44 protein-coding genes (2 of these 44 cut by a window edge) are annotated in these 57,671 nt (G+C 69.5%); 14 read left to right on the top strand and 30 right to left on the bottom strand.

The window, feature by feature from the left end; translation table 11 throughout:
* Nucleotides 1-1,116 carry the 5' portion of a tetratricopeptide repeat protein gene (locus tag ACFQVD_RS10990; protein ID WP_343965951.1) on the bottom strand. Its footprint begins 189 nt before the window's first position, so only the first 1,116 of its 1,305 coding nucleotides appear in the window; its start codon is at nucleotides 1,114-1,116; its stop codon lies off the left edge, out of view.
* A 975-nt stretch (nucleotides 1,117-2,091) separates the two neighbouring features.
* Here ACFQVD_RS10990 and ACFQVD_RS10985 point away from each other — a divergent pair.
* From ACFQVD_RS10985 to ACFQVD_RS10975, 3 genes are all read left to right on the top strand, one after another.
* Nucleotides 2,092-3,621: a carboxylesterase/lipase family protein gene (locus tag ACFQVD_RS10985; protein ID WP_343965949.1), complete on the top strand. Its 1,530-nt coding sequence runs from the start codon at nucleotides 2,092-2,094 to the stop codon at nucleotides 3,619-3,621.
* A gap of 130 nt (nucleotides 3,622-3,751) precedes the next feature.
* Nucleotides 3,752-4,714 (top strand): LysR family transcriptional regulator, encoded by a 963-nt coding sequence (locus ACFQVD_RS10980; protein WP_343965947.1) that lies wholly within the window; start codon nucleotides 3,752-3,754, stop codon nucleotides 4,712-4,714.
* A gap of 138 nt (nucleotides 4,715-4,852) precedes the next feature.
* On the top strand, nucleotides 4,853-8,092 hold the full coding sequence (locus tag ACFQVD_RS10975; protein ID WP_343965944.1) for a M28 family peptidase: 3,240 nt from the start codon (nucleotides 4,853-4,855) through the stop codon (nucleotides 8,090-8,092).
* 114 nt (nucleotides 8,093-8,206) lie between these two features.
* Here ACFQVD_RS10975 and ACFQVD_RS10970 read toward each other — a convergent pair whose 3' ends face one another.
* The 16 genes from ACFQVD_RS10970 to ACFQVD_RS10895 form a co-directional block, all read right to left on the bottom strand.
* The gene (locus ACFQVD_RS10970) at nucleotides 8,207-8,527 is read right to left on the bottom strand and encodes an ArsR/SmtB family transcription factor (RefSeq protein WP_343965942.1); all 321 of its coding nucleotides are present in this window, start codon (nucleotides 8,525-8,527) and stop codon (nucleotides 8,207-8,209) included.
* 187 nt (nucleotides 8,528-8,714) lie between these two features.
* Complete coding sequence (locus tag ACFQVD_RS10965; RefSeq protein WP_343965940.1) at nucleotides 8,715-9,662, bottom strand: serine hydrolase; 948 nt, start codon at nucleotides 9,660-9,662, stop codon at nucleotides 8,715-8,717.
* Between the two features lie 232 nt (nucleotides 9,663-9,894).
* Entirely contained in the window at nucleotides 9,895-10,650 is a 756-nt protein-coding gene (locus ACFQVD_RS10960) for a VOC family protein (protein WP_343965938.1), read from the bottom strand.
* 204 nt (nucleotides 10,651-10,854) lie between these two features.
* Nucleotides 10,855-11,421, bottom strand: coding sequence for a PadR family transcriptional regulator (locus tag ACFQVD_RS10955; protein WP_386270999.1), 567 nt, complete (start codon nucleotides 11,419-11,421; stop codon nucleotides 10,855-10,857).
* A gap of 294 nt (nucleotides 11,422-11,715) precedes the next feature.
* On the bottom strand, nucleotides 11,716-13,902 hold the full coding sequence (locus tag ACFQVD_RS10950) for an aldo/keto reductase (protein WP_386368474.1): 2,187 nt from the start codon (nucleotides 13,900-13,902) through the stop codon (nucleotides 11,716-11,718).
* Nucleotides 13,899-16,655 carry an ABC transporter permease subunit gene (locus ACFQVD_RS10945; RefSeq protein WP_343965930.1) on the bottom strand — a complete coding sequence of 919 codons (2,757 nt, stop codon included), beginning with the start codon at nucleotides 16,653-16,655 and terminating at the stop codon, nucleotides 13,899-13,901. The genes ACFQVD_RS10950 and ACFQVD_RS10945 overlap by 4 nt, the downstream gene beginning before the upstream one ends.
* Complete coding sequence (locus ACFQVD_RS10940) at nucleotides 16,652-17,422, bottom strand: ABC transporter ATP-binding protein (RefSeq protein ID WP_343965928.1); 771 nt, start codon at nucleotides 17,420-17,422, stop codon at nucleotides 16,652-16,654. Before ACFQVD_RS10940 ends, ACFQVD_RS10945 begins: the two co-directional genes overlap by 4 nt.
* Nucleotides 17,419-18,660, bottom strand: a complete 1,242-nt coding sequence (locus ACFQVD_RS10935; protein WP_343965926.1) for an ABC transporter substrate-binding protein — start codon at nucleotides 18,658-18,660, stop codon at nucleotides 17,419-17,421. Before ACFQVD_RS10935 ends, ACFQVD_RS10940 begins: the two co-directional genes overlap by 4 nt.
* A gap of 372 nt (nucleotides 18,661-19,032) precedes the next feature.
* Nucleotides 19,033-19,923 carry a sulfurtransferase gene (locus ACFQVD_RS10930; RefSeq protein WP_364153572.1) on the bottom strand — a complete coding sequence of 297 codons (891 nt, stop codon included), beginning with the start codon at nucleotides 19,921-19,923 and terminating at the stop codon, nucleotides 19,033-19,035.
* 58 nt (nucleotides 19,924-19,981) lie between these two features.
* Entirely contained in the window at nucleotides 19,982-21,355 is a 1,374-nt protein-coding gene (locus tag ACFQVD_RS10925) for an NtaA/DmoA family FMN-dependent monooxygenase (protein WP_343969222.1), read from the bottom strand.
* Nucleotides 21,356-21,399: 44 nt separating this feature from the next.
* A complete protein-coding gene (locus ACFQVD_RS10920) occupies nucleotides 21,400-22,125 on the bottom strand; it encodes an ABC transporter ATP-binding protein (RefSeq protein ID WP_343969219.1) in 726 nt (241 codons plus the stop codon).
* A gap of 3 nt (nucleotides 22,126-22,128) precedes the next feature.
* Nucleotides 22,129-22,914: an ABC transporter permease gene (locus tag ACFQVD_RS10915; protein WP_386270993.1), complete on the bottom strand. Its 786-nt coding sequence runs from the start codon at nucleotides 22,912-22,914 to the stop codon at nucleotides 22,129-22,131.
* Between the two features lie 84 nt (nucleotides 22,915-22,998).
* Complete coding sequence (locus ACFQVD_RS10910) at nucleotides 22,999-24,015, bottom strand: PhnD/SsuA/transferrin family substrate-binding protein (protein ID WP_343969213.1); 1,017 nt, start codon at nucleotides 24,013-24,015, stop codon at nucleotides 22,999-23,001.
* Between the two features lie 313 nt (nucleotides 24,016-24,328).
* Nucleotides 24,329-25,312 carry a class I SAM-dependent methyltransferase gene (locus ACFQVD_RS10905; protein ID WP_343969210.1) on the bottom strand — a complete coding sequence of 328 codons (984 nt, stop codon included), beginning with the start codon at nucleotides 25,310-25,312 and terminating at the stop codon, nucleotides 24,329-24,331.
* A complete protein-coding gene (locus tag ACFQVD_RS10900) occupies nucleotides 25,309-25,740 on the bottom strand; it encodes a VOC family protein (protein ID WP_343969207.1) in 432 nt (143 codons plus the stop codon). The genes ACFQVD_RS10905 and ACFQVD_RS10900 overlap by 4 nt, the downstream gene beginning before the upstream one ends.
* Before the next feature lie 127 nt (nucleotides 25,741-25,867).
* Entirely contained in the window at nucleotides 25,868-26,632 is a 765-nt protein-coding gene (locus tag ACFQVD_RS10895) for an SDR family NAD(P)-dependent oxidoreductase (RefSeq protein ID WP_364153587.1), read from the bottom strand.
* Between the two features lie 110 nt (nucleotides 26,633-26,742).
* On the opposite strand from ACFQVD_RS10895, the gene ACFQVD_RS10890 reads away from it, so the two are divergent.
* A complete protein-coding gene (locus ACFQVD_RS10890; protein ID WP_386270991.1) occupies nucleotides 26,743-29,529 on the top strand; it encodes a condensation domain-containing protein in 2,787 nt (928 codons plus the stop codon).
* Nucleotides 29,526-30,737 (top strand): acyltransferase family protein, encoded by a 1,212-nt coding sequence (locus ACFQVD_RS10885; protein ID WP_343969196.1) that lies wholly within the window; start codon nucleotides 29,526-29,528, stop codon nucleotides 30,735-30,737. Before ACFQVD_RS10890 ends, ACFQVD_RS10885 begins: the two co-directional genes overlap by 4 nt.
* A 53-nt stretch (nucleotides 30,738-30,790) precedes the next feature.
* Here ACFQVD_RS10885 and ACFQVD_RS10880 read toward each other — a convergent pair whose 3' ends face one another.
* Nucleotides 30,791-31,894, bottom strand: a complete 1,104-nt coding sequence (locus ACFQVD_RS10880) for a hypothetical protein (protein WP_386270989.1) — start codon at nucleotides 31,892-31,894, stop codon at nucleotides 30,791-30,793.
* A gap of 379 nt (nucleotides 31,895-32,273) precedes the next feature.
* On the opposite strand from ACFQVD_RS10880, the gene ACFQVD_RS10875 reads away from it, so the two are divergent.
* Nucleotides 32,274-34,979: a beta-L-arabinofuranosidase domain-containing protein gene (locus tag ACFQVD_RS10875; RefSeq protein ID WP_386270987.1), complete on the top strand. Its 2,706-nt coding sequence runs from the start codon at nucleotides 32,274-32,276 to the stop codon at nucleotides 34,977-34,979.
* A 363-nt stretch (nucleotides 34,980-35,342) separates the two neighbouring features.
* On the top strand, nucleotides 35,343-36,431 hold the full coding sequence (locus ACFQVD_RS10870; protein WP_343969190.1) for a lytic polysaccharide monooxygenase auxiliary activity family 9 protein: 1,089 nt from the start codon (nucleotides 35,343-35,345) through the stop codon (nucleotides 36,429-36,431).
* 66 nt (nucleotides 36,432-36,497) lie between these two features.
* On the opposite strand, the gene ACFQVD_RS10865 is transcribed toward ACFQVD_RS10870, so the two are convergent.
* Nucleotides 36,498-37,511 (bottom strand): hemolysin family protein, encoded by a 1,014-nt coding sequence (locus ACFQVD_RS10865; protein ID WP_343969188.1) that lies wholly within the window; start codon nucleotides 37,509-37,511, stop codon nucleotides 36,498-36,500.
* Nucleotides 37,508-38,869, bottom strand: coding sequence for a hemolysin family protein (locus tag ACFQVD_RS10860; protein WP_343969186.1), 1,362 nt, complete (start codon nucleotides 38,867-38,869; stop codon nucleotides 37,508-37,510). Before ACFQVD_RS10860 ends, ACFQVD_RS10865 begins: the two co-directional genes overlap by 4 nt.
* 293 nt (nucleotides 38,870-39,162) lie before the next feature.
* On the opposite strand from ACFQVD_RS10860, the gene ACFQVD_RS10855 reads away from it, so the two are divergent.
* Entirely contained in the window at nucleotides 39,163-40,038 is an 876-nt protein-coding gene (locus tag ACFQVD_RS10855) for an ion transporter (protein ID WP_343969184.1), read from the top strand.
* Here ACFQVD_RS10855 and ACFQVD_RS10850 read toward each other — a convergent pair.
* The 9 genes from ACFQVD_RS10850 to ACFQVD_RS10810 form a co-directional block, all read right to left on the bottom strand.
* On the bottom strand, nucleotides 39,998-41,605 hold the full coding sequence (locus tag ACFQVD_RS10850) for a carboxyl transferase domain-containing protein (protein WP_343969182.1): 1,608 nt from the start codon (nucleotides 41,603-41,605) through the stop codon (nucleotides 39,998-40,000). The genes ACFQVD_RS10855 and ACFQVD_RS10850 overlap by 41 nt on opposite strands.
* Nucleotides 41,602-42,801, bottom strand: a complete 1,200-nt coding sequence (locus ACFQVD_RS10845; RefSeq protein WP_343969180.1) for a CaiB/BaiF CoA transferase family protein — start codon at nucleotides 42,799-42,801, stop codon at nucleotides 41,602-41,604. Before ACFQVD_RS10845 ends, ACFQVD_RS10850 begins: the two co-directional genes overlap by 4 nt.
* Entirely contained in the window at nucleotides 42,798-43,688 is an 891-nt protein-coding gene (locus ACFQVD_RS10840; RefSeq protein ID WP_343969178.1) for a fumarylacetoacetate hydrolase family protein, read from the bottom strand. Before ACFQVD_RS10840 ends, ACFQVD_RS10845 begins: the two co-directional genes overlap by 4 nt.
* Nucleotides 43,689-43,773: 85 nt before the next feature.
* Complete coding sequence (locus tag ACFQVD_RS10835) at nucleotides 43,774-45,240, bottom strand: NAD-dependent succinate-semialdehyde dehydrogenase (RefSeq protein WP_343969176.1); 1,467 nt, start codon at nucleotides 45,238-45,240, stop codon at nucleotides 43,774-43,776.
* A 42-nt stretch (nucleotides 45,241-45,282) separates the two neighbouring features.
* Nucleotides 45,283-46,245, bottom strand: a complete 963-nt coding sequence (locus tag ACFQVD_RS10830; RefSeq protein ID WP_343969174.1) for a cyclase family protein — start codon at nucleotides 46,243-46,245, stop codon at nucleotides 45,283-45,285.
* A gap of 43 nt (nucleotides 46,246-46,288) precedes the next feature.
* Nucleotides 46,289-47,113 carry a prephenate dehydratase domain-containing protein gene (locus ACFQVD_RS10825; RefSeq protein ID WP_343969172.1) on the bottom strand — a complete coding sequence of 275 codons (825 nt, stop codon included), beginning with the start codon at nucleotides 47,111-47,113 and terminating at the stop codon, nucleotides 46,289-46,291.
* Between the two features lie 252 nt (nucleotides 47,114-47,365).
* Complete coding sequence (locus tag ACFQVD_RS10820; RefSeq protein WP_343969170.1) at nucleotides 47,366-48,073, bottom strand: GntR family transcriptional regulator; 708 nt, start codon at nucleotides 48,071-48,073, stop codon at nucleotides 47,366-47,368.
* A gap of 219 nt (nucleotides 48,074-48,292) precedes the next feature.
* The gene (locus ACFQVD_RS10815; protein ID WP_343969168.1) at nucleotides 48,293-49,309 is read right to left on the bottom strand and encodes a dihydrodipicolinate synthase family protein; all 1,017 of its coding nucleotides are present in this window, start codon (nucleotides 49,307-49,309) and stop codon (nucleotides 48,293-48,295) included.
* A 59-nt stretch (nucleotides 49,310-49,368) separates the two neighbouring features.
* Nucleotides 49,369-50,358, bottom strand: a complete 990-nt coding sequence (locus ACFQVD_RS10810) for an ornithine cyclodeaminase family protein (protein WP_343969166.1) — start codon at nucleotides 50,356-50,358, stop codon at nucleotides 49,369-49,371.
* Between the two features lie 262 nt (nucleotides 50,359-50,620).
* Here ACFQVD_RS10810 and ACFQVD_RS10805 point away from each other — a divergent pair, with 262 nt between their 5' ends.
* A complete protein-coding gene (locus ACFQVD_RS10805; RefSeq protein ID WP_343969164.1) occupies nucleotides 50,621-51,571 on the top strand; it encodes a VOC family protein in 951 nt (316 codons plus the stop codon).
* Nucleotides 51,572-51,654: 83 nt separating this feature from the next.
* On the opposite strand, the gene ACFQVD_RS10800 is transcribed toward ACFQVD_RS10805, so the two are convergent.
* Nucleotides 51,655-52,635 carry a hypothetical protein gene (locus ACFQVD_RS10800; RefSeq protein WP_343969162.1) on the bottom strand — a complete coding sequence of 327 codons (981 nt, stop codon included), beginning with the start codon at nucleotides 52,633-52,635 and terminating at the stop codon, nucleotides 51,655-51,657.
* 472 nt (nucleotides 52,636-53,107) lie between these two features.
* Here ACFQVD_RS10800 and ACFQVD_RS10795 point away from each other — a divergent pair, with 472 nt between their 5' ends.
* The 5 genes from ACFQVD_RS10795 to ACFQVD_RS10775 form a co-directional block, all read left to right on the top strand.
* Nucleotides 53,108-54,010 carry an ABC transporter ATP-binding protein gene (locus tag ACFQVD_RS10795; protein WP_343969160.1) on the top strand — a complete coding sequence of 301 codons (903 nt, stop codon included), beginning with the start codon at nucleotides 53,108-53,110 and terminating at the stop codon, nucleotides 54,008-54,010.
* A complete protein-coding gene (locus ACFQVD_RS10790) occupies nucleotides 54,007-54,867 on the top strand; it encodes an ABC transporter permease (RefSeq protein ID WP_343969158.1) in 861 nt (286 codons plus the stop codon). Before ACFQVD_RS10795 ends, ACFQVD_RS10790 begins: the two co-directional genes overlap by 4 nt.
* Nucleotides 54,864-55,934: an ABC transporter substrate-binding protein gene (locus tag ACFQVD_RS10785; RefSeq protein ID WP_343969156.1), complete on the top strand. Its 1,071-nt coding sequence runs from the start codon at nucleotides 54,864-54,866 to the stop codon at nucleotides 55,932-55,934. Before ACFQVD_RS10790 ends, ACFQVD_RS10785 begins: the two co-directional genes overlap by 4 nt.
* A gap of 181 nt (nucleotides 55,935-56,115) precedes the next feature.
* Nucleotides 56,116-57,561 (top strand): aldehyde dehydrogenase family protein, encoded by a 1,446-nt coding sequence (locus ACFQVD_RS10780; protein WP_343969154.1) that lies wholly within the window; start codon nucleotides 56,116-56,118, stop codon nucleotides 57,559-57,561.
* 39 nt (nucleotides 57,562-57,600) lie between these two features.
* Nucleotides 57,601-57,671, top strand: partial view of a thiamine pyrophosphate-binding protein gene (locus ACFQVD_RS10775; RefSeq protein WP_343969152.1) — the 5' portion only. The gene runs 1,690 nt beyond the window's last position; only the first 71 of its 1,761 coding nucleotides appear in the window; it begins with the start codon at nucleotides 57,601-57,603; the stop codon falls past the right edge of the window.

Genomic DNA, 57,671 nt, shown 5'->3' with positions numbered 1-57,671 from the left:
GAGGTGCCCCAACCCGACGCCGAGGTTGTAGAGGCTGCGTGCGTGTCCGTCGGGCGATTCGACGTGCCGGCGGTAGAGAGCGACGGCCTCGTTCAGGGGGACCAGGGCATCCTCGAACCGGCTGAGCGCCAGGAGGAGCCAGCCGAGGTTGTTCAGGGACGAGGCGAGCTGCGGCAGGCGCCTGGCATCGGATGTCGCCAGGGCGCGGTGGATGTGCACGGCACGGTCGAGAGGGCCGAGGGCTTCGCCGTATCGGCCGAGCTTCGTCAGCACGAGAGCGAGGTTGTGCAGCGGAGATGCCGTCGCGGCGGCGGCCGATTCTCCGTTCAGGACGTCGATCGCTTGCTGGAAGAGAACGAGGGCGTCGTCGAGGCGTCCCGCCCTCATCAGCCGCATGCCCTCCTCGTTCTGCTCGTGCAGGCGGACGAGCAAGTCCCGGCTCGGCGTGCTCGCCGCTCTGTGACCGGGGTTGCGGCGGAAGCCGGTCGCGGTCACGGAGTAGCCGTGCTCGTTCAGCAGCTCGTCGAGGAATGCGATGAAGTCCGGCTGCGTCGCCGCTATGCGGCGGTGGTAGCGGGCGGCCATCTGCTGGTACGGCTGCGCCTCGCCGTCGCGGCCCATTTCGTGCAACTGGTGGATGAGGGCGACCAGCCCGGTCCAGTGGTCGATGGCGTGCTCCGTCCTCCCCGTTTCGATGAGCGGCCGACGCAAGTCCATTGCCTCGTTGAGGGCGTCGAGCGCCTCGTCATGGCGACCCATCTCGCCCAGCTTGATGCCGATGAATTCCAGTGACGAGACCAGTTCCGGGCCGGCCGAGGTGAGATGGCGACACAACTCGACGGCTTCTCGCATGGGAACGAGAGCGCGGTGGTGATGGCCGAGCTCGGCCAACTGGTTGCCGAGGTTGATCAGCGACGAGGCGAAGGCCGAGGCGTATTCGCCGGGCTTCCTTCTGGTCAGGTCACGGTAGAGGTCGACGGCCTCCTGGGCGACCGGCACCGCGTCCTCCCGACGAGCCGACAGGCCGAGGAGAAGGGCATGGGCGTCCAACGCGCTTGCCAGGCCGGGAGAGTGGCGGTCGTGATCGGCCTCGACGAGCCGCCGGTAGAGGCGCACCTGCTGCTCCGCCTCGGCTAGCGCTCGCGCTAACCCCTCGTGCGGGTGTGACACTCGCTGACACCACCTCTCCGAACCAGCCGACCACCAGAGCAACACCCGGCCGTCGCGGAGGAAGCCGCCGCTTGCTGCCCGAACATCTTCACCACCGTGATGCCTTCGACAAGGACCTCCGCTCCCGAAGCTGTCCCAGCCCCAAAGCAGCTGGGTGAGTGATCACGATTACGGTTCGTGATCGTTACGGGTGGGTGAATGGGGCTGGTTGGTCGGGGCTTCTGCTTGATCGTGTTCGTGTTGGAGACGGTCGTCAATTCAGCCTCCAAATCAGCCGTCCGGAGCGTCGCTTGTCCGCCGGTGTCCGGTTTCCCAGGCCGCCGAGGGGTCCCTTGGCGGGGATGTCGGGAAATCTTCTAACCCCGACACCCTCAGGCACCCAGGCTGAAGCCGACGGATCGGCTACCTGGCGGCTGGAGTCACGTTCGGAAGCGGAGAGGGCCGAGTCGGATCGCTCATCTTGCTGTTGTAAAGGCTGGGAGCGAGCGCGGTCAGCATGGCTGCGGCCCAGAGCATCCATGATCGTCGGAACACGAGAAGGAAGACTAAAGGAACGGCCGAAAGCGAGAAAGGCCCTTGTCCACCGGCCGGGAAACGGCCGACGTCGGCCGCGAGCACGGAGAAGGGAAGCCGCATGCCTGACCTGCGACGCCCTGTCGTTCGAGCCGTTCACCCCGATCTCCTATCTCGACCGGGCGGCCACTCGCCTTCACCTTCGCAAGACGAACGACCAGGACGATAGACCTTCAGAATCCTCGAAGTCTCATCAACGTTCGCAGAAGCCGGAGCGCCGGCCGATAGACCCAGGTCCTGGGGTCGGAGAGGTCATAGAAGCCCAGCGCTAAGAGGCCTAAATGGTTTGCCCGCGGACGGCGCGCATTGGGATGCTCGGCCTAGCCAGACCGGAGAGGAAACCGCAGAATGGCCGTCACCGCATCCAGCAGGCCCTCTGAGTCCGAGCCGGAAGTCCGTACGGCGGCCGGTGTCCTCCGCGGCGGCCGGGAGGCGGGCCTGGCGGTCTTCCGCGGCATCCCGTTCGCCGAGCCGCCGGTCGGCGCCCTCCGGTTCGCCGCGCCTCAGCCGGTGCGCAGCTGGGACGGCGCGCGCCCGGCGGTCGCGTACGGCCCGTCGCCCCCGCAGTCCGGCGTGCTCGGGGTGTCTCAGGACACCGCCGGCGACGACTGGTTGACGGTCAACGTCTGGACGCCGGAACCGGATCCGGCGGCGGGGCTCCCGGTGATGGTGTGGATCCCCGGCGGCGGTTACGCCTTGGGCGACTCCAGCCTCCCGGAATACGACGCCGGGCACCTGGCCGGGAGCGGAACCGTGGTCGTGACCCTCAACTACCGTCTCGGTATTGAGGGTTTCGCGCAGATCGGTGGAGCCCCGGCCAACCGGGGACTGCTCGACCAGGTCGCGGCCTTGCAGTGGGTGCGGGACAACATCCGGATGTTCGGCGGCGACCCGGGCCGGGTCACGGTCTTCGGCCAGTCGGCGGGCGGCGGATCGGTCGCCGCGTTGCTGGCCATGCCGCGCGCCGCCGGGCTCTTTCGCCGGGCGGTCGCGCAGAGCGTGCCAGGGACGTTCTTCTCCCCCGAGCTGGCCGCCGACATCGCCGCCGCCTGCGCCGCCGAGTTGGGGGTACGGCCCACGGTGTCCGGCCTGTCGGCGGTGGCCCCGGCCCGGCTGCCCGCCGCGGGCGACGCGGTCTTCGCCAAGATGGTCCAGTGGCGAGAGCGCTGGGGGCAGATCACACACCGGCCGATCCCGTTCGCACCGGTTGTCGACGGTGACGTCCTGCTGGCGCCCCCTTGGCAGGCGCTGGCTGCCGGCGCCGCCCGGGACGTCGGACTTCTCGTCGGGCACACTCGTGACGAGCACCGGTTGTTCAGCCTGATCGACGGCGTGCTCGGCCAGGTCACGCACGAGCAGACCGAGACCGCTCTGCACATGCTCGCCCCCGGCCCGGACGGCGCACGCCGGTACCGGGAGGCATTCCCGGCCGCGGCCGATGAGGAGCTGTACGAGCTGGTCAACGCGGACTGGTTGTTCCGCATGCCGAGTCTCCACCTTGCCGACGCGCAGATCGCCGGCGGCGGCCAGGCCCACCTCTACGAACTGACCTGGTCCGCCCCGGGATTGGGTGGTGCCCTCGGCGCCTGCCACGGCCTGGACGTACCGCTCGTCTTCGGCAACCTGAGCAGCGGACAGCCCGCCATGTTGATCGGTGACCCGCCCTTCCCGGTGGCGGAGGGGCTGTCCGCGCAGATCCGCGGGGCGTGGACGGCGTTCGCCGCTCACGGCGATCCGGGCTGGCCCGCGTACGACGCCGGCCACCGCCTCGCACAGCTCTTCGACACGCCGTCGATGGTCACCGCCTACCCGGAAGAGACCTCGCGGCTGCTGTGGCAGGACCACACCTTCCCGGCGCTCCCGCTGCTCGCGCGGTAAAGAGGCGGCCGCTGCGCGAGGGTCTGCTCACCGGCGCCGTGGCCGGCGATCTCGGCGGCCAGGAACGCATGCGTGCCGCATCTGAAACTTGGGTCTTACCGGAAAGATTCTTTACTATTAAGCTCCCGGCGTGGACCTAGAGGTGCGTCACCTACGAGCAATCTGTGCGATCGCCGATTCGGGCAGCATTTCCAAGGCGGCCGTCGCACTCAAGATGTCGCAGCCCGCGCTCGCCACGCAGTTGCGGCGCATCGAGCGGATGTTCGGCGGGCCGTTGTTCGAGCGAGGCCGGGAGGGGGCGCGGCCCACCGATCTCGGCGCATGGGTGCTGATCAGGGCACGGTCGCTGCTGCCGGCGTTCGACGAGTTACGGCGGGACGGCATGCGCTATGCCGAGCAGCCCCCGGAGAAGATCAGGATTCGCCTGGGCTGCATGTCCAGCCATCTAGCGATAAACGTCATCGGGTGCCTTGGTGAACTGCTGGACGGTGCCGACATCATCGTCCGTACCGAGGAGGCGATGGACCTGCTGCCCGGACTCCTGGAGTCCGGGCGCCTGGAGCTCGCCACCCTCGGCGACTATCCGGGACACGAGCTCCTCCCGCCTCCGGGAGTGGTCTACGCGGGCGTGGCCGTCGAGCCGATCTTCGTCGGGGTGGCCGCCTCCCACCTGCTCGCCCGGCAGGAGGAGATCGAGCTGCGTGATCTCGCCGGTGAGGACTGGGTCATGCACGCACTGGTCGAGGCCGGGCACCGCGAACACTTCTGGTCCGCCTGCGCCCGGCAGGGCTTCACCCCGAAGGTCGCCTACTCCGCCGACCTCAGCCTTGCCGTCGACCTCATTTCCTCGGCCCGGTGTGTCGGCATGTTCCAGGCGACCAGCAAGGGCCACCCGGGAATCGCCATCCGGCCACTCGCCGGGACCCCGCTGCGCTTCCGGCACATGATCGGGTGGACCGAGCAAGGACCGGTCGCCCGGTACGGGCACGAACTGGTCCAGGCCGTCACCAGAACCTACTGGGCCGAGGTGCGGCGCGCCCCCGTCTACACGTCATGGCTGAGGCGCCACGTGCCGCTTTCTACACCTGTTTAGCCGTCTATATCGCGAAGTTATGCAATTTCGTAGGGTACTCGTCCCGCACTCACGGTGTCAGCTTTGGTCCAGCCCAAAACGCCAGGGCTCCTTGCATCCCTCCACCCCCCCAAGGGACACCGAGAGGAGTCACCCCGAGTGAATCCCAAGGTCAAACTGGGCGCGGTCGCCGTACTGGCCGCCGTCGCCATGACCACGACCTCGGTGGTGAGCGCCGCCGGCGCCGCCACAGCCCCCGCGGGCATCGCCGCCCGCACCATGTCCGCAGATCCGCCGGCGTTCGCGCCGCCGGATCCAGAATCCCGCAGGCGCGCGGTCTCCAGCGCCGGCGGCGCCCTCGCCGCCAGGTCCGAGGCCCTGTTCAAGACGGCGCAGGACGAGTTCACGCTCACGAACACCATCGTGGGAACCCGCGGCCTGCAGTACCTGACCTACTCCCGTACCCACCGCGGGCTGCCCGTCTACGGCGGTGACGTGATCGTCACCACCGACAGGACGGGCCAGGAGGTCGGGTCCGTGGCCTCGGGCCAGCGAGCCGAGATCAAGGTGGAGGTCAGGAGCAGGGTCGACGCCGCCACCGCGGCCGTCACCGCCCGCGGCGAGCTGCCCACCGTGGAGAGTGTGAGCACCCCCCGGCTGGTCGTGCACGCGGCCGGCAGGCAGCCCAGGCTGGCGTGGGAGGTGGTCGTCACCGGCGCCACCAAGGAGGCCCCGAGCGTCCTGCACGTCTTCGTGGACGCCCTCGACGGGTCGATCGTGGACTCCTACGACGACGTCCGCGCCGGCAGCGGAAACGGTTTCTACAACGGCAGCCCGCTGGCCATCCAGACCTCGGGCTCCGGCAGCTCGTACTCGATGACCGACGCCACCCGTCCTGGCCTGCGCTGCGGCGGCCAGAACGGGTCGGCCTACACCGGGACCGACGACGCCTGGGGCAACGGCCAGGGCACCAGCCTGGAGACCGCCTGCGTCGACGCCATGTACGCGGCGCAGAAGGAATGGGACATGCTGCGCGACTGGCTGGGCCGCAACGGGTTCAACGGCTCCGGCGGCGCCTTCCCCTCCCGCGTCGGCCTGAACGAGGTCAACGCCTACTGGAACGGGTCCTACACCAACTTCGGCCACAACCAGGCCAACAACCAGCAGGCCACCCCGATGGACGTGGTCGGCCACGAGTACGGCCACGCGATCTTCCAGTTCTCCGGCTCCGGCGGGGCGGGCAGCGGCAACGAGGCCGGCGGCCTGAACGAGTCGACCGGCGACATCTTCGGCGCGCTGACCGAGCACTTCGCCGCCAACGCCGCCGACCCGCCGGACTACCTGGTCGGCGAAGAGGTCAACCTGGTCGGCCAGGGGCCGATTCGCAACATGTACAACCCCGGTGCGCTCGGCGACCCCAACTGCTACAGCTCCTCGATCCCCAACACCGAGGTGCACGCGGCGGCCGGACCGCAGAACCACTGGTTCTACCTGCTCGCCGAGGGCACCAACCCGCCCGGCAAGCCCGCCAGCACCGTCTGCTCCGGACCGGCCGGCCTGACCGGCATCGGCATCCAGAAGGCCGGTCAGATCTTCATGGGCGGCCTGAACAGCAAGACCGTTCCGTGGACGCACGCCAAGGCGCGCCTGACCACCGTGGCCGCGGCCAAGCAGCTCTTCCCGAACAGCTGCGTCGAGGTCAACGCGACCAAGGCCGCGTGGGCCGCCGTCAACGTCCCGGCGCAGAGCGGCGAGGCGACCTGCACGGTGAACCCGCCCGGCAACGACTTCTCGGTCTCCCTCAGCCCGACCTCGGGCAGTGTGCAGGCCGGCCGGTCCACCACCGCCACCGTGGGGACCACGGTGACCGGCGGCAGCGCCCAGTCCATCACGCTGCGGGCCTCCGGCCTGCCCTCCGGCGCGACCGCGTCTTTCAGCCCTGCCACCATCACGGCGGGCCAGACCTCGACGCTGACGCTGGCCACCTCGGGGAGCACGCCCAGCGGCACCTCCTCGGTGACGGTCACCGCCGACGGCGCCGACGTGGACCGGACGGCGGGTTACTCCCTGACCGTCACCGCCGGCAACCCGCCCGACCCGACCGGCCCGGACATCCCGGTGGCCAACGTGACGGCGCACCTGAACCAGTTGCAGTCCATCGCCTCCGGCAACGGCGGCAACCGGGCCTCGGCCACCTCCGGCTACACCGCCTCGCTGAACTACATCAAGGGCAGACTCGACGCGGCCGGCTACAGCACGACGGTGCAGAACTTCACCTACAACGGCCAGACCCATGCCAACCTGATCGCCAACTGGCCCGCCGGTCCCACCGGCCCGACGGTCATGCTGGGCAGCCACCTGGACAGCGTCACGGCCGGTCCCGGTATCAACGACAACGGTTCGGGCTCGGCGACCCTGCTGGAGGTCGCGCTGACGCTGGCCGACCGCAACCCCACGCTGACCAAGCACGTCCGCTTCGCCTGGTGGGGCGCCGAGGAGCTCGGTCTGCGCGGCTCGACCCACTACGTTCAGAACGGCGGCGCGAGCGGGGTCGACACCTACCTCAACTTCGACATGACCGCCTCACCGAACCCGGGCTACTTCGTCTACGACGACGACCCGGCCATCGAGAAGATCTTCAAGGACTACTACGCCACGCTCAACGTCCCGACCGAGATCGAGACCGAGGGTGACGGCCGCAGCGACCACGCCCCGTTCAAGAACGCGGGCGTCAGGGTGGGCGGCGTCTTCACCGGCGCTTCCAGCGTGAAGAGCTCGGCTCAGGCCGCCAAGTGGGGCGGCACCGCGGGCCAGGCCTTCGACCGCTGTTACCACTCCGCCTGCGACACCACCTCCAACATCAACGCCACCGCGCTGGACCGCAACGCGGACGGCGCCGCCAACGCCCTGTGGAAGCTCGCCGTGGGGGACACCCCTCCTCCGGCCAACGACTACTCGGTCTCGGTGAGCCCGTCCTCGGCCTCGGTCCAGCCCGGCCAGTCGGCAAGCGCGACGCTCAGCACCCAGGTGACCTCCGGTAACGCGCAGGCGGTCGCGCTGAGCGCCTCCGGCCTGCCCTCCGGCGCGACCGCGTCCTTCAGCCCGGCGAACATCAACTCCGGCCAGTCCTCCGCGGTCACGATCGCCACCTCGGCGAGCACCCCCGCGGGGACCTACACGATCAACCTCAACGCCGACGGCACGAGCGCCGACCGCTCGGCCACCTTCAGTCTCACCGTCGGCGGTGGACAGGGCGGTGGCACCTGGCAGACCTGGACCTCGTACGCGGTGGGGGACACCGTGACCTACGACGGCGTCGGCTACCGGTGCCTGCAGGGTCACATCTCACTGCCCGGCTGGGAACCGCCGAACGTTCCCGCCCTGTGGCAGCGGCTCTGATCTGACCGAGTACGGCGGGCGGTCGACGACCGCCCGCCGCACTCGGCTTCCGGCATTCGGCAGGACCAGGGGAGCGGGGTGCCGGCGTGGCAGGTCTCGGGTGCCCACCGAACCTCAGCCGGGAAGATCGTGAGGTTTCGCCGGGGCGCCGGGGCGCTCGGCCACGTCGATCGCGGCGGCTGCCAGGGCCAGCACGGGGAAGATCGCGTGTGGCGGCACCCGGTAGACCCCTCGCTCGGGCTGTTCGACCAGTCCGGCCGAGGTCAGCGTCTTGAGGTGGTGGTACAGCTGGCCGGGGGAGGAGAGAGCCAGTTCGGCCTGCAGGTCGGCGACCGGCTTGGGGCCGACGACCAGCGACTGCAGGATCTCGAAGCGCGCCGGGTGTCCGGCGGCGGCCAGTATGGCGGCCAGCGGCCCGGTCGGTTGCTGAAGCAACCAGCCGGGGCTGCGGGCTATCTCCCATAGCCACCGGTAGCCGCCGAGCCTGGCCTGGCCGCCGTAGGTGAACAGGCCGGTGTCGTCGTCGGCCGCCGGTGGCTCAGCAGCTGTGAGGGCGGCCTCAAGGGCGGCGACCCGCGCCTCGAGATCCTGAATCCGGTCGTTGTCGCTGGTCAGGGCTTCCTCACTTCAATGCTGTGCGAACTTTCGCGAAGAAGACGGAATCGGTCGCCATCCGCACGATGAACTGCTGGTGAGCATAGCTCTGCATTCCGGAGAGCCAGGTCGCCTCGGGCAGCCGCCGCAGTGCGAAGACGGTCTCGCGCGGCTTCTCACCTGGCCGGACGGTGTACATGGCCTCGCTGATCACGCCGGGCAGCGCGCCGCCCTTGGTGCCGATGAGGAGCGTGCGGGGGTCGGCGCCGGGCTGGCGCATCGGCCACTCCAGGTGCTTGCTCGCCGTCCTGTCCTTCCTGAGTCCGGCGAGCACTCCGCGCAGCACGCCAGGCTCGACGCGGGTCACGGTCTCGGCCCAGGTGGCCTGCTGGGCGAAGCCGGGGAGCGTGGGCCGAACCTGCTTGCCGGCCTTGACGTAGTTCTTCAGGCAGACGTCGGCGGGCAGCGTGCAGCCGCCGAAGGCGCGCAGTATCTCGCCGTTGACGGTCCCGACGCGAGTTTTCGCGATCTTGCGTAGCGCGCCGGGGCCGAGGCGGTCGCGCAGCAGGTCGGCGGCGGCGTTGTCGCTCTCCTCGATCATGGCGGAGACGAGCTGGTCGAGTGTGACGCTCGCACCGGGCCTGAGTCGTTCGAGCGCCGCTTCGTGGGCGCCGCCATCGGTGCCGGGCAGGTGGTAGGCGTTCCACAGGGCCACGGGGACGTGTTCGCCCGGCTTCACCTTCCCCTCGCGGACGGCGTCGGCGTAGGCGGCGAGATGGATGATCTTGATGCTCGACGCCACGGGGGCGAGGCGATCGGCGTTGTGGCTGATGCCCTGGGTCACCAGCGCGACGTCGTCGGGGTGGGCCTGGATGTAGGCGAGTACGGCCTCGGTGTCCTTGAGGTCGGCGGGGGCGGCGACGGTCATCGGGGCCGTCAGCACTGTGGTCAGGAGCATGCTGAGGATGGATGGCATGCCTCAAGTTAACCATAAATTCGAAATTTCGGAATATCGGAATTGACGGACGGTGTCCTTTGGCTCACGTCCGGTTTCCACCGGAACCATCCTGTGGTCCGCTGCCTCGGTACAGCGGGAAGAGCGTCGCTCGGGTTGATTTCGTCCAGCATGCGGCAGTCGACGGCGAAGTCCTCTTCGTTCGGCGCCGACAGGTCGATGACGACACGGTCGAACGACCGAGGCGCCTCGATTACCGCTCTGAACCGCATCCCGCCTGAGGCTCGGCTCGGTCGGCCGCCAGGATCGCTTCGAGGTCGTCCGCGCCGGCCAGCGACTCGGACAGCCGTTCCCTTGCCGAGGCGTCCAGGGGCATCTCGCGGACGCGCGCCAACAGCTCGCCCGCTCGCTCCCGATCGGAGAGGGCCACGGCTATCTCGGCACGGTAGAGGAGTGCTTCGACGAGGTCCATGCTAGGCGGGTCCTGCGCTCGGGCCAGGGCGCCGTCGAGGATCTTGGCGGCCTGCCGGTGATCGCCGTGGGAGTCGCCCATGACGACGGCGTTCCGCAGTGCCGTGGCGAGTCTGCCGGTCGGGGGTTCCTGCTGGATCGCGTCCTTGGACGAGGGGAAGATCCGGATCCAGTTCCCTCCCGGATCGACGATCGTGAACCCGGCGAGGTTGTCGGCGTTCTTCCGTTTCCTGGGCCTGGTCATCCGGGGGATCCCGGAGATCAGGAGCTTGCCGTACGCGGATCGCATGCCCTCGGCGAAGGCGCGGAAGAGGACTCCGGTGTCGGGGACGGTGATGATGCAGGTGCCGTAGGAGTCCTCCGGGTTGAAGCCCGGCATGGCGAAGAAGTGCAGGTGGATGTCCTCCCGCCGTAGGGCGAGGTACGGGTTCGGGCGAACCTGGTGGTAGGTCCTGGTGAACCCCAACGCGGTGTAGAACTCTTCGATCTCGTCGATCGATCGGCAGGGCAGTGCGGGCACGGTCGTCTCGTTGGCCATGTCGCTCCTCTGGGGGATCAGTAGTCAAATTTTACTACTGCAAGATCCGAGCGTACCGGCGAATGGACGGCGACGCTTTCCGAATTGCCGGGTACCCGCGCGGGGACACCTCCGGCGAACGCGGGTCCGTGACCGGAGGCGTCGCTCACCCGAGCCAGGGGCGGGCCGGTCCGCGCGAGACCCAACGGCACCGAAAACGGCCGCTCAGGAGGCGTGCGCGCCTTTTTCCAGGCGTTCGATCAGGTCGCGGGTCCACTCGGCGCCGCTACCGGAGAAGTGCGTCCAGAGTCGCATGATCTCGGTGATCGGCTCCCCGTCCTGGGAGCCGGCGCTGTCGGGTGTCCAGTGGCGAGCGACCTCCGCCCGCCAGCCCTCAAGGGCCGCCATCCGCTCCTTCAGCAGCGCGATCACCTCTTGGCGGGGCAGGCAGGTGAGGAAACCCACCCCGGCCGTCAGCTCATCGATTCTCTGGTCATGTCTGGCCAGGGCCGTGCGCAGCAGGCTCAGGAACTCCGCGTCACCTTCGCCGGTGAGTTCGTACTCCGTTCGCGGCGGTCCGCCCGCGGTGCTCGGCGCGATCTCGTGGGCGCGCAGCAGTCCCTGCTTGGCTAGCTGCCTGAGCGCGTGGTAGATCGAGCCGGGTTTGGCCGTGGACCACTCGTGCGCCCCCCAGCTCTCCAGATCGCTGCGCACCTGGTAACCGTGCGCCCTGCCGCGTTCACGGATGGCCCCGAGTACCAGCAGCCGGATGGCCGACACCTCTGCTCCCACCTCCGAACGATCGGCAACCAGACCTTACCGGCCTCCTGCGGCCGTAAGGACGGCGTCCGCCTCGTACATGGAGGGTGTCGAGGATACTGAGGCGTACCGCGAGCACGTCCCCCGTCATGTTCAGCGTTTCCCGGCCGAAGGATCGCCCCGCCGCCATCGCAGGAGAGAGGACTCTCTCGCCCTTGGCGGCGGCTCGGATGCGATCAGGGTGAGTTCCAGAAGGTGACGAACCGGCGGTGACGCGAGCGGCCGGGGCGAATCCCGGCCGCTCGCGTCGGTATGACCGGGTACCGGTCAGACCCTGCCCGGATGCGGCCGGAACCGCGGGCCGCCGATCGGTTCGTACCAGCCGGCGATCTTGTCGCCCGGCGGGGCCACCGCGTCGATCGCGTCCAGATCCTCGGCGGTCCAATCGATCGCCGCGGACTCCGCGCACGAGTCTAGGTCGGCCAGCCGCTCCGGCCCGCACAGCACACTCGTCACGCCGGGCCGCCGTAAGACCCAGGAGAAGGCCAGCTGGGCCATGGTCACGTCATGACGGGCCGCGATCACCCGCAGCACGTCGAGCACGTCGAACACGGCCTCGCTGAACCGGTCACCGGCGAAGCCGGCGAGCACGCCGCCCGCGCCGTACCGGCTGCCCGCGGGCGGCGGCTCGCCGCGCCGGTACTGGCCGGTGAGCACCCCTCCGCCCAGCGGCGCCCACGGGTTCACCGCGAGCCCGAACGTCGCGGCCATCGGGAGCAGCTCACGCTCGACCCGCCGGTCGAGGATGTTGTACGGCGGGGTCTCGGCCACGATCCGGTTGAGGCCGAACTCCTTGGCCACCCACAGTGACTCGACGACCTCCCACGCGGCGGAGGTGCTCACCCCCAGGTAGCGGACCTTGCCCGCGCGCACCAGGTCGTCCAGGGCGCGCAACGGCTCGTCGACCGGTACGTCGGGGTCGAACCGGTGCAGGGTGAACACGTCGACATGGTCGGTCCGCAGCCGCCGCAGGCTCGCCTCGCACTGGCGGATCAGGTGCCTGCGGCTCACCCCCCGCCCGTTGGGATCCTCGGTGTCGACCGGCATGTACGCCTTGGTGTTGATCACTACTCGATCGCGCTTGGACGGCTTCGCCAGGGCGGCCCCGACGACGGACTCGCTGCGCCCGGGGGCCCCGCCGTAGTTGTTCGCCGTGTCGAAGAAGTTGACGCCGAGGTCGAGCGCCCTGTCGATGATCCGGACCGACTCGGCCTCGTCGGCCCGGTCACCGAACATCCAGCACCCCAGGCCCAGGGCGCTCACCCGCACGCCGGTCCGCCCGAACGGCCGGTACTCCATCGTGGTCACTCCTTCAGTCCAGTCCCGCGACCGCGCGCACGGCGTCGGCCAGCGGGACGAACGGTTCGGCGCCCGGCGGGGCGCCGAGGAACATCCGGTTGTGGGTGATGACGACGGCCAGCCCGGTCGCGAGGTCGGCCCATCCCATCGATCCGCCCACCCCGGCGTGGGCGAGCACCTGGGTCGAACGGCCGAGCAGCGGGTCGGCCGGGGAGACTCCCCGCCCAGCCAGTAGCCGCCGGTGCCGATCCAGGTGGTTCCCTGGTAGACCTCGTCGAACTCGTCGGCGTTCGGCCGCGGCGACGTCAGGGCGAGCAGGCGGTCGGCCGCGATGTACCGGCGACCGGCGATCTCGCCGCGGTTCGCCAGCATGCTGAAGAACCGCGCGCCGGCGCGGGCCGACATCACCGCGCCGGCCGCCGGGATCGACGACGACCGGAACCGGGGATCGTTCCAGCGGTCGGCGTCGGGGCGGATCTCCGGCGGCATCGACAGCAGCGGCACCCCGGTCATCGGCGCGCGCTTCGGCGGGTTGGGCCCCCAGGTCAGCCGCGCGACCCGGTGCTCGTGCTCCGCCGGGAGCACGTCCCAGACGTCGTCGGCGCCGATCGGCAGGCACAGCTCCTCGCGGAGGAACCGGTCGTAGGGACGGTGGCTCGGGTCGGTGCGGCGGATGACCTCACCGAGGATGTACCCGAAGCTGATCGAGTGGTACATGGAGCGTTCACCCGGCGGGTGCAGCGGTTCGACGTCCGCGAGCCAGGTGGTGATCGCGTCATGGTCCGCGAGTCCGCCGGCGTCCAGGCCGGGCGGCATGTGCGGAACGCCGGCGCAGTGCGTGAGCACGTGGCCGACGGTGATGCCCTGCTTGCCGCGCCTGCCGTACTCCGGCCAGTACGTCGCGATCGGCTGCTCCATGTCCACGAGCCCTCGTTCGCACTGCAGCTGGATCGCCGTGGCGACGAGCGCCTTGCTCACCGAGAACACGGGGAACAAGGTGTCACCGTCGACCGCCCGGCCGTCCCGCGGGTCGGCGACGCCGGTCCACGCGTCGACGATGAGCTCGTCACCGAGGTAGGCGGCGACCTGCACACCGACCTCGCCCAGCTCGACGGCGCGGGCGAGCGCGGCCTCGATCCGATCGTCGGACCTCATTGCTCGACTTCCTCTCTCTCGCGCGTGGGTTCGGTCTCCTGCGACTCGGTCTCGTCGCCGAGGTAGGCCGCGATGACCCGCGGGTCACGGCGTACCTCGGCAGGCGTCCCGTCGGCGATGACCCGCCCGCGCTCCATCACGATCAGCCGGTCGCACACCCGCATCACCAGCTCCATGTCGTGCTCGACCACCAGCACACCCATGCCGCGCTCGTCGGCGAGCCGCCGGAGCAGGGTGCCGAGTTCGGCCGACTCGGTCGAGCTCAACCCGGCCGCCGGCTCGTCGAGACAGAGGACGGACGGTTCGGCGGCCACCGCACGGGCGATGCCGACCAGCCGGCGCCGGCCGTACGGCAGCTCGGTCGGCAGCCGGTCGAGGTCGGGGCCGAGTTCGAACAGCTCGACGGCGGCGAGTGCTCCGGCGGTGAAGGCCGTTGGGCGCGGCCAGACCAGGTCGGTCAGGTACACGCTGCTCGACCGCGCGTCGGCCGACGCCTTGAGGTTGTCGGCCACCGTCATGTCGTCGAACAGCTCAAGGCTCTGGAACGACCGCCCGATGCCCTCGTGCACCCGGCGGTACATGCGCATCGACCCGATCGGCCTGCCGTCGAGCGTGACCGTGCCCGACTTCGGGTTGGTCGCACCGGTGATCGCGTCGATCAACGTCGTCTTGCCCGCGCCGTTCGGCCCGATGAGCCCGACGACCTCACCGGGGCCGACGCGCAGCGAGACGTCGTCGACCGCGACCACGCCGCCGAAGGCCACCGTCAGTCCTTCGCCCTCAAGCACCCGCTCGGGAACGCGACCGGCCGGGCCGGTGCCCATGGCGGTGCTTATGACGGTGCCCGTGGAGGTGCCCGTGGAGGTGCCCGTGGTGGTGCCCGCCCGAGCCTGGCGGCGCCGAGGCCGCGGCAGGTGGATGTGCCGCCCGAGGCCCTCAGCGGCTCCGTCCGGACGTACCTGCAGATACCAGATGGACAGCACGCCTCCGACGAGGGCGATCCACAGCGGCATCGTCGCGCTGTCCGAATCGAGCAGCGTGGAGATGAAACCGCCGGGGTGCCCGAGCCCACCGAGCAACGGGCCGGCGATGTACCCGATACCGCCCAGCACGACGTAGGACAGCCCCAGGATCGAGTCGAAGGCCAGGAATCCCCGCTCGAACACCATGGTCGGCTGCCGGAACACCACCAGGATCCCGCCGAGCGCGGCGATCGCCGCGGACAGGGCGAACGCGTAGAGCCGGACCCGCCACGGGTTCAGCCCGACGGACTCGGCCGCCCGCTCGTTGGTGCGGACCGCGATCATGCGGCGCCCGACCCGGCCGCGCCGGACGTTCGCGACCACGAGGCCGGCGAGCACGAATGCGACCAGGCACACGACCGCCCATCGCTCGGGGTGGGCGAGTGAGTCGATGCGCCAGCCGAACAGCTCCAGCGGGTTCGGCAGGGGCGTGTAGGCGCCGGAGTACGCGGGGTTCTGCAGCAGCACCCCTTGGATCGCCACGGCGCAACCGAGCGTGGCCACCGCGAAGTTCACGCCGCGGGTGCGCAGCAGCGGCACACCGAGCACCGCGCCTACGACGAACGTCCCGACCAGGCTCAGCGGGATCGCCAGGAGGAACGGCATCCCGGTGCCGGTCAGCAGCAGGCCGGTGAGCACCGCGCCGATGCCGGCGAAACTGAACTGGCTGAGCGAGAGCTGCCCGGTGTACCCGGTGATGACGACGCTGGACAGCAGGATGATCCCGTACGTGCAGGTGATCGTCATGGCCGTGACGTACGGCAGCCCGAACACCGTCGTGAGCAGCACGATCGCGCCGCCGACGAGCGCGAGGAGGATGAGGGGACGGACCTGTCCGGCGCCGACCTTGGGCCGGCGTTCGACGATGGCCGAACGGATCCGGTCGCCCGCGCCGCGCCACACCATCACCAGCACGATCAGCAGGAACGGCACGGCGTCCGCCCAGCCGGGCGTGGCCACGTACCGGGTCACCTCGGCCTGGGTCACCCCGATCAGCAGGGCGCCGAGATACGTCAGCGGGAACGAGCGCAGGCCGCCGATCAACGCGGCGGCGAGTGCCGGCACGATCAGGTGGGTCAGGGTGACGATCTGCACGCCGACGATCGGAGCGAGCAGGACTCCGGCGATGCCGGCGAACACCGAGCCGATCACCCAGTTGGTGGTCGCGATCCTGACCGGGGAGATGCCCAGGGCCGCCGACGCGATCGGGTTCTCCGCCTGCGCCGAAGTGGCCAGCCCGAACCGGGTCCGGCCGTAGCAGACGGTGAGCAGGACGACGAGCGCGGTGGCGATGAGGAAGGTGATGATCCGGTTCTGGCCCAGGTGGATCCCGAACAACGACACCGGATCGGTGGGGAACATCGACTGGACGATGCGCTCGTCCGCGCCGTAGCGCAACGTCAGCCCCGACTGCACGACGACGAGCACGATCAGGGAGACGATGGTGCGGCTCAGCGCCGACGTGCGCGCCATGCGCTGGATCGCCAGCCGGTAGGTCAGGTATCCGCACAGCGCGGCGGCGAGCAGGGCGCCGGGCACCGCCAGCACGGGGGAGAGGCCCAGACCCGCGTTGAGTTCCCAGTAGGCGAACGCCGCCACGGTCCCTACGATGCCGTGGGAGAAGTTGATGATGCCGGAGCCGCGGTACGCGATCACGATGCCGAGGGCGGTCAGCGCCAGCAACGACCCCGAGGTCATTCCGACCAGCGCGAGCTGGATGGCGCCGTTCATGTGTCGCGGCCTCCGCTCGCGGCTGTCGGGTCGTCGGCCGCCGCGGAAAGGTAGCTGGCCTCGATCTCGGCCAGCCGCGAGCCCATCTCGGCCGCCGTACCCTCGATCACGATCTCTCCTCGTCGCAGTACACAGACGCGGTCGGCGACCTGAAGGGCGCGCTTGACCCGCTCCTCCACGATGAGCACGCCGACGCCTCGGTCGGCGGCGGCGCGCAGCCGGGTGAGCAGCCGCGCCACGATCAGCGGGGCGAGGCCGAGCGTCAGCTCGTCGGCGAGCAGCACCTTCGGTGAACCGGCCAGCGCCCGTGCCAGGGTGAGCATCTGCTGCTCGCCACCGGACATCAGCCCGACCTTGCGGTCCAGCAGCGGTTCCAGCTCGGGCATCAACGCCAGGCTCTCCTCGACGCTCCCTCTGCCGAGGCGGAGGTTCTCGCGGCAGGTGAGGCCCATGAACACCGAGCGGTCCTCGCAGATCAACGCCATGCCGGCGTCGGACCTGCGATGCGCCCCTTCCGGCGCGGGCCGGCCGTCGAGCAGGACCGAGCCGGAGATCGGGGGCAGGACTCCGGCCAGGGCCATCAGGGTCGTGGTCTTGCCTGCGCCGTTCGCACCCAGCAGTGCGACGATCTCGCCCGGACGCACCGCCAGCGACAGACCGTGCAGCACCGGGAGGTGACCGTAGCCGACCTCGAGGCGGACCGCCTCGAGGATCGGCTCGGCTTTCGGCCGGGGGTCGGACGTCACCCGGTCTTCGGCCTGGATCACCCGTTTTCCTTGAGGGCGTCCAGCACGCTGAACGGCTCGGCCGCGGCGCTGTAGGTGCCGTTCTTGACCGTGTACGTGACGACGTTGGTGTTGAGGATGCGCTCGAAGTCCTTGATGCCCAGCGGTGAGGTGAGATTGAGGGCCGGTCCGACTCCCGTCTCCACGGAGTCGAGCTTGCCCAGCGCCTCCTGCACCGACGCGGCGTCGATCGTTCCCTGGACGGATTCGGCCGCCGCCTTCACCGCCGCCACCGCCGACCACACGACCACACCGGCCGACGTCGGCTTCGCGTCCGGTTTGTACTTCGTCATCGCGTCACGGAAGGCGACCATGCCGGCTTCGTCGCTGTTCACCGGCAGGAACGAGTCGGACAGCAGCACGTCCTCGGCGGCCTTGCCCACCTGGTCGATCAACGCCTGAGTGAGCGAGGCGGCGGCGAGCCCGACCTTCACGCCCGGCGCACCGGAGCCCAGGGCGGCGATCGCCTTGCCGGCCTCGCCCGGCGGGAGCGCGAGCACCACGCAGTCGGCGCCGTTCGACACGACCTGGGCGACCGGGGGCCCGTAGTCGGCGTTCGTGGTCGGCACCGCGATCTTCGCGTTCAGGTTCATGCCCAGCGACTTCAACCCGGCGTCGGCGAAGTCGGCCGAGGCGATCGAGGACGGCAGCGACTGCGTGATCGCGTCGACCTTCTTGCAGCCGTAGGTCTTGACCAGCCCGATCGCGGCCCCGCTGAACGAGACCGGTGTGCCGCCGGGGATCGGCCAGGAGATCTCACTGGCGAACTCAAGCGGGTTGATCGGGTGGCTGAGCAGCGGGATGCCGGCCTGTTCGAGCACCGGGACCATGCCGCTGCCACCGACCGACAGGCCGCCGATCACGGCGATCGCGCCCTGGCCGACCGCGTCCTGGGCGCACTTCGCGCTCACGTTCGGGTCTGCCTGGTCGTTGCAGACCGTCAACTCGACCTTGCGGCCGGCTATGCCGCCGGCGTCGTTCACCGCCGACACGGCGGCCTCGATCGCCGCCGCCTGGTCCGGGAACCCGACCGACGGCGCGGACACCGTCAGGATGCCGACGAGCTTGAGCGAGGCCGCCTCCGACGCGGTGGCGGAGGCGGCGGGCGCCCCGTCGTCCGGGGTGGCCGAGCACGCTGCGGTCAGTGCCAGTGTCGACGCCACTGCGGCGACGGTGGTGAGCCGTCGGGTCCGGTCGGCACGGTATGTTCTGTTCGTCATGGCAATGCCCCATTGGCTCGTTACGGTGTTGGTTCCCCGACGCGGTAGGGGGAGCGTCGTCGGACTCAGTTACCTGCGGCATTACCGGCGGCACCTCAGGGCCTCGATAACAGATCCCGCGTCCGGAGCCCGGATACGCGATGGCCGGGTAATGCCGCCCGGCACGCCGTGCGCACCCGGCTGACACCGCGTCCGTACGGTCGGCGGCATGGCCGGGGCATTCCTCGCGACCATGGCGCTCACGCCGGCACCGTGCGCGGTCAACGCGCCCGCGGCCCGGCCGATCCGCTCTTCGCGTCCGAGGAGATCTCGAGCCGGTGCCGCTCCGGTTCGGCCAATGTCGGAGGTCTCCACCGGGGCGGTTCGATCAGGTCAGCGGCCCGGATCGTCCCCCACCGTCACCTCGCGCCGTGGGTCGGCCTCCCACGCCGAGAAGGAGCCCACGAACAACCCGGCCGGGATGCCGAGGCCGGCCAGCACCGCCACCTCGTGCGCGGCCCAGACCCCGCCGCCGCAGTAGACCCCGACCGGCGCGGTCCCGTCGGCGCCCAGGCCGGCGAACCGCCGGCGCAGGGTGTCCTCGCCGGCGAGCAGTCCCGTGGCGGTCAGGTTGCCGTGCGTCGGCGCGGAGATCGCCCCGGGGATGTGCCCGGTGCGCGGCCGCCTCGGCTCGGCCGGCTCGCCCCGGTAGACCTCGGGGGCCCGCGCGTCGAGCAGTCTGCCCGCCGCCGCGTACTCGGCCGCTCCGTCCGCGTCGAGTACCGGCAGGTGGCCGGCGCTGAGGGTGACGGTCCCGGGGGGCGGCGCCGGCTCGACCGTGCTCACCTCGTGTCCGCGCCCGGCCCAGGCGCTGAGACCGCCGTCGAGCAGGCGGACGTCGGCCACCCCCGCCCACCGCAGCACCCACCACGCACGGCCGGCCTTCGTGCCGAAGGCGCTGTCGTACACCACGACGGCATCGCCGTCGTTGACGCCCCACTCCCGCGCCCGGGACTGCAACCGTGCGATGTCCGGCAGGGGGCGTCTGCCGGCGAGGCCGCCCGGCTCGCTCTGCAGATCCGCCGCCACGTCGACGAAGACCGCGCCGGGAATGTGTCCCGCCGCGTACTCGGGCCGCCCGTCCGGCCCGTCGTTCGCCAACCGGATGTCAAGGACGATCGGCGGCCGGTCGCCGGTGAGCAGCCTCGCCAGCTCGTCGGCCGACACGAACACCTCGCCGCGCGGCGACCGGCTCGGGGTCGGGGGGTGCCGTTCGGTTGTCATGACGGTGCGATCCCTTACTTCGATACTGTCCATGCGCCGCGGCGAGCACACCCGCCGATCACAACGGCGCGGTGAAGGCTCCGCGGTACGCGTACCCGGGGTGCCTGCGGTTCAGGTGCGGGCCTTCGACGAACAGCTTCTCCCGGAGGGTGCCGGGGCTGTACTCGGTCTGCGCGAGGCCACGCGACCGCAGTTCCGGAATGACGTGGTCGACGAAGTCGTGGTACGTCCCGGGAATCAGGTAGTTCATGACGTTGACGCCGTCGATGCCGGCATCCTGCCACTGCTCCAGCCGGTCGGCCACCTGTTCGGGCGTGCCGACGATCGTGGTCTCCCGGGCGACACCTTGCAGGTACTGGCGCTTGGTGATGACACCGTTCCGGTACTTCTTCGCCTCGGCGATGATCTTGCCGATGCCGCCCTGCGCGTTCGAGTAGTCGATCGGATCGTCCATGTCCAGCTTGGAGAGGTCGATGCCGATGTTTCCGCCGACCTCGGCGGCCAGGGCCTCATGGTTCATGAGGTCCTCGTACTGCTCCCACTTCTCCTTGGCCTCGCGCTCGGTGCTTCCCACCACGAAGGTGAGCGCCGCCAGGATCTTGATGTCCTCGGGCCGCCGGCCGTGCCTCGCGGCGCCCTGTCGCAGGCCGGAGATGACGTTTCCGGCTCCCTCCAGGCTGTTGAGCAGGAGGGCGCCCTCGGCGAACCTCGTGGCGAAGTCGATCCCCCGGGGCGAGGAGCCCGCCTGGAACAGGGTCGGCACGCGCTGAGGTGACGGGTGCACGATGAGCGGGCCCTCGACCCTGTAGTGCCGTCCCTCGTGGTTGATCCGGTGCACCTTGCCGGGGTCGGCGTAGATCCTCCGCGCCGAGTCCCGGACGACGGCCCCCTCCTCCCAGCTGCCTTCCAGGAGCTTCAGCACCGCGTCGACGTGCTCTTCGGCCCATTCGTACCGTTCATCGTGGTTGACGATGGTGTCGGCGCCGTAGTTCCTGTGGGCGTTCTCGGTCGAGCTGGTGACGATGTTCCAGCCCACCCGGCCCTCCGAGAAGTGGTCGAGCGTCGCGATGCGCCGGGCCAGCGAGTAGGGGTGGTCCTGGATGACCGAGGCGGTGAGGATCAGTCCCAGGTTCTGCGTCTCGGGCACCAACGTCGAGGCGAGGATGAGCGAGTCCAGCATCGGGAAGCGGTTGCCGTCCCGCACGAACACGTCCCAGTTGCCCCCGTACGGAGCGTAGAGCCCGAGCACGTCGCCGATGAACAGCCCGTCGAAGCGGCCTTCCTCCAGCTTTTTCGCCAGTCTGATCCAGGTGTCCAGCCGGTCGAAGTCGGCCAGTTCGTTGCCCGGCAGGTCGTGCGGCCACAGGCCGGGCTTGACATGCCCTGGCGACGGGCACACGAACGCGTTGAAGATGAGGCGTTTCCTCGCCACTTCGGGGTCTCCCTGTCGATGGTGATGTTGGGGAATCTCGCGGACTACGCGACACCCAGGAGTCTCAACAGCTCGTTTCTTTTCGCCGTGAAGTCCGGCGATGTTCTCTCTCGCGGTGCGGGCAGGCGCAGGATCTCGTCGAAGATCAGCTTTCCGCCGTCCAGGATGACGATCCTGTCGGAGAGCACCAGCGCCTCCTCCACGTCATGGGTCACCAGGAACGCGCTGAGGTGGTAGTTCTCCCGTACGTCGCCCAGCAGTCGCTGCATGCGGATGCGGGTGAGCGCGTCCAGGGCGCCGAAGGGCTCGTCGAGCAGCAGCAGCCGCGGTGTCCGGATCAGCACCCGGGCCAGCGCGACGCGCTGCGACTGCCCCCCGGACAGGGTCTTGGGCCAGGCGGCGGGGTCGATGGAATCCAGCCCGACCCTGGTCAGCAGTTCCCGCACCGTCGGGTCGTCCGGCCGGACACCGGAGCCCAGCACGATGTTGTCGGCGACGGAGAGCCACGGAAGCAGCCGCGCGTCCTGGAACATCACCCCGGCATCGGCTCGTAAGGTGACATTTCCGGATATCTCGGTGTCCAGACCGGCGATGATGCGCAACAGGGTGCTCTTCCCTGTCCCGCTCCTGCCCAGAATCGAGACGAACTCGCCAGGCGGTATCTCGATGTCCACGTTGTCGAGAATCTGGTTGTCGCCGAACGCCTTTGACACGCCTTTGACGTTGACGACCGGCCGCGCGGAGGCGCCGGTCACGCTATCTGTCGACATTTCTCACGCCTTCACCACAGCGTCGTTCCAGCGGAGTGCCCGACGTTCCAACGCCGCCACACCACGGTCGGCGAGCACGCCCAGGATTCCGTAGATCAGGATTCCGACGATGATGACGTCGAGCCGGTAGTAGGTTCGAGCCTCCGTCATGAGGTAACCCAGCCCGGAATCGGCGTTGACCTGTTCGGAGATCACCAGAATCACGAGCGCGAAGCCGCTCGAATACCGAAAGCCGACGAACCACGCGGGCAGTGCCGCGGGCAGGTGGATTCTCCTGAGCACCTGCCAGCGGGACAGCTTCAGCGTCGACGCCAGTTCCAGGTATTTCCTGTCCATGTTGGAAACGGCCGACATGACGTTGACATAGATCGGGAACATCGTCGCGATGGCGATCATCAAGATCTTCGAGAGTTCGCCGATACCGAACCACAGGATGAACAGTGGGACCAGGGCCAGGACCGGCAGGGCGCGCAATGCCTGCAGGGTCGGGTTCAACAGCGCGGAGCCCAGCAGGCTGGTCCCGCAGAACCAGCCGAGGGCCGATCCGATCGCGACCCCGAGAACGAGGCCGGTGACGGCCCGGAGCAGCGATATCAGCAGGGCGTCGGCGAGCCGGCCGTCGGAGATGAGGTCGACGAGGGCCTGGCCGACCCTGACCGGGGCCGGCAGGAAATCCTCGAGGAGGCCGAGCGAGGCCAGCAGCTGCCACAGTACCAGCGCCGATAACGGAATGACGATTCCGAGAATCGATTCATGACGCACGGTCGGCTTCTTTGCCGTGATGGTCACTTCTTTGGAACTTCTCTCTGGCGGATGCGCCGAAGGCAAGTCGTTCGTTTTCCGGTGAACGGGCTGCGAGCCGGGACCCGTGGTCTACTTGGCGGCCTGTTCACCGTTGGCGGAGATGACGGCCTCGTTCGCGATCTCGTCGAATGCGGTGGCCACGTCCGGTGCGTTCTTGATGATTCCCTGTTCCTGCAGCACCTTCGCCGTCTCGGTGTAGTCGCTCTTCACGGAGTCGTCGATGGGGATGAAGGTGAAGCTGTAGTTCTTCGCGAACTGGGTGGCGACGTCGAGAGGAAGGTCGATCTTCTCGGCCAGCACCTTGGCCCAGTTACCGGTGTCGGCCTTCTGCTTGTTGAGCCCGACGATGAATTTCTTGAGGAAGTCCTTGGTCGCGTCCGTCCTGTGCCGGTCGCCCTCGAAGAAGCCCTGGTTGGCGGCGAAGTAGATGTTGCCCGCCGTCGTCTCGGTGGCCGTCTGGATCAGGCGCGCTCCGTTGCCGATCTCGACCTGTGCGGAGTTCGGCTCCCAGGACGCCCACGCGTCCACATCGCCCCGGAGGAACGCCGCCTGCGCGTCGGGAGTCGACAGGAACGTCAGCTCGAAGTCGTCGGTGCCCAGTCCGAGGTTCTCGATCTCGCCGACGACGAACCTGTGGGCGGCCGACCCCCGGACGACGGCGATCCTCTTTCCCTTGAGCTCGCTCAGCGACTGGACGGCCGAGTTCCGAGGAACCAGGAGACGGAGCCAGTCGGGGTTCGGTTTCGCCACCGCGAAGATCTTGAATTTGGCGCCGTTCGCCTGCGAGGACACGATCGAGAGGTCGGATCCGAAGCCGAAGTCGATGGACTTGGCGCCCAACGCCTCGAAGACCGGCCCCGCGCCGTCGAAGCGGCTGAAGTCGACCCGGTACTCGGGCCGGTTCTGTCCTTCGTCCCATGCGATCTGGAAGAACTGGGTCGCGATGCCGACCTTGAGGGAGACGTCCTTCGGCGAGCCGCTGCCGTCCTTGTCCGACGAGCATCCGGTGAGAAGGCCTCCCGCGACGACCGCGGCGGTGAACGCCACGAGTGCTCGCCGGATGCTGGGATTCCTCTTTTTGCGCATGAGACTCTGTTTCTTCTGACCAAAGCGGAGCGTGATGTTCCTCTGTCGCCCACGTCGGCGGGACGAGCAGAAGGAACGCGGCGGGTCGGTCTCGGCTGCGTCGGCCGGGAGACGGCCGTTTCCGGGCAGCGCGAAACGACTCCATGGACACGGGCCGTTTGTGGCGGGATCTTCGGGCAACTGACATGTGAACCGCCTACATCGCCCGAGAGAATCGGGCGATATGGGCTTTTTCTATTATTTAGGTAGGGAATGACGGAAGTCAACCCGACTGGGGGTGATGTCCGCCTGGTCGGGGGAGGTGCGACTCGTCTCAGTGGTTTCTGCGCAGGACGTTGCCCGCGATCCTGGACTCGCAGAGCTTCTCGGCCCCCGGGGCGCCGGCCACGATGGTGAAGCCGGTCGGGGCCAGGCGCAGCTCCATCACCGCGGCCCGTTCGGCGACGGGCAGACCGGCGTAGCGGGCCAGCAGTTCCTCGTCGTCGAACAGGTCGGCGTCCGACAGGAAGACCGGGGAGGCGGGGTGGCGGCGGCCCAGGTCCAGGATCTTGCCGCCGCCGTCCCAGTTGACGCCGTTCAGCGCGACCCAGCCGATCCCGTCCAGGCCCTCGAACAGGCGGGCCGCGTCGTCGAAGCGGTGGGTGCGCATCACCGGGTGCAGGTAGGCGTCGGCGTCCAGCACATCCTGGTCGCGCGGGTCGCCGGTCGCCGAGGAGTGCGTGCCGTAGCGGCCCGCCGAGCGGCCCAGGCCCAGCCGGTGCACCACCGACAGGCCCTCCTCGCCGGTGTCGCCGCCCGAGAGCAGCCGTACCAGCTCGCGGTCGATCAGCCGCTGGTGCTCGCCGAAGCTGTGGAAGAGCCACAGGTACATCAGGCCGCCGGGGGAGAGCCGTTCGGCCAGCCAGGCCAGGCCCGCGCGGGGGTCGTCGAGGCAGTGCAGCACCCCGGTCATCACGATCAGGTCGTAGGGACCCTCGAACCCGTCCCCGCCGATGGCGCCGCGCACCAGCTCCACGTTGGTCAGCCCGTTACGCTCGCGCAGTTCCTCGGCCACGTCGAGCGAGGACCGGGAAAGGTCCATCCCGGTGAAGCTCGCCTTCGGATACTGCGAGGCGAGCCCGAGCAGCTGGTGGCCGGTGCCGCACCCGGCGTCCAGCACCCGTTTGCCCGCCAGGGTCTTGTCCCTGACGACCATGCCGATACCGAGCGCCAGATCCAGGATCAGGTCGTCGCCGACGGTCAGGGAGGGGCAGGGGTACCGCTCGTACAGCTCCCTGACCTGTTCCACGGCGCTCACGGGGTGTCGATCTCGTCGTACGGGATCTCCTCGACCCGGCGGGCGAAGACCCAGTGGTGGCCTTCCAGATCCTCGGTGGTGTAGTTGCGGTCGCCGTAGAAGCGGGTGTCCGGCTCGTCGCGGATCACCGCTCCGGCCTTCCTGGCGCGCTCGTGGTGTTCGTCGACGTCGTCGACGAACACGTAAAGGCTCTGGCGCAGCTCGCCCTGGCCCTGCGGCTCGTGCCTGCGGCCGTCACCGGTCCCGGCGAGCTGCACGACGCCCTCGCCGAACGACAGCTCGGCGTGCACGATGGAGCCGTCGTCGTCCTTCAGTACCTTCCGCTTTTCGAATCCGAACGCCTCGATGAGCCATTCGATGGCTTTTTCGAGGTCGGCGTAGAAGATGACGGGGGTGATTCTCGGCATTCCGTCGGGCGGGGTGAGCATTTCTCCATCTCCCTCGATCGGTGACCATGGAAACGTACGGTGACGCTACCCCGCATCCCGCCGGCGAGACGTCCTGGCGTCCAGGATTTCGCCGCTTTCGCGAATGCCGGGGCCGGATCAGGACACGTCACGATTTCGGCAGGCGCAGGCCGCCGTCCAGGCGGACGACCGCCGCGTTGAGGTAGCCCAGCTCGCACACCGCCCGGACCGCGCGGGCGAACTCCGCCGGCGTTCCCAGCCGCGGCGGGAAGACGATCTGCCGTACCAGCGGGCGCCGGAACTCCGGCGGGATCGCCCCGAACAGCGGGGTGTCGAACAGGCCGGGGGAGAGCGCGCAGACCCGCACGCCGACCGAGGCCAGGTCGCGGGCGGCCGGCAGGGTCAGCGCGGCGACCGCGCCCTTGGAGGCGGCGTAGGCGGCCTGACCGGCCTGGCCGTCCTCGGCGGCGGCGGAGGAGGTGTTGACGACCACGCCCCGCTCGCCGTCCCGCAGCGGTTCCGTCGCGGCCATCGCGGCGGCGGCCAGGCGCATCACGTTGAAGGTGCCGACCAGGTTGACCGCCAGCGCCCGCTCGAAGATCTCCAGGTCGTGCGGGCGGCCGTCGAGGCCGAGCGTGCGGGCGGCGGGCGCGACACCCGCGCAGCTCACCGCCACCCGCAGCGGCCCGCCGAGTCCCGCGGCCACCTCCACGGCGTGCTCGACCGACTCGGCGCGGGTCACGTCGGTCTCCACGAACGTGCCGCCCACCTCGCCCGCCACCGCGGCCCCCGCACGGGTGTCGGTGTCGGCCACCACCACGTGCGCGCCCGCCCCGGCGAGCTCGCGCGCGGTGGCGGCGCCCAGCCCTCCACCGGCCCCCGACACCAGTGCCGTCACCCCTCTCAGCTCCATATCCGTTTGGCCGCCTTTCCGCAATGCTGGGCGAATGTGCTTACTTATCAAGACATATCCTGACGCGAAATTCCGCATTCACGCTGCACCCCACAGACGTGAGGTAACCAATGACGATTTCCAACGGCGCTGACAATGTGCACGACCTGATCGCCCGCCGGCGGCGCGAGCGAGATCGCATCCCGCGACGCGCGATACCCGACGAGGGGGTGCCGGTCTCCTCCACCCAGGAGCGCATCTGGTTCGGCGAGAAGTTCAATCCGGGATTCGGGTTCTACCACGTGCCCGCCACCCTGCGACTGCGCGGCCCCCTCGACCCCGGAGCCCTCGACCGGGCGCTCTGCGAGGTGATCAGGCGGCACGAGATCCTGCGCTCCACCGTCGAGGAGATCGACGGCATGCCCGTCCAGCGCGTCGGTGACGCGCCCACCGGGGTGCTGCGCTCCGTCGACCTGGCCGGCGAGCCCGATCCCGAGGACGAGGCGGCGCGGATGGCCGCCGACGACATCCTGGCACCGTTCGACCTGCGGCACGGGCCGCTCTGGCGGGCCCTGCTGCTCAGGCTGGGGCCCGACGACCACGTGCTCGTGCTGACCTTCCACCACATCGTCTTCGACGACCCGTCCTTCGGCATCGTCGGGCGCGAGATCGAGGCCCTCTACACCTCCTCGGCCCCCCTGCCCGAACTGGAGCTGCAGTACACCGACTTCTCGGTCTGGCAGCGCGAGCGGCTGCGCACCGAGGAGGTGCGCTCGCGCCTGGTCGACTACTGGCGGCGGGCCCTGGAGGGCGTGCCCCGGCTGCTCGACCTGCCCTCGGACCGGCCCCGCCCGCCGCACCGGAGCCGCGCCGGCCGCTTCCACCGCTCCCGGCTACCCGCGGACGTCGTCGGCTCGGTGCGCGCGATGGCGCGCGAGGAGGGCACCACCCCGTTCACCGTCCTGCTGGCCGCCTACGGCGTGCTGCTGTCGCGCTACGCCGACCAGGCCGACATCGTGACCGCCGTACCCGCCGCCGGGCGCATCCGGCCCGAGCTCGAAGAGCTCGTCGGCTGCTTCATCAACATCATCTGTCTCCGCCTCGACCTGCGCGGCGAGCCCACCTTCCGCGAGCTGCTGCGCCGGGTGCGCCACGCCTCCGTCGAGGGCCACGACCACGAGGAGATGCCCTTCGAGGAGCTGGTCCGCGAGCTGCACCCGCAGCGGCCGCGGAGCCACACGCCGCTGTTCCAGGCGGGGCTCGGGGTACGCGACAACGACGGCGTCTTCCTGAACCTGCCGGGCGTGCGGGCCTCGGAGTTCGTGCCCGACGTCGAGGTGTCGCACTTCGACCTGATGGTGGACTTCAGCGTCGACGGCGACGGCATGGCGGGCCTGTGGGGTTACAACGACGACCTGTTCGACCCCGCGACCGTCGAGGTCCTCGCCGAGCAGTTCACGCTGTTGCTCACCGAGGCGTGCGCCCGGCCCGACCGCCAGGTCGGCGACCTGGCGCTGCCCGCCTCCCCGAGACCGCCCCGGCCCCAGCCCGAGACCGGCGGGGCCGAGGAACCGGCCGCCGTCCTGGCCGAGCGGGCGCGGCGCGCACCGGACTCGCCCGCCATCACCTCCGTCGACGGCACGCTGACCTACGCCCAGCTCGACGCGCGCGCCGAGGCCCTGGCACCCGCCGTGCGCAAGGGGGCCGAACCGCCGGCCGCCGACACCCCCGAGCTCGCCGTGTGGTGGTACGCCCGGCTCAAGGCCGAAGGCGGTCAGCCGGAAGCGGGTCTGGCGCGGGTCGCCGACCTGGCCTCGCGGATCGGCCTGGACGCCACCGGCACCGTGCTCACCTTCGCCCCGCCCGCCTCCGGCGCGCTCACCGACGCCATGCTGCTGGCCCTCTCGTCCGGCGCGCACCTGGTGATCGCGCCCCCCGAGGCCGTCGGTGACGCCGAGGAGCTGAGGGGCCTGGTCGCCGACGCCACCGTCGTCCACGCCCCATCGGCCGCGTGGCGGCGGCTGCTGATCGAGGGCGCGTTGCCGGAGGACCACCCGCTCACCGCGCTCTGCGACGCGGCCACCGTCCCGGCCGCCCTCGCGCGGGAACTGGCCGCGAAGGTCCCCACCTGGACCCTGTACGGAGAGCGCTGGGCCGCGGCCCACCGGATCGACCCGCTCGCCGAACCCCGCAGGGGCGTCCCGCTCGGCGTCCCGCTGGCCGGCACCCCGATCGAGGTCACCGGCCGGGCCGGGGGCCCCGGCGCCACCGGGGTACCCGGCGAGATCCACGTCGGCGGCGTCGCCACCGGGGACCGGGGCCGGATCCTGCCCGACGGCTCGCTGGAACTGCTCGGCCGCTTCGACCGGATGTTCACCGTCGGCGGGTTCCGGGTGGACACCGACGAGGTGGCCCGCTCCCTGGCCGGCCGCCCCGGCGTGGTCGAGGCGATCGTGGACGTGCGCCACGACCGGCTCGTCGCGTACCTGGCCGGCGACGGGATCGATCCGCGGAAGGTCACCGCCCACCTGCCCGAATACCAGGTGCCCGGCTCGGTCGTCGTCCTCGACGAGCTGCCCAGGACCGCGCGGGGCGACATCGCCCACGGGGAGTTGCCCAGCCCCGAGACCCCGGGCGACGAGAGCGGCCAGGTGCCGATCAGGGGCGGCACCGAGGAGGCGGTCGCCGGCATCTGGCGCGAACTGCTCGGCGTGCGGGAGATCGGCGCCGCCGACGGCTTCCTCGACCTCGGCGGCCACTCGCTCACCCTGGCCCGCCTCAGCCTGCGCTACGAGGTGGCGTTCGGCGTCGAGGTGGAACTGCCCGACCTGCTGCGCCACGCGACGGTCCGCGAGCAGGCGGCACTCATCGACGAGCGCCGCGCGCAGGCCGGCCTCACCGCAGAGGAGACATCATGACCTCGGTATCCGCCAGGCCGTCGCAGGCCACCGGTGAGGGACGACCGAGGACGCGGCTGGAGTCGCTGACCGGGCTGCGGTGGTTCGCCGCGTTCGGCGTGTTCTTCAGCCACGTCGCGATCCTGTTGCCGCTGCCCTACCTCAACGAGCTGTTCATCCTCGGCACCGCCGGGGTCACCTTCTTCTTTGTCCTGTCCGGATATGTTCTGACCTGGACGTTCTTCGACAATGACACCGCGCCGAGGTTCTACTGGCGCCGCTTCGCCAGGATCTGGCCGTCGCTGCTCATCACCACCGTCGCGGCGGTCGCGCTGCTCGTCGGCGGCCGGCTCTGGCCCACCGAGGGCGGCACCTCGCTGGTCTGGTGGACGGTCGCGACGCTGCTCCTGGTGCAGGCGTGGATCCCGGCGTCGTTCCAGAGCGACACCGTGCCGCACACCGTCTCCTGGTCGCTGTCGTGCGAGGCTTTCTTCTACGCGGTCTTCCCGTTCGTGGTCCGCCCGATCGTGCGGCGCACGCTGCGCCAGATGGTGGTCATCGCCGCCGTGCTCATCGCGATCAGCATCGGCACCCGGGTCTGGCTCTGGCTGGCCAACCCGCAGATCACCCCGGAGAACTGGTTCACCTCCGACCTGTACTACTTCGCCACCCACTCGCCGATCGCCCGGGTCAGCGAGTTCGTGCTGGGCATCGTGATCGCCGCCGCCGTACACCGCGGCTGGCGCAGCCCGCTCGGCCTGCGCGCGGCGACCGCGATCACGGTCGGCTACTTCGCGCTGCTGTGGGCGTGGTCCGTCTCGGGCCTGTGGCCGACCGCGCTGGCCGAGGCCGCCAACCGGGGCAGCATCGTGGTGTTCGCACTGCTCATCGCGGCGGCGGCCACCAACGACCTGGACGGTCGGCGCAGCCTGCTCGGCTCCCGCCCGCTGGTGGCGCTCGGCCAGTGGTCCTACGCCTTCTACCTGGTGCACTTCCTGGTGCTCTTCCCGATCGCCAAGCACGCGTTCGGCCGGCAGTCGCTCTACGACTTCCCGCCGCCCAGCTGGGCGCACCTGCCGTACGCGGTGGCCGGCCTGGTGGTCAGCGTGCTGCTGTCATGGGGGCTGTACCGGCTGTACGAGTACCCGATCGAGAAGCGACTGCGGGCCATGCTGCGCCGCGAGCCGAGGACCACACCCCCGGCCCCGGGCGCGGAGCCCTCGATGTGAGGCCTGGTGCGTTGGCGTGAGCAGGCCGTCCAGGTGAATCCGGAGCGGGCCGGTCAGCGGGCCAGGTATGTGATCATCGCCGGATGGTCGACCTGGACGGCGCCGTTGTAGCAGGTGACGTACCGGATGCTCACGTACGTCGAGTACGACTCCCAGGGGGCGAACAGGTTGCAGAACTCCGGGCCGTAGCCGAACGCGGTGACCTGGACGTTGTCCCGGTATCCGTTGAGGCCGCCGAAGATCACCTGCTTCCTGGCGACCGCGGACCTGCTGAGCTGCACGCCCCCGGACTGCGAGTTGTGGCTGACCGGGTACGGCGTCGGCAGGTAGACGCCCGGGGTGTCGGGGGCGTTGTCGAAGGTGTAGGCGAAGCGGTACGGCTGGGGTGTCCAGGTGATGGCCCGTTCGCGATGGTAGGTCAGGCTCCATCCGGTGTTCAGCGGCGTGCCGGTGGCGTCGTAGCAGCGCACGATGATGTTCTGCGCGGCCGTCGTCGCGGTCCATCCCCCCAGCTTGCAGCGCGCCGGTACGGCCGGGTCGACCGCGGTGACCTGGATGTTCCCGGCGTGGCCCGCCGAGCCGAGCCCCGGCAGGGTGACCCGCCACAGCCCCGGGTTCGTCAGCGGCGCGACGGTGTTCACCGCGGCCGGCGCCGAGGAGTTGAACTGCGCGGCCACGGCGGAGCCGTTCCAGCGTACGTACCCGAACGCCTGGGGCGCGGGCAGGTACTGGGCGCTGTACCCGAAGGTGACGGAGAACCACGAGGCGATCGGGCCCACACCGAACCGGTGGCACTGCACCGCCACGACCTCGTCGGCGCCCGACTGCCACCAGTCCTGGACCTGGCACCAGTCGGCGGACTGGGAGATCGCCGTGACGTGGGCGACTCCTCCGGTGGCCATGCCGATCTGCGGGAACCTCACGAGCACCTGGCCGGGGCCGCCCGCGACGGCCTCGACCTTGAGCCCGTCCGGCCATGAGCCCGCCTGGCGCAGGGAATCCACGACGGCGCCGCTCCTGACGACGGCGAATCCCCAGCGAGGGGGGTCGGCCGCGGTGGCCGCGGTGGCCGCCGTGGTGAGCCCGGTCGCGGCCAGGGCCGCGATGCAGAGCGTTCGTACGATCACTGCCCATAGCCGGCGCATGTCGTCCTTCATCACATCGGGGTGGTGGTCGTGAGCGGGAACGGTGTGTGCGTGTGCTCTCCGGCTCTTGATAACCCGCCGGCCGGGCCGCTGAGAAGGCCCAACTCGACTTCTGATCGAAACACGACCTCTCGGTGAACCGACATCGGTTCACCGAGAGGGGGCGCCGTGCTCAGGCGAAGTCGCCCGTGTCCATCGGCACGCTCCGACGTGACCCCTTCCGTGAAAATTTCCGCGCCGACGCCGTCGTTCGGGCCATGGCGTCGCGCGGGCATTGACCGGTCCCGTTCGACCGCCTACCGTGACGCAGGCCCGGTGCTTGAGATCACCGATTGTTAACGCTAACAAATGTTAACGCTAACAATCGATTCGCCAATGTCCAGGAGGCCAGGTGTCACCCTCATCGCTCAGCCGCCGTCAACTGCTCCAGGCCGCCGGCGTCGCCGTCGTCGCCTCCACCGCGGGCCAGGTCGCCGGTGCCCCGGCGGCCGAGGCCGCGGTCGCCCCGGCCCGAGCTGACATCGGTGTGTCGGCGTACCCGTTCGAACTCGGACAGGTGCGGCTGACGACCGGTCGCTGGCTGGACAACCAGAACCGCACACTGTCCTACCTGCGGTTCGTCGACGTGGACCGGCTGCTGTACAACTTCCGCTCCAACCACCGCCTGTCCACTCAGGGGGCGGCGGCGTGCGGCGGCTGGGAGTCGCCGACGTGGGAGTTCCGCAGCCACAGCCAGGGCCACTTCCTCAGCGCCTGGGCCCAGGCGTACGCGGTGCTCGGCGACACCGTCTGCCGGGACAAGGCCGCCTACATGGTGGCCGAGCTCGCCAAATGCCAGGCGAACAACGCCGCGGCCGGTTTCAACGCCGGATACCTGTCCGGTTTCCCGGAGTCCGACCTCGACACCGTGGAGACCGGCGTCCGCAAGGGGGTGCCGTACTACTGCCTCCACAAGACGCTGGCCGGGCTGCTCGACGTGTGGCGGTACACGGACAACACGCAGGCGCGCGACGTGCTCCTGCGGTTCGCCGGATGGGTCGACTGGCGCACCGGCCGGTTGAGCCAGGCCCAGATGCAGACCACGATGACCATCGAGTTCGGCGGCATGAACGCCGTGCTGGCGGACCTCTACCAGCAGACCGGCGACGCGCGGTGGATGACCGTCGCGCAGCGGTTCGACCACGCCGCCGTCTTCGACCCGCTGGCCGCCGGCCAGGACCGGCTCAACGGTCTGCACGCCAACACCCAGATCCCCAAGTGGGTCGGCGCCGCCCGCGAGTACAAGGCGACGGGCACCACCCGCTACCGCGACATCGCGGTGAACGCCTGGAACATGTGCGTCGCCGCCCACACCTACGCGATCGGCGGCAACAGCCAGGGGGAGCACTTCCGGGCGCCCAACGCCATCGCCGCGTACCTGACCGACGACACCTGCGAGAGCTGCAACACCTACAACATGCTCAAGCTCACCCGGGAGCTGTTCCTGCTGTACCCGGACCGGGCCGCGCTGTTCGACTACTACGAGCAGGCACTGCTGAACCAGTTGGTCGGCCAGCAGAACCCGTCCGACGCCCACGGTCACGTCTGCTACTTCACGCCGCTGAGGCCCGGCGGGCGGCGCAGCTACAGCAACGACTACAACGCCTTCACCTGCTGCCAGGGCACGGGGCTGGAGACGCAGACCAAGCTGATGGACTCGATCTACTTCCACAACGGCACCACGCTGACCGTGAACCTGTTCGCGCCGTCGGTGCTGAACTGGACCCAGCGCGGCATCACGGTCACCCAGACGACGTCCTATCCGGCGAGCGACACCACCACCCTGCGGGTCACCGGCGGCGCCGGCGGCTCATGGCCGATGCGGATCCGCATACCGGGCTGGACCGCCGGTGCCACGATCAGCGTCAACGGCGTCCAGCAGAACCTGGACACCACCCCCGGCACGTACGCCGTCCTCACCCGCTCCTGGACCTCCGGCGACACCGTCACGGTACGCCTGCCCATGCGAGTGATCATGAAGGCCGCCAACGACAACCCGAACGTCTCGGCGATCACGTACGGGCCGGTCGTGCTGTCCGGGAACTACGGCGGCACCTCGCTGTCCGCGCTCCCGGCCCTGAACACCACATCGATCACCCGGACCAGCGGCAGCGCGCTCGCCTTCACCGCCACCGCCAATTCGGCGACGGTCAACCTGATCCCGTTCTACGACGCGCACGGGCACAACTACACCGTCTACTGGAACGCGGGCGGCCAGGGCGGCGGGACCACCGGTCATCGGCTGGTCAACGCGGCCTCCGGCCTGGTGCTGGGCATCCAGGACATGTCCACCGCCGACGGCGGCCTGGCGCTTCAGTGGGGCGACACCGGAACGGCGGACCACGACTGGGAGCTGATCGTCGACGGTGCCGCCGTACGGTTCCGCAACGTCAACAGCGGAAAGGTGCTGGGCGTGGAGAACATGTCCGTCGCCGACAACGCCCGCGTCCTGCAGTGGGCCGACAACGGCACCGCCGACCACCGCTGGACGATCGTCGACGTCGGCGACGGATCCCACAAGATCCGCAATGTCAACAGCGGCAAGCTGCTCGCCATCCTCAACGCCTCCACCGCCGCCGGGGCCCAGGCCGTCCAGGACCCGGACAACGGAACCGCGGACAACCAGTGGCGGTTCGTGCCGGGCGGCGCCCGGCGGATCCAGAACCTGGCCAGCGGGTTGGTGCTGGGCGTGCAGAACATGTCCACCGCCGACGGCGGCCTGGTGATCCAGTGGGGCGACAACGGCACCGCCGACCACCTCTGGACCGCCGTGGTCGACTCCGGCGGCTACCTGCGCCTGCGCAACTCCAACAGCGGCAAGGTACTCGGCGTCGAGAACGCCGGCACCGCCGCCGGCGCCCGGGTGCTCCAGTGGGCCGACAACGGCACCGCCGACCACCGGTGGCGACTGCGGTACGGCGCCGCCGGGCACTTCCGCATCCAGTGCGCCAACGGCGGCCGGGTCCTCGGCCTCAGCGGCGGGTCCACCGCCCAGGGCGCCCAGATCGTGCTCGCGGACGACACCGGAGCCGACGACCGCCTGTGGCGGTTCGTGTAGCCCCCGGGCCTCGGCCTCCGGCGGTGGCCCGCCGGGGGCTTCCCGGAGGCTCCGCGGCCGCCCCCGCCGAGCAGGTGAACCGGCCCGTCGAGCCCACTCTCGTCGGACGGACGATCGCGGCCCGGCTTCGCGCTCGCCGGCGCCTACGAGTGCCGGCGGAGTGGATGAACTTTTCATCCGGTTTTGCGGTGTATGGCCAGCTCTCGGCCCATCGCCCGCCGAGAGCCGTAGATCACTGTTGCCGCTGACCGGGGACTGGGTGACGGTGGGGACACCTCTGGCGTGAGGACTCGGCCCTCACTCGGCGCGCCAGGACTCGTCACCCCGGCATTCGAAAGGAAGACTGTGCAGATGAGGTCACGCGTGCTCCGACTCTTACGCGACCAGATCTACGTATCCGACGACGCGCCCCTCCGCCGGACCAGGTTCCGGCGGGTGTTCGTCGCGGTCGCGGCCGCACTCATGCTCACCACCGTGATGGTGGTCCCCGCCTCGGCGCACGGCTCGATCAGCGACCCGCCCTCGCGCAACTACGGCTGCTGGCTGCGCTGGGGGAGCGACTTCCAGAACCCGGCCATGGCCCAGCAGGACCCCATGTGCTGGCAGGCCTGGCAGAACAACACCAACGCGATGTGGAACTGGAACGGGCTGTACCGCGAGGGCGTCGCCGGTAACCACCAGGCCGCGATCCCCGACGGGCAGCTGTGCAGCGGCGGCCTGACCGAAAGCGGCCGCTACGCCTCCATGGACGTGCCGGGCGCGTGGAAGACCGTGGACCGCCCCGCCAGGTTCACCATGAACCTGATGGACCAGGCCTCGCACGGTGCGGACTACATCCGCGTCTACGTCACCAGGCAGGGTTACGATCCCAAGACCCAGCGGCTGAGGTGGAGCGACCTGGAACTGGTCAACCAGGTGGGTAAGCAGCCCACCGGCCTCACCACGCCCATCGACGTGTACGCACCCGGCCGTACCGGCCACCACGTCGTCTACACCATCTGGCAGGCCAGCCACTCCGACCAGTCCTACTACTTCTGCAGCGACGTCAACTTCACCGGCGGCACGAACCCCACCCCCACGCCGACTCCCACGCCGACTCCGACTCCCACACCGACCCCGACCCCAACGCCCACGCCGACTCCCACCTCGCCCCCGGCCGGCGGCTGCTCGGCCACCTACCACACCGTCTCCCAGTGGTCCGGCGGCTTCCAGGCCGAGGTACGCGTGACCGCCGGCTCCAGCGCGATCACCGGCTGGACGGTGAACTGGACCTTCACCGGCGGTGCGCAGGTCAGCTCGGCGTGGAGCGCGACCGTGACCGCCAACGGGTCCGCGGTCAGCGCCCGCAACGCCGCCTACAACGGCTCACTGGGCGCCGGCGCCGCCACCACCTTCGGGTTCATCGGCTCCGGCACCAGCGGAACACCCACCCTCACCTGCACCGCGACCTGATCCCCGGCCGCTGAGCACACGCGCGTCGGCCCGCCGCCTTCCAGCGGCGGGCCGACGCGAGATGTCCTATGCCGGAATGAGCAGGGTGGTCAGCAGGTCGTCCAGGCTGACCAGTCCGGCCAGGGAGCCGTTCGCGGTCCGGACGAGCGCCAGCTGGCTGTGCGCGGCACGTAGTTCGGCGACCGCCTGGGAGATCGAGGTCTCCGCCGAGAGTTCGGGCAGCCGGTAGGCGATGTCTCGAGCGCGAATCCGTGTGCCGCGCCTGCGGGCCAGGTAGGCGTCCCGGACGTGGACCACCCCTGCTGGGCGATCACCGTCCCACACCACCAGGCGGGTGCGGCGCGTCCGGGCCGAGGCACTGACGATCTCTTGAGCCGAGGCGCCGATCGGCACTCCGGCGATGTCGCCCACCGGGACGGTGAGTGAGGCGATCGACGCGTTCGGGGCGTGCAGGGCCTGGGTGAGCACCGCGTGGTCGTCGGTCTCGATGAGCCCCAGGCGGCGCGACTCCTCCACCAGGTGCTGCAACTGCTCGGGTGTGCGAGGGTTGGACGTCTCGTCGCGGGGCTGCACCCGGAACATGCGCAGCAGCAGGTTGCTGACGCCGTTGAGCGTGGTCAGGATCGGCCGGACGGCCACGGTGAAGCCGCGAAAGGGCAGCGCCAGGGCCGTCGCCGAACGCTCGGGGTGGGCGATGGCCCATGACTTGGGGGCCATCTCGCCGATCACCATGTGCAGGAACGTCACGATGGCCAGCGCGATCACGAAGGCGACCGCGTGCGCGGCGGCCTCGGGCAGGCCAAGGGTGTCGAAGAGCGGTGTCAGGCTGCCTGCGATCAGCGGTTCGGACACCACGCCCAGGCCGAGGGAGCACAGGGTGATGCCGAGCTGGGCGCCGGCGAGCATCAGCGACAGCTCCCGGATACCCTTCACGGCCGCCGCGGCGGCGCGGCTACCGTGCGCGGCCGCCTTCTCCAGGCGGTGCCGTTTGGCCGCGACGAGGGCGAACTCGGAGGCGACGAAGAAGCCGTTGCCGATCAGCAGCAGTACGGTCAGCAGAATGCCGGTGGGCAGGTTCACTTCTCCTCCTCGCCTTCCTGGCCCGCCTCGGGGTTCCGGAAGGGGCGCAGGCGGACCCGGTCGGGTACGTGCCGGTCGAGGGTCAGCACCTCGATCTCCGCATGCGTGGGCGCCTGCTCGGCCATGGAGGGCACCAGGTCGACGGTGACCACGTCACCGGCCGCGGCGAAGCGGGCCAGACGCTGCAGGATGAGCCCGCTGACGGTGTCGTAGTCGTCCTCGTCGGGCAGTTCCAGGCCGGTGGCCAGGGAGACCTCGTCGATGCGCAGACTCGCGTCGATCTCCCAGCCGTCGCCGGTGGCGACCACGGTGGGGATGTCGAGGTCGTTCTCATCGGTGATCTCCCCGACGAGTTCCTCGGCGACGTCCTCCCAGGTGACCAGCCCGGCCAGGCCGCCGTGCTCGTCGAGGACGCAGGCGACCTCCTCGTCGCGTGCGTGCATCTGGGCGACCAGGTCGGGCAGCGAGACGGAGAAGGGCACCATCAGGACTTCGCGGGCGACGTCGGCCACCGGCGTGTTCGCGGCCTTGTCGGCCGGGATCGTCACCAGTTCACGCAGGCCCACGACGCCGATCACGTCGTCCAGGCGGTCGCCGAGCACCGGATAGTGGGTGTGCCCGTGACGGGAGATCAGCTCGTCCAGCTCAGGGATCAAGGCCGAACCGGCGATGCCGACGACGTCGGCGTGCGGGACCATGACCTCCCCGGCGGTGTGCTCGGAGAAGGCCAGTGCCCGCTCCAACAGGTCGGCCTGGTCGCCGGGCAGGTGCCCGTAGGCCTCGGACTCGCCGATGATGTGCCCGAGCTCCTCCAGCGTCGCGCCGTGGTGCAGCTCCTCGACCGGCTCGATGCCGACCGCGCGCAGCAGCCTGTTGGCCGCGGAGTCGAACAGCCGGATGATCGGCCCGGCGATCGTCAGGTAGGCCAGGGTGGAGGAGGCCAGCGCGCGGGCCAGCGGTTCGGGCCTGGCCAGCGCGAGGTTTTTGGGGGCGAGCTCGCCCAGCACCATCTGGATCACGGTGGCGACGATGAAGCCGAGCACCAGGGCGATGCCGCCGGTCGCGCCCTCTGGTACGCCGAGTGCGGCCAGCCCAGGGGCGATCAGCTCGGCCAGCGCGGGTTTGGCGATGAAGCCGACGACCAGGGCGGTGACGGTGATGCCGAGCTGGGCGCCCGACAACATGAACGACAGCCGCTCCATGACCTTGATCGCGCGGGCGGCCTTCCTGTCGCCTTCGGAGGCCTGCTGGGACAGAGCCAGACGATCGGCGGTGACATAGGCGAACTCCTGGGCGACGAAGTAGCCGGTGGCCAGGGTCAGCAGCAGAACGGCCAGCAGGCCGAGGGCGATGCTCACCTAGGACGCCTGTCCCGTGATCGACGGTCTTTCAGGTGGCCTCTGCTATGGCCGGAGTCCGACGACACGGACACCCCCACCTTGCCCTTCCATCCGGCCCTCGTGGCCGGCTCATGTCCTCCCGGCTCGTCGACGCGGGAGGATCTCCGTGTCCGCAACGCTAGCCGATCTTCTGGGGCCGGCCCGTTCCGGGGTTCTTCACCGAGGTCAACGCGTCGCGGACGAGCAGGGTTCCTTTTATGGCATATGTCATACATTCAGGGGTTTTCAGGGGTGGCCTGCGCGGGCTTACGATGATCGGCATTTGCCCCCTTCCCCCTCCGGGAGCTGACCTCTTGCCAGGGCGAGAACGCATTCGTTCCTTCCTTGAAACCCGGCTCTTCCAGCGGGTTGTCGTAGCCGTCATCGTGATCAACGCGATCACGATCGGCTGTGAGACCTCCTCCTATCTGACGGACCGGATCGGCGGGTTCCTGCACGCCGTCGACCGGATCGCCCTGGCGATCTTCACCGTCGAGCTCGCCGCCCGCCTCTACGCCTACCGGGGCACGTTCTTCAAGGACCCGTGGAACTGGTTCGACGCGACCATCGTGACCATCGCGCTGATCCCGGCGTCCGGCCCGACCTCCGTGCTGCGGGCCCTGCGGATCATGCGGGCGCTGCGCCTGGTCTCGGTGGTCCCCAGCATGAGCAAGGTCGTCGGTGCGCTGTTCGCGGCCATGCCCGGGATGGCGGCGATCGTCGGGCTGCTCCTTTTGGTCATGTACGTCTCGGCGGTCCTCGCGACCCAGCTGTTCGGCGGAATCGCCCCCGAGCACTTCGACGAACTGCCGACGTCGCTGTTCACCCTGTTCCAGGTCATGACCGGCGAGGCCTGGCCGGACATCGCCCAGACGGTCATGGCGGAGAAGCCCTGGGCCTGGGTCTTCTTCGTCGGCTACATCCTGATGTCCTCCTACGTGGTGCTCAACCTGTTCATCGCCGTCGTGGTCAACGCCATGGACGACCAGAACACCTCCGCCGAGGAACAGCGGACCGAGGACCAGCTCACCGCCATCCTGAAAGAGCTCGCCCGCCTGCACGCCAGGATCGACGCGATACAGGGTGCCCCCCGAGCGGCTCAGCCGGTCAAGGCGCCGCGCAAGAACGCCGCCCGCCGCTCCCGGTGACCGGCCCGTAAGAGATCGGCCCATCTGGGAACTCCCGGGGACGTGCCCCGGCGGGTGCGGGATCCGGCCCGCCGGGGCAGGCCGCGCCGACGCCGAAAGCCGTCGCCTGGCCGCTCCGGTACGCGGCGAGCTGCTGGAGCAGCTGCGCCCCGATCGCCGCGGACACTCTCCGGCAGAAGTCCTCGGGGTTCTCGTGCGCCGGGACGGGTTCGGGCACGACCGCCTGCACCACCCCGTCAGCCAGCAGCTCGTGGGAGCCGACACGCTGCCTGCGTGCCATGTCGGCCGCCAGTCGGGTGTGACCGTGAAGGATCACGCTCGCACCCTCCGGCGGCAGGGGCGAGAGCCACGCGTGCTCGGCGGCGATGCGCGCTCGGCAGGGGAGAAGGGCGAGGGCTCCACCGCCGCACCCCTCTCCCAGGAGTACCGACACGGACGGCACGGTGAGCTGGACGAGGTCGGCCAGGCAACGTGCTATCTCTCCGGCGAGAGCCCGCTCCTCCGCCTCTGCCGAGAGCTCGGCTCCGGGGGTGTCGACGACGCAGACCAGCGGGCGTCCCAGCTGCCGGGCGAGATGAATGCCACGGCGCGCGGCGCGCAGATCATCGTGGTCAAGCGGGCCGCCGCGAGCCTGAGCGCGTCGGTCCTGACCGATCACGACGCACGCGACCCCCTGAAAGGAGGCCAGGGCGCACAACATGCCCTGGCCGAGCTCGCCCGCGCCCGTCCCCGACAGGGCGACGGCCTCGCCGGCCCCGATGCGTAACAGCTCACGGACTCCTGGGCGGTCCGGGTGACGACTGAGCCGAATGGAGTCCCACGGATCCCCCGGGAGTGTCACCACGGCGGTGTCGGGGACCCACGCCCGGGTCACGCTCGCAGGTCTGGCCGGTGGCCCGGCCAGCAAGGCGAGTGCCTTCGAGGCGACGCCGGCGAGCCGGTCGCAGGGCACGACCGCGTCGATGATCCCCTTGGCGACCAGGTTCTCGGCCACCTGGACACCGTCGGGGAACGGATGCCCGTTGAGTGCCTCGTAGACCGATGGGCCCAGGAAACCGATCAAGGCGCCCGGTTCCGCCACGGTGACGTGCCCGAGCGACCCCCACGACGCGAACACCCCGCCAGTGGTGGGGTGTCGCAGATACACCAGGTACGGCAGACCGGCCGCCTTGTGCTCGACGACGGCCCGGGAGATGTCCACCATCATGACGAAGGCCGGCGTGCCTTCCTGCATCCGGGTACCGCCGGAGGCGGGCGCGGCGATGAGGGGCAACCGCTCGGCCGTCGCGCGGCGCACGGCCGTTACGATGCGCCCGGCCGCGTCACGACCGATCGACCCGCCGAGGAAGCGGAACTCGCTCACGACGAGTGCCACGTCGTGACCCCCGATCCGGGCCCGGCCGGTGACGACGGCCTCGTCCGTGCTGGAACGTTCCCGAGCCTGGGACAGCGCTTTCTCATACTCCGGATCCCGGTCGCCGGCGGCGATGGGCACATCCCACGAATGCCAGGAGCCCGGGTCGACGTTCGCCTCGATCAGTTCGAGGGCACCCGGCCGACGTGTCATCGGACCACGTCGCCGATCCAGCGCCGCACCGATTCCCCGTGCTGGTCGAGGACGGGCGGCGGCCGGTGCGCGGTCCGGGTGTGCTCCCGCCCGGACGGTTCGAAGAAGCGCAGCGGTGGCCCGGGCAGCCTGAGCGGGCCCAGGGTCTCGTGCGTGACGTCGATGACCAGGCCCTGGCTCAGGGTCTGCTCCCAGGTGTAGACCTCGTCCAGGGTGCGTACCCTGCCGGCAGGTATGCCCAGCTCGCGTAGCCGTTCGAGCAGGTTGCCAGCGCTCCGGTCCGCGAAGACCCGTTCGACCAGTTCGATGACCCGGTCACGGGACGCGACGCGTTGGGCGTTCGTGGCCATACCCGGTTCCTCGGGGTCGAGATCGAAACCCGCGCAGAACCTCTGCCAGAGCCCCTCGCTCCCTACGGCGATCTGTACCGCTCCGTCGGCGCACCGGAAGAGTCCGTAGGGCGAGATGGACGCGTGGTGATTGCCCGCCGCCCGCCCGACCTCGCCGGCGACCGTCCAGCGGGTCCCCTGGAAGGCGTGCACGCCGACGGCCGCGGCCAGCAGTGAGGTGCGTACGACCTGGCCTCGTCCGGTCGACTCACGCTGGCGCAGTGCCGCCAGGACACCGTAGGCGCCGTACATGCCGGCGAGCAGATCACAGATCGGCGTCCCGAACCGTTGCGGGTCGCCCGGCGCCGATCCGGTCAGGGACATCAGGCCGCCCTCGCCCTGGGCGATCTGGTCGTAGCCCGGCCGTCCGCCTTCGGGACCGTCGTGGCCGAAGCCGGTGATCGACAGTTGCACGAGCCGCGGGTTGAGCTTTCCGAGCGCCTCGGCGCCCAGCCCGAGCCGTTCCATGACTCCGGTCCGGAAGTTCTCCACCAGCACGTCCGCCCGTCGCACCAGGGCGAGCAGAACCTCGCGGTCGTCGTCGTCCCTGAGGTCCAGGCAGACGGACTCCTTGTTCCGGTTGGCCGACAGGAAGTACGTCGACTCTCGTTCCCCCTCGTCTCCGACGAAGGGCGGTCCCCAGCCTCGGGTGTCGTCTCCGTGCCCCGGTGCCTCGATCTTGACCACCCGGGCACCGAGGTCGCCCAGCATCATCGTCGCGTGGGGTCCCGCCAAGGCGCGGGACAGGTCGACCACGAGCACGCCCTCAAGGGGGCCGGCCAGGCTGGAGCCAAGGGCGGCGCTCATGCGGACGCGCCCGATCCCAGCACCTCGTGGCGCTCCTGGTTGGCCACGACCGGGTTCCGCAGCACGCCGAGCCGCTCCACCTCGACCTCCACCTCGTCGCCGGGGCGCAGGAGCCACGGTGGTGTCCGGGAGTAGCCGACCCCCGACGGGGTTCCGGTGGCGAGCAGGTCGCCGGGGCGGAGGGTGAGGGTCCGGCTGATGAGCGAGAGCGTGTCACCGACCGTGTAGACCATCTCGTCGGTGCTGCCCTGCTGCACCACGGTGCCGTTCACGCGCGTCTCCACCTTGAGCCCGTCACGCAGGTCGCCCACTTCGGCGGCCGGTACCAGCGGTCCGAGCACACCGGAACGGTCTCCGTTCTTGCCCAGCGTCCACTGGGAGGTGAGCTTCTGTGCCCGGCGCGAGGTCACGTCGTTGAACGTGGAGTAGCCGACCACGGCCGCCAGGGCCTCCTCGGGCGTGGCGTCCACGAGGGTCGCACCGACCCAGGCCACCACCTCACCCTCCCAGTCCACACCGTCCTCGTCGGGCGGCACCGGGATGCCCATGCCTCCGACGGTGAGCGAGCTCGGCCACCGTGCGAACAGGGTGGGGTGATGCGGCACACCCTCGCTCGCGTAGGAACCCTCCGCGACGTGCTTGAGATAGTTCAGCCCGATACAGATGACCTTCGCGCCCGGCAGCACCGGGGGGACGAACTCGACATCGTCCAGCGGCAACGTGGCCACCACCTGCTCGGTGGCCGGCTTGCCGGCCAACCAGCGTCGGGGTTCGGCCCAGAACTCCTCCAGGGGCGCGAGGACGCAGACCCCGAGGCCGTCGTCCGTGAGGATCCCCACCAGGACCGATTCGTCGGTATGGCGCAGTCCCACGATGCGCATCGGCATTTGTCATCTCCTTGACGTGCCAGTTCATGCTTGCTTCCCGCTCCCGTCCGAGTTCGGCGGGCGCACCGCGTGCGCCCGCCCGTCGTCAGACCGGGATCGCCGCGTAGGTCGCGTCGAGGTACTCCGTGATGCCTTCGAACCCGCCCTCGCGACCGAGCCCGGACTGCTTGATGCCGCCGAAGGGCGCGGCCGCGTTCGACACGACGCCGACATTGACCCCGACCATGCCGCTGGCGAGGTTCCCGACCATGCGCAGCGCGCGCTCCAGGTCGCGCGTGTAGACGTAGCTCACCAGCCCGTACGGGGTGCCGTTGGCCGTGTTCACCGCCGCCTCCTCCTCGCGGAAGGTGGTGATCGGGGCGAGCGGTCCGAAGATCTCCTCGTCGAGCAGTGCCGTTCCCGGCGCGACGTCGCTCAGGACGGTGGGTTCCACGAACCGGCCGTTCGCCGATCCGCCCCCCACCTCGATCGTCGCGCCTCGCTTGAGGGCGTCGGCCATCAGCCGTTCGAACTTCGCGACCGCCGCGTCGTCGATGAGCGGCCCGACCTCGGCGCCGTCCTGCCAGCCGGCGGCGACCCGCATCGCTCCCATGCGGGCCGCGAGCCTGCCGGTGAACTCGGGGGCGATCGACTCCGCGACGATGAAGCGGTTGGCCGCCGTACACGCCTGGCCGCCGTTGCGCATCTTGGCCAGCAGCGCGCCCTCGACCGCGGCGTCGAGGTCGGCGTCCTCGCAGACGATGAAAGGCGCGTTCCCCCCCAGCTCCATCGAGGTCCTCATGACGTGGGCCGAGCACTGGGCCAGGAGCAGCTTGCCCACCTCGGTCGATCCAGTGAAGGAGAGCTTGCGGGCGAGCCCGGACCCGATCACCGCGCCGACGACCGCGGCTGGACGGGAGGTGGTGACGACATTGACCGCGCCGGCCGGAGCACCGCACTCCTCGATGATCCGCGCCAGGAGCAGGCTGGTCAGGGGCGTCTGCTCGGCGGGCTTGAGCACGGACGGGCAGCCGGCTGCGAGCGCCGGGGCGATCTTGCGCGCCCCCATCGCCAGGGGGAAGTTCCACGGTGTGACGAGCAGGCAGGGCCCCACCGCCCTGTGCTGGACGAGGATGCGGGTCAGCCCGGTGGGGGACAGCCGGTAGTCCCCTCCTATGCGGAGGGCCTCGTCGGCGAACCAGCCGAAGAAGTCGGCGGCGTAGGTCACCTCCCCGCGGGACTCGGTGATCGGCTTGCCCATCTCCAGGGTGATGAGCAGGGCGAGCTCGTCCGCACGCTCGCGCAGCGCGGCCTCGACCCGGCGCAGCAACGTGGCGCGCCGGGCGGGGGACAGGGCGGCCAAGGAGGGCTGCGCGTCGGAGGCGGCCCGGATCGCGTCCAGCGCGTCCTGCGCGTCGGCGTCGGCGACCTCGATCAGCGTCTCGCCGGTCGCGGGGTTGTCCACCGGGAACGTGGCTCCACCTGCCGCTGGGCGCCAGCGCCCTCCGGCCAGCAGCGTCGACGGGACGGCCGGGAGCGACGGGGCGAGGGTGGACGTGGCGAACGCGGTCATCGGTTCCTTCTTTCTTGCGGTGTCAAGACGGTCCTGGGCGCCTCACAGCACCGCGACACCACCGACGGGGCACCCGGACGCACCGGTGATGGGCAACGCGGGCGCGGTGAAGAGGAACTCGTACTTCCCGTAGTGGGCGCAGGTGGCCGCGAGCTCCTGAAAGTCGAAGATCTCGCCGATGGCCAGTCCCATGTGGACCAGTGCCACGACATGGAACGGCTGGAAGCAGTCGATCTCGTTGGGGCGGACCTCGACGCCCCAGGTGTCCGAGGCGACCGCGGCGATCTCCCGCTCGTGGAACCACGGGGCGGTGTGCAGCGACACTCCCGGGGCGGCACCGCCCGCGTAGTCGCCCCACGCGTGCCGGCGAGTCTCGAGGAAGCCGGTGCGGATGAGCACCGCGTCCCCGCGCCGGACCTGAACGCCCTGGGCTTCCGCGGTCGCCTCCAGTTCCTCGACGGAAACCGGGTAGCCGGGCTCGAGGGAGTCCACGCCCAGCTGCCGGGCCACGTCGAGCAGCACGCCGCGCATCACGAACTTGCCCGCGTAGTTCTCCACGCCGTTCTTGGCCGCCCCGCCGGAGGAGACGAGACCCGCGGAGTACCCGTTCCACATCTTCCCCTTCCAGAAGATGTGCGAGAGCGAGTCCCACTGGGTGCCGGCCTGGTTGGGCACGATGAGGATGTCGTCGGAACGCCCGTAGCCCTTGGCCGGGCCGAACCCGGCCGGAAGGATTTCCTGTGCTCCGGCCAGGTGGTCCGCGCCCGTCGCCGTCATCACGTTGCGCGGGTTGGCCCGCAGGCTTCCGGTCTGGGGGCCTCGCTGGTCATAGGGGAGTGAGCAGGAGACGGTCACGCCGTGCTCGACGAGCGCCGCGGCGCGCCGTACCTCCTCGGGCCCGACGTAGTTCATCGTCCCGAGCGAGTCGTCCTCGCCCCAGCGCCCCCAGTTCCTGCACTGCTCGATGTAGCGATCGAGAACATCCGCTCCAGCGAAGTCGGACATCTCACCTCCATGGTCATGCTCGCCGCGACGGCGGGCGGAATGGTCAAGAAGCGGTCGACGTGGCGAAGACGCCGACCAGCCGGGAGCCGAAGGCGTCGATCGCCTGCTCGGTGAGAGGCTCACCGCTCCGCGTACGCAGCACCAGTAGGTAGCGGTAGCGGAAGATCTCGCCGGTGGGCGCGTTCGTGATCGTGCGTACGGCCAGCCCGAGCGGGGCCAGGCGCGCGAGAGCCTCGTCGAGCTCCTGAGCGCCGTCGACGCGGACCGCCAGGTGGTCGGCACCGGGGGAGACCTCCAGCGCGGAGCCGAGCGCCCACCACCCGCCGACGCTGCCGTTGTCGACGTCGCGCTCGATGATGTCCAGGCCGAGTTCCCGGGCCACGGCCTCGGTGCCGATCAGGGCCATCGAGCCGTCACCGGCGAGCACCTCCCGCGCCGCGGCCACGGAGTTCAGCGGGTGGATCTCGACCGTGGCGGCGGGCAGCCGCTCCGCCAGGAAGCGACGGCACTGGCGGATGGAGCCGTGCCCGCCCACATACGTGATGTCGTCCAGACGGCTGCCCGGCCTGCCGAGCAGGGCGCAGTGGTACGGCACCACGATCTCGTCGCTGATGAAGAGCTTCTCTCCGGCGAGGATGCGGGCGGCGGTCTCGGTACACGCGGTGTTGGAGGTCTCCGAGGTCAGCACCCCCAGGTCGATCCTGCCGTCGAGTACGGCGGCGGCGACGTCGTCCATGGTGGGGAAGTACTCCGGGCCGCCCAGTCCGGGCCTGCGGTCGAGCAGGGCCCGTGTCGCCTGCCCCGCGAAGGTGAGCTCGCTGCCCAGCGTGCCGACCCGCCGCGCCGGCCGGTGTTCACTACCGCTCACGGCACCCTCTCAGTAGGTGAATAGTGTATTCATTCGATGAAAAGTGTATTCAGTAATCGGTAATGTGGCAATGCCTTCCGGTCGCCGACCGCGCTCGGCGTGAGGCTGATCTCGCGGCGTGGCGAGAGCGCTCGCCGAGGACGGGCGCACCGGCCCGAACACCCCGGCGGCGTGCCGCGACGGGCGGCCGCTCAGGGTGCGGAGCCGGTGCGTTCCGGGGGGCTTTCGGGGAGGGAGATCCGGGTTCCGGTCTCAGCCGCCCGAGGTCTCGCCCCAGTTCATGTGGACGAGCCGGTCACGCGTGTGCTCGACGTGGGCCTCGATCAGGGTGCGGATCTCGTCCTCGTCACCTCGTTCGAGGGCTTCGAGGATGGCCTGGTGCTCGGCGAGCACCTCCTGGCGACGTGGGAGGTCGGGGGTGGCCAGGTGCACGTAGCGGTAGATCCGGAACCGTACCTCGTCGATGATGCTGGACACGGCGGAGCCGCGACCGTGCAGCGAGTGGTGGAACTCCATGTCCGCCTGGAGCCACTCCTCGGATGACATGTCCAGGTCCATGGAACCGGCGACCGCCCGGGCCGCCGGCAGGTCGACGTCGAGGAAATCGGGACGAGATCGCGCACGGAGCGTGGCGAAGATCTCCAGAGTCTGGCGCAGGTCGTAGAGTTCGAGCACCTGCTCCTGGGAGAGCTGCGTGACGACGTAGCGCTGGAAGGGGTTGGCGTCGAGTAGGCGTTCCGCCTGGAGTCGCCGCAGGGCCTCGCGTACCGGCACCCGGCTCACTCCGAGCGTGTTGGCGAGCTCAACCTGGTTGATCTCGGTCCCGGCCGGGAGCTCTCCTCGGATGATGGCCTCACGGACGCGATCGTAGACACGATCCCCGAGCGTCGAACGTGAGACGGCACCCATACCTGCGACTCCGGACGACCGGTCCAGGCTGCCGAGCGCTCCGCTGCTCACAGGAGAGAGGATCGGCTTCTGTGGCGCTCCTCGAGTATTTTTCGGCACCCCTCAAGTATAGGTTCCTCATGCGTATACAGTTGCCAGAAACTGTAAAAGATCATCCGGGCCTCCCCTCAAGCCTGCGTCACCGGTGCTGCCGGAGCGTGTTCCCGGAGGTCGGACACCTCCGGTGGTCCGGTGGAGCTCACCCGAGCCGTGTCACGCTCCGCCATGTGATCATTCTGGGTTGCGCCCGACAAAGTACTCCTCGTCGGGGTCGTCCGTCACCCAAAGCCCCGAGTCCACCAGCGCTCGCCGGAACGCCGCCATCTCGCCGCTGTGCAGGCGGTTCGCCGGGACACGCATCGGCCCGCCGTTGAAGCCCGCGAGCCACGCCTGGTACTTCCACGCGGACCGGTTCACGGAGTGGGCGTGCGGGACGGGGGCGACGTTGCCGTTGGCCTTCCACGCGGGGGCGATCTTCCAGAGCAGGTCCATGGCCTCGTCGACCTTGCCCTCCTGGGCCAGGGCCAGCATCCGCGGGGCGGTGTCGCCGTAGTACTCGGTGTTCGAGGTCGCGATCACCCGTAGCGGGACGAGCGCGGCCAGCGCGATGGCCTCCTGGATGATCGGCATGGTGATCAGTACCTTCTCCGAGAGCCGGTGCCAGGCGTGTGCGAAGCCCGCGATCGACGGGAATCCGCCTTCGGCCTTCACCGAGACGACGTTCGGCGCGGCGTCGACCAGGTCGGCCAGCATGTCGACCGGCAACGAGGCGGAGTGGAGGCGTTCGAAACCCCAGTGTGTCATCGGGAAGAGGATGACGGCCAGGTCGGTGGCGTCACAGAACGCCCTGGTGTAGTCGTAGATCTCCTGCAGGGACTTCGGATAGAAGCTCGGCGGGTAGGACAGCAGCGCGAGGCGGGCTCCTGCGGCCTCGGCACGCCGCGCGGCGGTGATGTTCTCCTCCAGCGTGTTGAACGACGCGTGGAAGATCAGGTTGAGCCGGCCACCCGCCTCGTCGTGGGCGATCTCGGTGAAGCGGACGTACTCGTCGAGGGTGATGTTGGTCTCGCTGACGAGCAGCGTGCCGGTGAACCCGAGTTCGATCACCCGCCGGACGTCGTGGCGGACGCCGCTTTCGTTCAGGTGGGTCAGATCGGTGGAGAAGCTGGGGATGAGCACGTTGTTGACACCGTGGAAGTGCTCACGGGCCCAGTCGCGCGCGTCGTGCTTACCGATGGCTGTGGTCATGATGGGGTTCGTCTCCTTATCAAAGGTGCGTGTGGCGGAAAGCCGGGAGGCCCGGACGGTCAGCGGCGGCTCTTGGGCACGGCCAGGTTGTCCAGGGTGGTTCCGAGACCGGCCTCGATCGCGCGCCGGTACGCCAGCTCGGCGGCGACCATGTCCTGGAGCGCGGTTCCGACGGACTTGAAGATGGTGAGGTCCCCCCGCGGGGCCTCGGGGAGCGCGACCTTGCCTTGGAGCAGGTCGCTGAGCCCCAGGACGGTGCTGAGGCTGCCGCCCTCGTCGACGAACTCCCGAATGTCGCCGGACTCGTCCGCGACCTGCTCCGGATCGGCGTCGAAGACGAGGGTTCCCGCACGCCTGAAGACGGCCGTATCGAGCTCGCGCAGGTCACGGTGGGTGGAGCCGATCGCGCTGATGTGCAGACCGGGCCGGAGCCAGCCGGACTCGCACGCGATCGGGCCGCCGTAGCCGGTGTTGGTCGCGGTGATCACGTGGTCGACATCGGCGCATGCCTCCGCGGTCGTGGCGGCCGGCACCACCGGTAGGCCGAGCTCCTCGCGCAGCCGGCCGGCGAGCCGCTCCCGGCTCACCGGGTTCGGGCTGAACACCTTGACCTCGTCGATCTCACCCACCGCGGCGAAGGTGCGCAGGTGGGTCTCGGCCTCCAGGCCGGACCCGAGAACACCGAGGCGTGTCGCCTTGACTCCCAGGGCCCGTGCGGCGACCACGCTCGTCGCGGCGGTGCGCGCCGCCGTCAGGTGGCAGGCGTCCATCATCGCCAGAACCTCGCCGCTCTCGACGGAGGCGATCATGATCAGGTAGCGGACCCCCACGCCGTTGCCGCCGAAGAACGCCTTGAGACCCATGACGCCCGACCGGGGCACCACCGCGGGCATGATGCGGAAGAATCTGCCGCCCCCCGAGAGGTTCAACCGCCCGGGAACGTCGGCGGGGGCTTCCGCGTCGGCCCGGATGGCCTGGTCGATCGCCTCGACGAGTGAGGCCGGGTCGAGCACGCTGCTCACCGAACGGTCATCAAGCAGGAGAGTCATAGCGGTTCCTTGGGAAGCGGCGCCAGTGATCGTGTGGAACGGAGTCGACGGTTCGGCCCATGACCTTGCATCACCCCGACAACTGTATACACTCTAATGACAACTTTGCACGCGTCAAGTCGTCGGTTACATCGGGACGAGCGGCGGCAACGCGCCCGTCTTTCGCGTTGCGGCGGGCGGCCTCTGGTGGACCGGCCACTGACGAGCGACGAGAATCACGCAATTACCGACAATTAGGTCGTAACCGGAAACTGGAGGAACTATGGAGCAGTCAGTCGAGCGTCTCGGATACGTCGTGATGGGTGTCCCGGACCTCGCCGAGTCGACGAAGTTCTACTCGAACGTCGGCCATCTCACCGTGCATGACCGCTCCGCGGGAACGAGCTTCCTCGGCGGCGGCTACGATCACCACTGGCTGCGGCTGGAGGAGAACCGGCACCGGCGCGGGCTGATGCGGGTGGGCTTCCAGCTCACGGGTGACGAGGCGTTGTCCGAGGTCGCGAACCGACTGGACGAGCGCGGTATCCGATTCGAGGAGATCGGTGACCTGGAAGGCGATGGGATCGATCGCGGTCTTCGGTTCGTGGATCCCGACGGGGTCGAGGTCGATGTCTACACCGACATGCTGTCCCGGGCGGTGAAGCCTGCTCAGGACGCCGTGCGCATGACGGAGATGCTGCACGCGGTGTGGTTCTCATCGGACCCCGTCGCGGCGCATCGGTTCTACGCCGACGTCCTCGGGTTCCGGGCGTCGGACTGGATCAAGCGCAACGCGGTGTTCATGCGGTCGGCGAACAACTACCACCACTCGCTCGGCATCTTCCGTTCGAGCCCTCAGCGCGCCGCGTCCATGGACCACTTCTGCATCCTCGTGGAGAACATCGACGATGTGATGCGGGCCAGGAACATCGCACTGCGCCAGGGCGCGCAGCTCCAGAAGGACGTGCTTCGGCACGCCGCGTCCGGCTCGATCAGCGTCTACATCGCCGACCCCATGACCGGCATCTCCTTCGAGTTCTGCACCGAACACGACATCGTCGACGCGGACCACCGGCCACGCCTGCTGGAGGGGTCGCCGATCACGCGTGACGTGTGGCAGGCGGGCAGCCCGGGCCTGGCCAGGAACGCGCCGCTGGGTGCCACCTCGGACGCGCCGCTCCCGCGGGTGTCCGAGGAGAGCGGCGTCGCCGACATGGCGAACTCCATCGCCTGAGCCTCACCGGTACCGGCTCCAGGCCGGAGGCGCCGCCCCACCGCGTCCTGTGCACGGCAGGGCGCGGTGGGGCGCGACCACGCTCACGTACCGCGGAGGCTCTCCGCGACGAACTGTTCGACGTCCCAGGGGGTGACCGTCAGTCCGTCCAGGTTCGACTGCCTCGCGGCCATGTCGAGCATCGCCTTGTTGGCGGCGAACCCGTACGGAAACGGGTCCGCCCCGAAGACCGACGCCTGCCAGTCCATGTCGTCGTTCCCGTCGAGGAAAACACCGGCGGCCTTGCGGTCTCGCCGGTACGCCTCCCGCTTGGCGGCTTCGAAAGCCTCGAAAAGCGCCTCGGGCACCCATGGCTCCTTCTCGACGAGGCGCCGCTGCACGAGCACGACGTGGTTGACGGGCAGGAAGCCGGTTCTGCGCTTGAAGTCCGCCATGAACCGACGGCCCCCGTCGGGGAAGAGCCGCGCCACCCTGCCCGTCGAGGTGTCGATCGCGGTCCCGCCCGCCGGGAACGCGGCGTCCAGTTCCCCGGTCTGGAGCATGCGGTTCACATCGCCGCCGCCGGTCCAGCGCAGCGTGACGCCACTGGGCGGATTCAGTTCGAAGCCCATCTGCCGGCCGTGGCTTTCCTCGCCCTGCCGCCCGATGTACCACTCGATGTCCTGGGGACCGATACCCCAGAGCACCTCAAGCTGCGCCCGGAACCAGAGGCCCGCCGTCATGGTGTAGTCGGGGATCCCGAACTTCTTGCCCCTCAGGTCGGCGCCGCCCTCGATACCCGCGTCGGTGTTCACCCACGTGTTCAGTCCGAGGGTGGCCTTGCTGGCATAGACCGGGATCATCACCCAGTCCCACAGGTCCTTGGGACGTTCGCGAGTGACGATGAAGTTCGAGATGGAGAACTCGAACACGTCGTGCGCGCTGTCGCGGAGATGCATCGTGTGCAGGTCGCCCGCGTTGCCGCGCTCCCAGGTGATCTCGATGCCCCTGGGCTGGACGGTGCCGTCGACGAGCGGCGCCACGCGAGGGTTGAGCGAGAAGGTGCCGCGCAGCTGTATTGCCATTCCCGGCCTCCGATTTCGGAACTCTTGAGCGGCGAAAGTATACAGTCGCCACAGTCGAATGCCAGGGCCGGTCCTCGGCCACCCGGTCGGCTCGGCGTGGGTGACTTCTTCGCGCAGGTGGACAGGTCCACGCCACTCCGCGGTCGGCTCGTCGCCCGCCGTGCCGGATGCGCGGGCTCACCGGCCCCGGCCTCGGTGTTCGCCTACGTGCGCATCCGGGGGGCCGCCCGATCCTCCGCCTGTGACGTGGGGGTCATCTCGATGTAACTATTGACACACGTTGCGGCGTCAGTAATCTGTATACACCTAGGCCTCACGGGTCGTTACGGTTCGAGCGATGACACGGTCGCGCCGGCAGCCGGCACCGCGTAGCACGAGGACAGCGGCCGTTTGTGGATGACCAGAACCCGTATCGCAGATAGACGTCCCCGGACTGCTCAAGCAGACGAGGCAGGTTGAGGAGGACTGAGAGTTGGGCGACTTTTCGCCTCCGGGCACCGGCGTGGGCAACGCCGAGGTGCCCGTGGTGGAGTTCAAGGATGTGACGGTACGTTACCCCGGCAAGGGTGTGATCCGTCCCGCTGTGGTGGATGTCGACCTCACCGTGCCCAAGGGACGCTTCGTGTGCGTGGTCGGGCCCAGTGGGTGTGGCAAGTCCACGCTGTTGCACGTGTGTTCGGGCCTGCTGAAGGTCTCGAACGGGCAGTTCCGGTACCTCGGCAAGGAGTGGCGCAAGCTACACCCGGGCATCGGTTATGTCACGCAGCGGGAGACGTTGCTGCCCTGGAAGACGGTCCTGGGCAACATCGCGCTACCGCTCAAGATCAAAGGTGTGTCGCGGGCGGAGCGTCGTGAGCGAGCGGCCGAGATGGCCGCGAGCGTCGGTCTGGGGGACTGGCTCAACCACTACCCGCGGGAACTCTCCGGGGGCATGCGGCAGCGAGTCCAACTCGGACGCACCCTGGTCACCGAGCCGACGCTGTTGCTCATGGACGAGCCGTTCGGTGCCCTGGACGCGGTGCTCCGGGTGCGGATGCAGGAGTTCCTGAAGTCCCGGATCGAGGGGACCGACCTCACCACGATCTTCGTGACCCATGATCTGAACGAGGCGCTGACCCTCGGTGACGAGGTGGTCGCCATGGCGGGAGCGCCGGGAACCGTCGACCAGATCGACACGCTCGAGGATCTTCCGCGCGGGGTCTCGCCCGTCGAGCTCCGGCAGACGCCCGCTTACGCGGTGCACGAAGCCAGGTTGTGGAAGACGATCGCCGGCAACCTGTCGGACGACGGTGTCGCACTGAGCAACCCCGCTCTGGAACACGATGACGACCAGGCCGTGACCGCCGCGACTCGCAGCGGGAGGGGAATCTCATGACGACGGAGACAGTGGCACCCGAGTCGGCGTCCAAGAGGGCGTCCGGTCCCGCCAAGCCGGCGCAGGACCGGGAACAACGCCGGGAGCGGCTGCTCGACCTGGCCAAACTCTGGGGGATCCGGATCGCCATCGTGGTGGTCTTCTGCTCGGCGTGGCAGTTCGCCAGCGGCAGGCTTCTTCCGGTGTTCATCATCTCAAGCCCGACGACGGTCGTCGAACGCTTCGGTCAGTTCATGGAGGGCGGCAAGCTCCTCTCGCACCTGTCCTACACCATGCAGGCCTGCGGCCTCGGCTTCGCGATCGGCGCGCTGATCGGCAGCACGCTGGGCCTGCTCTTCGGCATCTACGAGTCCACCTCGCGGGTCATCGCACCGTTCGCCGCCATGCTCTACTCGATGCCGAAGATCATGCTGTCACCGCTCATCGTGGTCTGGGTCGGCGTCGACCTCACCATGAAGGTGTTCGTCGCGGCGTTCTCCTGCATGTGGGTGATCTTCTACAACGTGTGGAACGCCACCCGGCGCATCGACCACAACCTGCTCGACCAGATGCGCCTGATGGGTGCGAACCAGCGCCAGATCATCACCGGCCTCTACCTGCCGTCGGCGACGACCTGGCTGCTCACCAGCCTGCGCGTCGCGTTCCCGGTCGCGCTGATCGGCGCGGTGGTCGGCGAGTTCGTGGCGTCCTCGCAGGGCCTCGGCCATCTGGCTCTTGATTCCGGTCAGCGCTATGACTCCGCGGGGGTGCTCGTCGCGGTTCTGACGATCACCGTCACGGCGATGACCATCGACTCGGTCTTGGGGGCAATTCAGCGCAAGGTAGCGCTGTGGCAAGGTGAAGGAGCACGTGGATGACCACATCTGACAACAAGGCCCGGACGCGGGGAACGCGCCGGCTGGCGACCATCGCCTTGAGCGTGTTGCTCACGGCCGGGACGCTGACCGCCTGCGGAGGTGGCGGCGAGACGATCGCGGCGGATGCGAAGACCGGCAATCGGAAGATCCGGATCGCGGCGCCGTTCATCTCGACGATGAACTCGGCCATCCTGTACGCGCAGGGCACCGGCATCCTCAAGAAGCACAACATCGAGGCGGAGTTCATCGAGGTCCACGGTGGTGGCAGCCTGCAGGCGACCCTCGGCGGCAGCACCGACATGGCGATCACCTCGTCGGTGAACCCGATGGCGGCCCTGCAGCAGGGCCAGGAGTTCCCGATCATCGCGCAGGTCGGCAACGGATTTCCCGAGTCGGTCATCATCACCGCCTCCGCCTGGAAGGAGAGCGGTCTGAAGGACGACTCGTCGCTGAAGGACAAGATGAAGTTCCTCGCCGGCAAGCCGTGGGGTGTCTCCAGCCCTCAGGGGTCGAGCAGCTACATGGCCAAGTACATGTTCCAGCTGGCCGGCCTGTCCGCGGACGACTTCAAGATGAACTCGATGGGCTCCGCCTCGGGGACCCTGGCCGGACTCAAGAGCGAGAAGGTCGTCGCCGGCAGCATGGGTTCGCCCTACCCGCAGGTGGCGGAGTCGGAGGGCTACGCGAAGCTCTTCGTCAACGTCAGCGGCGGTGAGGTGCCTGAGCTGACCAACACCCTGACGTCGGTCGTCGCGGTCACCCCGGACTTCTACAAGAACAACAAGGAGCTCGTGGCTGACTTCAGGAAGGCTCTGGGGGAGGCGCAGAAGGAGGTCTACGAGAACTCCGCGGTGGTCGACGAGTGGATCTACAAGGAGAAGTTCGAGGGCAGCCCCAAGGACGCCGTGCTGTCGGGGGTCAAGGACCAGCGGGACGGCGGTGCCATCGCCAAGCAGCCCGAGGTCAGTGAGGAGTCCGCCGAGAGGCTGGTCGCCTTCATGAAGGCGACGGGTCAGCCCGTGCCGGACGACTGGCGCAAGATCTTCGTGGACCTGTCCGCCAACTGAGTCGTCCACCGGGGTCGGACGTCGACGGTGACCCGAAACGGCCGTGGGTGTGGGGTCGGCTCCACACCCACGGCCCGGGGCCGGCCGGTCGACCCAACTGTCCGAGACGTTCCTCCAAGGACGTCGAACTGAGAACGCGACCCAGGCCGATACATGGGTGACGCGAAGGCAAGGAGTGCACGTGTCGGAATTCATTGATGGGCGGATGCTCATCGGCGGCGAACTCGTGGAGAGCCGGACCTCGAACTGGCTGGAGTCGGTGAACCCGGCCAACGAGGAGGTCATCGGCCGGGTGCCCGCCGCCGGACCGGAGGATGTGAACGCGGCGGTGGAGGCCGCGGCGGGGGCCTTCGACGCGTGGGCCGGACTGTCGATGACCGAGCGCGCCAACGCGCTGCGAGGCTACGCGCAGCGCCTGAAGGAAGAGGGCAAGCGGATCCTCGACATCGAGGTCCGCGACACCGGCAACACCATCGCCAAGCTCCGCCACGATGTCGCGAGCGCGGTGCGCGGCATCGAGTACTTCGCCGGCCTCGGGACCGAGCTCAAGGGTGAGACGATCCCCGCCAGCGCCGACGCGCTGCACTACTCCGTCCGCCAGCCCTACGGGGTGGTGGGGCGGATCGTGCCGTTCAACCACCCGATCCTGTTCGCCGCGAAGTTCGGGGCCCCGCTCATGGCGGGCAACTGCGTGGTGATCAAGCCGTCGGAGCAGTCGCCCCTGTCGGCCGGCGTCCTCGCCGAGATCGTGCGGGAGACGCTGCCGCCCGGCGTGGTCAACATCGTGACCGGCGACGGGGCCGGCGCCGGTGTCCCGCTGGTGCGTCACCCGCTGGTGAAGCGGATCTCCTTCATCGGCTCTGTGCCGACAGGGCTGGCGATCCAGCGTGCGGCCGCCGAGGTGGCCGTCAAGCACGTCAGCCTGGAACTGGGCGGCAAGAACCCGATGATCGTGTTCCCCGACGCCGACCCCGACCAGGTCGCCGCGAGCGCGGTCGCCGGCATGAACTTCGCCTGGATGGGTCAGTCCTGCGGCTCGATGAGCCGGATTCTGCTCCCGGACTCGCTCTACGACGCGGTCCTGGAGCGCGTGGTCGCGAAGGCCGAGGCGATCGTCCAGGGTGACCCCGCCAGCGAGGAGTCCGGTGCGGGGCCGATGAACTCACGGGCGCAGTACGAGAAGGCACTCGGCTACATCCAGGCGGGGATCGAGGACGGGGCGCGCCTGGTCGCCGGCGGCACCCGCCCGGAAGGCCCCGAGTTCGAGCGCGGCTACTGGATCCGCCCGACGGTCTTCGCCGACGTCACCCGGGATATGCGCATCTTCCGGGAAGAGATCTTCGGTCCGGTGATGTCCCTGATCCGCTACCGGGACGTCGACGAGGCGATGGAGCTGGCCAACGACGTCGAGTACGGCCTGACCGCGTCCATCTGGACCAACGATTTGAAGCAGGCCATGCGGGCCGCGCGCGACGTCCGAGCCGGTTACGTCTGGGTGAACGGTGTGTCGCGGCACTTCCTCGGCACCGGGTTCGGCGGTTTCAAGAACTCCGGCACCGGACGTGAGGAGTGCTTCGACGAGATGCTCAGCTACACCGAGACGAAGACGGTGCACGTCCATGTGTGAGCGGACGACGGCTGCCGAGCAGATGCGAGTGGAGTCTCCGTGAAGCCAGAACAGTTGAACGTGCCGATCACCGAACGGCCCCCCATGGAATGGGGCAGCGACGCCATCGC

Origin of the sequence: Streptosporangium amethystogenes subsp. fukuiense (genome assembly GCF_042665875.1) — a bacterium.
Lineage (GTDB): Bacteria > Actinomycetota > Actinomycetes > Streptosporangiales > Streptosporangiaceae > Streptosporangium > Streptosporangium fukuiense.
The sequence above is the reverse complement of the archived record's forward strand: the minus strand, read 5'-3'. Positions and strand labels throughout refer to the sequence as shown.

Excerpts from the sequence above, each read along its gene's own strand:
- ACFQVD_RS10985 (WP_343965949.1), top strand. The coding sequence starts at position 2,092 with ATGGCCGTCACCGCATCCAGCAGGCCCTCTGAGTCCGAGCCGGAAGTC.
- ACFQVD_RS10965 (WP_343965940.1), bottom strand. The coding sequence starts at position 9,662 with ATGCCATCCATCCTCAGCATGCTCCTGACCACAGTGCTGACGGCCCCG.
- ACFQVD_RS10960 (WP_343965938.1), bottom strand. The coding sequence starts at position 10,650 with ATGGCCAACGAGACGACCGTGCCCGCACTGCCCTGCCGATCGATCGAC.
- ACFQVD_RS10950 (WP_386368474.1), bottom strand. The coding sequence starts at position 13,902 with ATGAGGTCCGACGATCGGATCGAGGCCGCGCTCGCCCGCGCCGTCGAG.
- ACFQVD_RS10945 (WP_343965930.1), bottom strand. The coding sequence starts at position 16,655 with ATGAACGGCGCCATCCAGCTCGCGCTGGTCGGAATGACCTCGGGGTCG.
- ACFQVD_RS10935 (WP_343965926.1), bottom strand. The coding sequence starts at position 18,660 with ATGACGAACAGAACATACCGTGCCGACCGGACCCGACGGCTCACCACC.
- ACFQVD_RS10930 (WP_364153572.1), bottom strand. The coding sequence starts at position 19,923 with ATGACAACCGAACGGCACCCCCCGACCCCGAGCCGGTCGCCGCGCGGC.
- ACFQVD_RS10920 (WP_343969219.1), bottom strand. The coding sequence starts at position 22,125 with ATGTCGACAGATAGCGTGACCGGCGCCTCCGCGCGGCCGGTCGTCAAC.
- ACFQVD_RS10910 (WP_343969213.1), bottom strand. The coding sequence starts at position 24,015 with ATGCGCAAAAAGAGGAATCCCAGCATCCGGCGAGCACTCGTGGCGTTC.
- ACFQVD_RS10900 (WP_343969207.1), bottom strand. The coding sequence starts at position 25,740 with ATGCTCACCCCGCCCGACGGAATGCCGAGAATCACCCCCGTCATCTTC.
- ACFQVD_RS10895 (WP_364153587.1), bottom strand. The coding sequence starts at position 26,632 with ATGGAGCTGAGAGGGGTGACGGCACTGGTGTCGGGGGCCGGTGGAGGG.
- ACFQVD_RS10890 (WP_386270991.1), top strand. The coding sequence starts at position 26,743 with ATGACGATTTCCAACGGCGCTGACAATGTGCACGACCTGATCGCCCGC.
- ACFQVD_RS10885 (WP_343969196.1), top strand. The coding sequence starts at position 29,526 with ATGACCTCGGTATCCGCCAGGCCGTCGCAGGCCACCGGTGAGGGACGA.
- ACFQVD_RS10880 (WP_386270989.1), bottom strand. The coding sequence starts at position 31,894 with ATGAAGGACGACATGCGCCGGCTATGGGCAGTGATCGTACGAACGCTC.
- ACFQVD_RS10855 (WP_343969184.1), top strand. The coding sequence starts at position 39,163 with ATGATCGGCATTTGCCCCCTTCCCCCTCCGGGAGCTGACCTCTTGCCA.
- ACFQVD_RS10850 (WP_343969182.1), bottom strand. The coding sequence starts at position 41,605 with ATGACACGTCGGCCGGGTGCCCTCGAACTGATCGAGGCGAACGTCGAC.
- ACFQVD_RS10845 (WP_343969180.1), bottom strand. The coding sequence starts at position 42,801 with ATGAGCGCCGCCCTTGGCTCCAGCCTGGCCGGCCCCCTTGAGGGCGTG.
- ACFQVD_RS10840 (WP_343969178.1), bottom strand. The coding sequence starts at position 43,688 with ATGCCGATGCGCATCGTGGGACTGCGCCATACCGACGAATCGGTCCTG.
- ACFQVD_RS10835 (WP_343969176.1), bottom strand. The coding sequence starts at position 45,240 with ATGACCGCGTTCGCCACGTCCACCCTCGCCCCGTCGCTCCCGGCCGTC.
- ACFQVD_RS10830 (WP_343969174.1), bottom strand. The coding sequence starts at position 46,245 with ATGTCCGACTTCGCTGGAGCGGATGTTCTCGATCGCTACATCGAGCAG.
- ACFQVD_RS10815 (WP_343969168.1), bottom strand. The coding sequence starts at position 49,309 with ATGACCACAGCCATCGGTAAGCACGACGCGCGCGACTGGGCCCGTGAG.
- ACFQVD_RS10810 (WP_343969166.1), bottom strand. The coding sequence starts at position 50,358 with ATGACTCTCCTGCTTGATGACCGTTCGGTGAGCAGCGTGCTCGACCCG.
- ACFQVD_RS10805 (WP_343969164.1), top strand. The coding sequence starts at position 50,621 with ATGGAGCAGTCAGTCGAGCGTCTCGGATACGTCGTGATGGGTGTCCCG.
- ACFQVD_RS10800 (WP_343969162.1), bottom strand. The coding sequence starts at position 52,635 with ATGGCAATACAGCTGCGCGGCACCTTCTCGCTCAACCCTCGCGTGGCG.
- ACFQVD_RS10790 (WP_343969158.1), top strand. The coding sequence starts at position 54,007 with ATGACGACGGAGACAGTGGCACCCGAGTCGGCGTCCAAGAGGGCGTCC.
- ACFQVD_RS10785 (WP_343969156.1), top strand. The coding sequence starts at position 54,864 with ATGACCACATCTGACAACAAGGCCCGGACGCGGGGAACGCGCCGGCTG.